Below are 57,671 nucleotides of genomic sequence, written 5' to 3'. Positions count from 1 at the left end.
ATTGCCATCAATGGCCTTCGTTAGCCGAATTTTCTTTGCAGCGCTTGCCGGCTGCCTGGCCCTGGATATCGCAGCCGCGGCTGAAGCGCCGGTGGCCTACAAGCTTTCCCCCGGCGACACGGTAGAGATAGGAATTGCCTCCATAGCGGAACGAACGCAACGCGCGATTGTCCAGATGGATGGCTCGATCGCGCTGCCCGAGTTCGGGATGATCCCAGTTGGCGGGTTGACGCCGGCTGAATTGCAGACGCGCATGGAAGCGGTGCTGCCAACCAAGATCGTCCACCAGCGTCTGCCTGATGGACGGGAGCAAATGATCGTCATCAAGCCGAGCGACGTCACGGCCGTGATCGCGGAGTACCGGCCGATCTACGTGACTGGCGATGTGCTGACGCCAGGGCAGCAGGCTTACCGGCCACTCATGACAGTCCGGCAGGCGATTGCGGTCGCCGGCGGTTTCAGCCTTCTGCGGTCGCGGGCAAGCCAAAGCGGACCTGATCCCGTTGATCTGCGACGCGACTACGAGTCGATCTGGGGGGATTATATCAGGGACTACTTTCATGGCGCCCGTATCCGCGCCGAACTTCAGAACCAGGCAGAATTTGACATGCAGCCGCCGCAAGGTTCGCCCCTGTCGAATGCATTGATATCGGCGGTCGCGCAGGCGGAAGCGGAGGGTCTCAGAATTTCGCTGAACAATTTTCAACAGGAGCAAAGCTATCTCGACAAGACCGCCAAGGATGCCGAGGCTGAGGTCGAGGTTCTGCTCAAGCGCGAGCAGACGGAAGCGGCCGCGGTGAAACAGGATGAGGACGATCTGGCGCGGGTCACCAAATCGTTCGAATCGGGCAACCTGACCAACAGCAGGCTCGCCGACGTCAGACGTGCCGTGCTGATGTCGTCGAGCCGGGCGCTCGAGACGTCGGTCGAACTCATGAGAACGCGACGCCAGCAGGAAGACTTCGTCAGGCAGCAGGAACGCAATGAAAATCAACGAAGGATCGGCCTTCTGAACGAGTTGAGGGACACCGACCTTCGCCTCGCCGAGACCACTGCAAGGCTCCACGCAGCCAGCCAGAAGCTTCAGCCATCAGGGGCGTCCGCTCTTCCACTGCCGGTCGCCGGCGAAACCTTCCAGGCGCGGATCACAATAACCGGCGGGGCCGGCGACGCGTCGAGAAGTCGACCGGTCGACCAGGACACTGAGGTCGCGCCTGGAGACACGATCGAGGTGAGGTTCAGCAGCGACCTGCAGAGTGCGGCGATCCAGTATCTACGCGGACGTGAACCTAGCCGGGAACGATGAGGCTGATGCCTCGCCTCACAGCATGAAGACATGGGCGACCTGAGAAATCGAGCATGGGAAAATCAAGAAAGCGGGTTTGTCGTGATTGGTGAAATAGATGTCGCCAGCGCCTACAGCACCGGCCGCACCGACTTCATGGGACTGAAGTTGGTTGTCGCGCCCGGCGTGCTCGTCCCTCGCCCGGAGACGGAATTGCTCGGCTGCACCGCCCTCAATGTGCTGCGTGAACTTAATCGGCCGGTCCCGCGTGTCGTCGACATGTGCTGCGGGGCAGGCAATCTCGCCTGCGCCATTGGATACAAGGTCCCCACCGCGCGCGTCTGGGCGAGCGATCTCACTGACAGCTGTGTAGAAACCACGTGCCGGAACGTCGCCCATCTTGGCCTGGCCGGACGCATTTCGGTGCTGCAGGGCGACCTGTTCAATTCCTTCTCGGGTCTGGAGCTCGAAGGCACGATCGATCTGGTCGTTTGCAACCCGCCTTACATCTCCGAGAAGCGGCTCGAAAACGACCGCGCGCATTTGATGGAACTTGAACCACGTGAGGCGTTCGCTGCCGGGCCCTACGGCCTGAGCATTCACATGCGGGTGATCAAGGAGGCGCGGCGCTATCTGCGGCAAGGTGGTATGCTGCTTTTCGAGGTCGGGCTTGGCCAGGACCGGCAGGTCATGAGTTTGGTTGAACGTTCCAAAGGCTACGAGAGCATTCGCACGGTTGCGAACAATGCTGGTGAAGCCAGGGTGGTTTGTGCACGAGCCAGAACGCCAGCGTGAGCCGCGCCATGGGTTTGCGCGCTCGGTTGGGAAGACGCCCTTATTACCATCGCCCGGCGATCAGTTTTCCTTGCTCACCACGTAACGTGCAATTCCCTGGATGGAATCGAAATTCTCAGGCAGAAGTTCACTGTCCTCGACAGTGATGCCGAATGTCTCCTCGACGAAGCCGATAACTTCAAGCACTCCAGTCGAGTCTATGATGCCCTGGTCGAGCAACGACGTTTCAACCTCCAGGGCACGCGGGTCGGCCACGTAGAAATTTGACGCCAGAAAGGCGCGTATCTGATCGCTGTAGGTGTCAATTCTGTTGTTCGTGCTCAGCATTGAATTGGCCTCCGATCCAAATGATTTCCAGGTATCGCTTTATGACAGCGCTATTTTCTTGAGCTTGCCCGTGTCCGTCATCGGTAGACTGGACACAATTTGGATGGACTTCGGAATCATGAAGTTTTCCAACCGCTTCTGACATTCCATCCGCAGCTGCTTTTCGCCTATGATCGTTCCTTGCTCCATGACGACAAACGCTTTCACTGCTTGCCCCAGCAGGTCGTCGGGAACTCCGACAACCGCGGCTTCCCGTACTCCCGGGATTTCCATCAGCACGTTTTCGACTTCCCTAGGCGCCACCTTTTCTCCCCGCGATTTTATGATCTCATCGCTGCGGCCGACAAAATAGAGGTACCCTTCCTCGTCCATTCGGCAGTAGTCGCCGGTGTACAGAACCTGCTCGCCGGGCAAAGGGCCAGGCTTGAGCTTCCTCGCGGTAGCCTCCGGCTTACCCCAGTAGCCCTTCATGACCGTTGCTCCGCGGATGACCAACTGGCCGACGACATTGGGACCGACCTTTCGGTCATCCTCATCGACAATCCACATTTCGGTGTTCGGGATGGCGATCCCCACGCTCAACGGTTTTCGCGCAAGATCTTCCGGCGGAAGATAGGTGCAGCGTTTGCATTCGGTCAGGCCGTACATCGAATAGATCCGGGCATCGGCAAACAGTTCCTGGAGCAGGCGAATGTGCTTGAGCGGCAGTGCCGCAGCAGTGTTCGTGACATACCTTATGCTTGCAAAATCATTTGCCTTCAGCGTCTTGAGATCCGACAGCGCGGCAAAGATGGTCGGCACGCCGGGAAAGCCTGTAACTCTCTCCCTTTCGATGATCGCAAGTATCTGTGCGGGGAAGGCAAACGAGCGCTCGAGGACCAACCGCGCCCCGGTACGGAATGCCATTATCATCTGATAGAGGCCGTAATCGAAGGCCAGGGGCAAGACATTGAGGATCACGTCGTCTTCGCCAAGCTCGAGGTACGAGGCGATAGACGCGCAGGCTGCCATCATGTTCCTGTGTGTCAGCATCACGCCTTTGGGTTCGCCGGTCGAGCCCGACGTGTAGATGATGGCTGCGAGATCGATATCGATGCGGCGGCGGGCCGGCGCTTTGCCGTGGCCGGCAGCCGCCTCATCCCAGCGCACGGCATGCGGCAATCCCCGGAGCTCGGCGTCGTCCACCTGACCGGAGACGATGAGCCGCCGCAGCGACGGACAGTTACGCGCCGGCTCAGTAAAGATCGGCTGCAAATGTTTGTCGGTGATCAATGCCGCCGGCAGGCAATCGTTGAGCAAATACCCCAGCTTGTCGCTCTTGGTGAGCGGATTGACGACGCACACAACGGCGCTCGCCTTGAGAACCGCCCAGAAGCTGACCACGGTCTCGACGGTGTTGTCGGCGAAGATCATGACGCGGTCACCGGGGGCGACCCCGGACGTGACGAGATGATGGGCGACCGCGTTGGAACGTGTCTCAAGCTCATCATAGGCGAGCCGGTGCCCGCCGCACACCAGCGCCACCTTGTCGCCGAGCCGGCCGGCCGAATGGCTGAGGTAGTCGTGCAGCAGAGGGACGGCGCCATGCATCATACCAGCACCTCTTGCCTGTGCAGGTGATCGACATCTATCCTGAGGTCGACCGCACACCCGCTCGAAGGGCGGCTTGCGACAAACTGCTGATGGAGGAGCTGCGTCGACAGCACGCCGACCAACGCCATGTTGTCCGAGTTGGACAGATCCCCATCGCCGGTCTTGGCAGCGCATTTGTCCAGCAGGCGCGCGACCGAGTTCGGATCAAAGACATTCGCCGCGCGCAGGGCAGTCTCCGAGAGTGCTTCGCGGACATAGGCGGGTGCGCTATCGCCGATGAAGCAAAGTGCGTTGGGCGCCCGGTAGGGTTGCTTCTTGCGGGCCACGACTTCCGCGGGCACGATCGATTTCGCCACACGCTTCAGCACGTGTTTCTCATCCAGAATGCGCAGCTTGTAGTCGGCCGGTAGCGAATTCGCCAAGGCCACCAGCCTGTCGTCCAGGAACGGGAACCGCCCTTCGACGGAATGGGCCATCAGCATCCTGTCTCCCTGCGAGGAGAGCAGGTAGCCCGACATCAGCGTCCTGATCTCAAGATACTGGTCCTGCGCGAGAGGACCCCATCGTTGAAACTCTTCGGGCAGGCGGCAGAGCAGGTCCGCCACCACGTCGTGACGCGCCGTTTCGGCGTGCATGTCGGCCGAGAACAGCCGTTTGATGGCGCTGGTGGTGCGCCAGCGGGTATCATGCGCGAAGCCGGGCGCGCCAAATGCATGGATACCATGTCCAAAGAACTGGCGCGCCATCGCCTGCTGCTTGACCGGCGAGCGGCTCAGATAAGGGTAGAGGCGTTCCAGCAGTCGCGCGCGTCGGGCAGAGGCGGGCTGCCGCCCCCAGAAGCGGCGGACCTTGCCTTCCCGGAACAGGTCGTAGCCGGCGAACATCTCGTCGGCCCCTTCGCCGGTCAGCACGACCTTGATGCCATGTTCGCGCACCAGCCTCGAGAGAAGGAACAACGGCGCCGGCGCCGTCCTGAGAATCGGACGCTCGGCGTGACGGATCACATCTGGGAAGATGTCGGCGATGTCACTGCGCGAAACCATCACCTCGTGGTGCTCGCCGCCGCTCGCACTTGCAACCAGCCGCTGGTAACGGGTTTCATCATATTCGGCGTCAGCAAAACGCAACGAGAAAGTCTGGAACGGCGCGCCGGCGAAGCGCCTCCCGAGCATGGCGACAAGTGAGCTGTCGAGCCCGCCGGAAAGGTAGCAGCCGACCGGCACATCCGCCTTCACCATCCTAAGCGCCGTCGCGGCCTGCAAGGCGCCGCGCACTTCGTCCACCGCATCCTCCAGCGAGCCCCTGAAGGTGCCATGGGACAGGTCCTCGCTCTCGGGATAGCAAGGTTTCCAGAAAGCCTGCTCACGAACGCTGCCATTGTCGTAGATGCGGACATGGCCGGGGGTAAGTTCCTGTACTCCCTGAAATACGCCTTGCGGCGGTACGACGGTCCACAGCGTGAAAGTCTGGTCGACCCCCGCCGGATCGAAGGCCCGCGGTATCGCCGGGTCGGCTGCGAAGATGGCCTTAACTTCGCTGGCGAAATGCAGGCGGCCAGCGTGTTCGCACAAATGCAGCGGGCAGATGCCGAACCGGTCGCGCGACAGGACGAGGCGGCCTGTCAGCGAGTCCCAGATGGCGAGTGCCCACTGCCCGTTCAGCCGCTCGAACGCGCCCACGCCCCAGGCGCGGTAGGCATGCACGACGACCTCCGTATCGCTGCGGGTGCGGAAACGATGTCCCAGGGCTATGAGTTGGTCACGCAACTCGACGTAGTTGAAGATCTCGCCGTTGAACACGATCCAGGTGGTATTGCCTGTGTCGGCGAGAGGCTGCTGTCCGGTCGAGAGATCGATGACCGACAGGCGGGTATGCGCCAGCCCCGCTCGCTTGTCGCGGTAAAGGCCGCTTTCGTCCGGACCTCGATGGGAGAGCGCGGCTGCCATTCTCAGAAGCGCGGCTCGTGACGGAGGCTCCGCAGCCGCTTTCAGCGCCACAATTCCGGCGATGCCGCACATGGGTCAATCCCTGTCCATCGCAGCGGACAGCTGCGGCCGTGCGTGAAGGTAGCGTGCGGCGCGGCGTTTGCTGACGATATCCTTATAGACCTTCTCGACCTGCTCGGCCGTGAGGCCGGCGGCGGCGGCGACCGCGCCGGCCGAAATTCCGTGATTCATGCCGTAGAGGCACAAATCCATTAACTGATAGGGCAAGGCGAAGTAGAACTCCTCCTGGGTTTGCGCCATGGAAAACGTGTCCGTGGTCGGCGGCCTTGTTCGGACCTCCGTGTCAATCCCGAGATATTCCGCCAGCTGGTAAACCTGGGTCTTGTAGAGATGGACGATAGGCATCACATCGGCGACGCCGTCGCCCTGCTTGACGAAGAAGCCCTGGTCGTATTCGAGCCGGTTTGGCGTGCCTGCCACTGCATAGTTGAGGCGGTCCGCATGATAATATTCGGTCATCTTGCGAACCCGCTGCTTGTAGTTGGTAGCAGCGACGATCTGCAGGTAAGCCGCCGGCGACAGACGCACGGTGTCGATCTTTCCGTCCGGATCCTCGACCGTAAGGCGCGTGATATTGAGGCCGCTGCTCTCCAGCACCGATGCCATGACCAGCTTGCATTTCCAGCCTTCGCCATATCCAGGGACGGCAGTTCGGATGGCCTCGATCTGTCGGGCGTAGGCGCCAATGCCTTCGAGCGCCGGCTCGATATCTTCAAGGATGGTGTCGATGCCAAGCTGCCCAGCGACGCTGCGGCCAAGCCTCAACGAGTCGCCTGACGAATCGCGCTCCGGCATGAACAGGCCCAGTACCTTGTACTTTCCGAACGCCCGTGCGCACACCGTTGCGACGACCGAACTGTCGATGCCTCCGGAGAGCCCGACGACCACTCCGCGACGCCGTTGTGTGCCGAGAACCTGTTCGCGCAAAGTCTCGACGATGCGATCGATCTCCAGCCGGGCATCGAGCGCCAGCACATCGCTGCTGAATTCGCCGATCAGGTCGATGACACTGCCTCCTGTTTGCGTGACTCGATTGAAGAGTAGGTCTCGGTCACAGCGTTTTCGATGAGTGGGCGATTGACGGTCAGATGAGGCTCCACGACCATGTCGATGTGGGTGCCGGCGATCGGAATGACGTCCAGATGGACGAATGCCCGATCCCACCCGAGTGCAAGGGGCATTCCGGGCCGCGCGCAACGGAACAAGGTGCCGGTGATCGGCAGTATCGGCCTAGGTTCTGTCAGCCATTGGAAGAAGGCCCGCGCCCGCAGAACCTCCTGCAGTTCCAGTTTGGTTCTGAAGCTCGTCGGATTGAACTGACCCTCGGCATAGCGGTCGAGGAAGCCGGCAAGCCGGGATTCGCAGTGCATTTTGACCGCGACCTTGGCAAGCGCGCGACACGCCACCCGACTAGCCGATATACGATTGGTTCGGATCCGGTGAAATGTCCGGGTAATGGTCTCCCAACGCTTGCTGCGCTCGCCAACCAGGCTGGTATCCAGAATGCCCGTGAACGCTACCGCTCGCCCTTGATCAAGCAGACGCGCGGCAACCTCAAAAGCGACCGCTCCTCCGAGCGAGTGGCCAAGGAGGCGAACACAGCCGGTCGGCTGCACGCGGTTGATATGATCAATTGCAGCTTCGACCATTGCGGCGACAGTGTTCTGACCTTGCAGGATCATGCCCAGGGCCGGATATCTGATGGGAGACACCCTGGCGACCTTGCTTATTGCTGATGCGAACGAAGCAAGGCTCGGACCATAGCCGACCGACCCGGGGAAAAGGAAAAGCAGCGGAGGCTCGTGTTTCCAGGCGGGCGCGTGCTCTCCGCCTCCTTGAGCGGAAATGACCGCTGCAACCATCTCATCGAAGCTCATTCCAACCGTGAAGGCTTCCAATCCGAGCTCTTGCCCGATCGCGCTTTCGATTTCCATCACGCAATGCAGCAGCTTCAGCGAATCTCCCCCCGCTTCATCCCAGCACCCCAGTGCGACCCGCGTTTTAAGGACCTTGGTCCAGGCACGCCGTACGATCTGATGAGCAGGAACTTCATTTCCCGCATGGGCGATTTGCGGTGGGGGCGTTGTTTCCCGCACCGAAAGGTCGATTGCAGCCAGCATTGCCATATCGATCTTTCCGCTGGCCAGCCGCGGTATCTCGGCGCTTGCATGGAGCCGCAGCGGGCAAAGCGCCGGCGGCAATTTTGTCCTGGCAAATTGGCGCAGCTCGTCGCAAAAACTGACTCCCGCCCTGCCGTGCGGTACGGCGAACGCAACCAGTTCATTCGCCGGGGTGACGATAACCACGGCATCCTTCACCGACGGCGCGCCACGCAGAACCCGTTCGAGTTCGGCCGGCTCAACGCGCCGCCCATTGACCTTTATCTGGCGCCCTTTGCGACCGATGATCCGCAACAGGCCATCACTCCCAATTTGCACAAGATCGCCCGTTGCAAAGATACGAAGCGTCTGGTCGGCGGGATCTATTTCAAACGGAACAACTGCCCCGTTTTCCCAATATCCGAGTGCGACATACGGGCTTCTGATCAACAGTTCTCCGATCTTGCCGGGCTGAACCGGGTAACCCTCTTCATCGACAATTGCGAAGCTGATTCCCGGAAGCAGCCAACCGACGGGAGCTGAGGAATCGAATTCCGGCCAATCGTGCGGCAAGAACCACTGCGATCCAGTCGTTTCCGTCGATGAATAGCCGATCTGCACCAGGCAAGTTGGCGGGACAGCCTTGCGCACCAGGCGGATGTCGGCCGAGGACACCTTCTCGCCTCCAATTCGGGCAACCCTGAGTGAACCAAAGGCGTCCGCGGGCTCATCCGCCAGGAGAGCGCGAAGCAATGCCGGCACCAGATACGTGATCGTCACGCCTTCCGATTGCATGCGGCCGCGAACCGAGCGCAGGCCGACGGCTTCGACCTCCACAAGCTGCAACGTAGCACCCGTAAGAAGAGCAGCAAGGATTTCCCGGCAACCGGCGATGGTTGCCGGGCCGGTCAGGGGCAGGAAAACATCCTGCGCATTGATGTGGCAGGCGTCGACATATTGCTGCACTCGGCACAGCAAGCTCCGCTGGCTGTTGACAATCCCCTTGGGGCGGCCCGTGCTGCCGGAGGTATAAAGCACCATTGCCGGTGCATCGACAGAAACGGTACGGTGTTCAGCTGGACGAAGCGTTGCCTGCAACGATTGCGCTATCTCGATCCGGGCAACGTGCTGGGGCAGATCAAGGCCATGGATGCCTTTGTCGCCAATTATGGCGGAGAGCCTCGCGTCGGCGACGATTTCGTTGATGCGCGAGTCCGGATCTCGCACGTTAAGCGGTACTGACGGTCGACCGGATGCCATGCTGGCCAGCATCGCAACTGTGTACCAGACCGAGTTGGCCTGAAGTATTCCAACCGCATTTCCGTCGGGAACGACGGCTTCAATCCGGCTGGCCAAGGCCTCGACCGCCCGAAAAAGCTCGGAATAGGTCAGTCGGTTGGTGCCGTCGCTGGCGGCTAATTTTTCGGAATAATGCCCGGCGATTTCCCTCAGGTGATCAAAGACCGGAATGTCGACGAAGCCAGTTCCCATCCGTTGATGCAGACGTAGAACGGGCCCGCCCTCGTCAAGAGCATGATCGGGAACTTTTGACCATCGACAAGAGACCACCGGTTGGTAGTCAGTCTGCACCGTTCGAATCGCCCTCGAAGATTCTAAATGCGCCAGAGACATAAGGGCCCCACGCTAGGATTGTTGCCGCTTATCGCCCCGCGGCATGATCTTTTCATCAATCATTCGGATGATGCGCCAGGCGGTCTTGATCGCTTGAATCGTTCGAAGTTGAGCATGCAAGCCTGCGCCCGCCCGGGCTGTGGGACTACCTTACCGAGGTGTCGGGCTGTGCGCTGCTGTCCGCTTCGCCGGCGCCTGAAACGAAGCAATATGCGAATACTTCTCCTCCAAGCTCATCCGTGACACGAACCCAGTTGTTTTCCCATGTCCGCAGGGTAACCTGGCGTCCTGTTGATATAGTCGCCGCCGTGAACGGGCTGGACGCATTGACATTACTCGCCGCAACTACGTCGTCCCCTTCCATTTGCTCTACCAGGTATGTTTGCATCACTGCTCCTGACTGCAGGGCATGGCCGGCTCAATTGCGTGTAGCTGGAGGCATGAACTCCCAACCGCAAGGAACGGATTTCGTTCCATGCAACAGGCAGCACTACCGCCGGCAGTCAGCGTTCAGACTGCCCTGGCAGGACCATGGCCTAGCCGCTGAATGACTTGGCCAGGACTGAGCTATGCTTTGGCGGAGATGGACCCTCGCGTTGCGAAGCCGCATACTTCTGGAATAGTGCAATCTTGTCGGGATAAGTGATCCGGATTTCGCTGTGACACCCCTCGCAGCGATATTTGGATGCAACCTGAAACCAGCGCCCGGGTTTCAGCAAAGCCAATCCGCAACGCGGGCATTTGAATGTCATTTCAAGAGGGCATAGATTCTGACACAGCGGCATTTCGCAGATTCCATAAGAGATAGCTAATGTTAGGCAACGGCAGCCGGCCGGAATCGTTCCTAGACGCCGTTCTTTTCGTTAGGCCGATGACCAACCCGGACGCCAGAGACTATTGGTTATCCGCGATGCCATATTCACTGACGCAGGCCTGAACTCAGGCGCATCCCGCTTTCATAGTGACGTCGAGCCTGAGCGCCGATCGAACGGTTGTCAGAAGGTTTTATGAGAACTTGTTCACCGGGCCTCGGCACCGAGCGTGATGGCCTCGGGGCGACGACGGGCCGCACGGTCGACGACACGACCTCTAATCCGGACGCTGAAACAACGCCGCGCGCCAGCATGTCGAACAGCACTACCGCGATCAGTGAAACAAGAAGGACGAAAGCAGCGCAACCAGGCGGCGACCCTTGAGCATCTCGCCTATATCGTTGTGCTCGGGAGCCGCGATCCCGATCGAACTTATGGATATGGATGCGCTGTTGAAAGCAACCGACGCATCCCTTGGCGAAATGCGTCGGTTCCAGAAGCTTATGCGTGGCGGATTTCCGTTCCCAGCACCTTCAGACATTCGCGGATGAACGCAGCAAGCGCCGTCCAGCCTTTGGCAGAAACCATTGTCCCGTCCACATAGGCCTCGGTCGGCGACAGGTCGATATAGGTGCCACCCGCCAGTGTCACCTCAGGCTCGCAGGCGCCGAGTGCTGCGACCTTCTTGCCACGCACCACGCCGTCAACAGCGATCAGGATCTGCACACCGTGGCAGATGGTGAAGATCGGCTTCTTGGCCTCGTGGAAATGGCGCACGATGGCCTGCACGCGCTTGTCGGTGCGGATGTATTCCGGGCCGCGGCCGCCCGCGCAGTAGACGGCATGATATTGATCGAGCTGCCTCTCGGCTTCCGAGAAAGTCTTGTTGATCAGCGCATAGTGGCCGAGCTTTTCGGTGTAGGTCTGGTCGCCCTCGAAGTCGTGCAGCGAGGTCTTGATCAGATCTCCGGCGTTCTTGTCTGGGCACACCACGTGGATGGTGTGACCGACGGCTTCCATGGCTTGCTGATAGACAAAGATTTCGTATTCTTCGGTGAACTCACCGGTCAGCATCAGTATCTTCTTGCCTGGCATGGCTCTTCCTCTCAGTGTTTGAGCTAGGCAGTGCGCGGACCGCGCCCTGCCTTTCGGTGAAATCGGATAGGGTTAGAATGGCGAGTCGGGGAAATAGTATTCCTTGGCGTTGGCTTGGGTGATCAACGGCGCGTCGAGCTTGACGGTGCCACGGACGGGTGCCTGGCCGATCAGGTTGGCGACGGTCATGTAGATCGCGGTCTTGATCATCGACGGCGGATATGGCGTCTCGACCGGCGTCATGGCGTCGCCGTCGATCACCTTCTTGACGATGTCCTTCATGCCGTTGCCACCGAGCGCCAGCTTGATATCGGTCCGGCCCGATTGCTTGACCGCTTCGAGCACGCCAAGCAGCATGTCGTCGTCATTGGCCCAGACCGCATCGATATGCGGGTACTTGGCCAGATAGTCCTGCATCAGCTTGAAGGCCTCGTCGCTGTTCCAATGCGCGTACTGGATGTCGAGGACTTTCAGGTTCGTACCCTTGATCGTGTCCTGGAAGCCCTTGATGCGCTCGTCGTCGATGACGGTCGGAATGCCGCGCAGCACAACGACGTCGCCCTTGCCGCCGAGCTTGTCGATCATGAACTTGGCTGTGTTGGTGCCAACCGCGATATTGTCGCCCGCGAGGTAAAGATCCTGGACGGAGGCGTCAGTCAGACCGCGATCGACGACGGTAATGAACGTGCCCATGTCCTTGATAGCCTTGACCGGCTGAGTCAGCTCTTCCGAGCTGTAAGGCAGGATCACCAAAGCATCCAGCTTGCGGCTGGCCGACAGGTCCTCAAGCGCGCTGACCTGCTCCGCCGCGGACGGCGACGTCTTCACGACCACTTCGACGTTCGGGAACGCGGCGTTGATTTCCTTGGCCGCCGCCTGTGCGTGATAGACGATGCCCGCCGTCCAACCGTGGTCGGCTGCCGGTATCGACACCGCGATGACCTTCTTGTCTTGCGCCATGGCCTGACCGGCCAGCAGCAGCGCGCCAAGTGTCGCCGCCGCAATCCATTTTCTACTGAACATTGTCTTCTCCCTTGGACCTATAAGAACGTTGATCCGCGTGGTCCGGACGCGGCGCTATTTCGAATTCGAAAACCGCTGGATGAGCATGGCGATGATGATGATGACGCCCTGAACAGCGGCAACGAGGTATTCCGAGACGAAGTCCGACAGCACCATGAGGTTGGCGATGAGCTCCAGGATGACGGCGCCGGCGACTGTTCCCCACACATGGCCCTTGCCGCCGCGCAGCGCGGTGCCGCCGATCACCACGGCTGTGATGACCTGCAGTTCCCAAAGCTGTCCGGTCGTCGGCGTTGCAGCGCCCAGGCGCGGCACGTAGCAGATCGCGGCAATGGCCACGCAGGCACCCTGGACGATATAGGCCACGGTCCGTGTCCTGATCACCGAGATGCCGGAATAACGGGCGACATCCTCATTGGCGCCGACCGCCGCGCATTTGCGGCCGTATTTCATCTTGTACAGGATGAAGGATGCGGCCGCGGCGACGGCGACGGATATGAGGATAGGAACCGGGATGCCGGCAACCGTGCCGAAATAGACAGGCCGGTAGGCCTCGCGCAGCGATCGGTCGATCGGTATCGTGCCGCCGTCGGTCAGATAGGTTATCAGCGCCCGGAAAATCCCCATCGTGCCCAGCGTGGCGATAAACGGTTCGATCCTGCCGACCGTGACGATGAGGCCGTTGGCAAGCCCGCACAGCAGGCCGACCAGGATCGCCACCGCCATGCCGGCGGGAATAGCCCAGATACCGGCATGCGGGGCCACCGTGTTCATGAACATGATGGTGATGCCGGTGATGAAGGCGGCCATCGAGCCGACGGAAAGATCGAGCCCGCCGGACGAGATCACAAATGTCGCGCCGACCGCGATAATGGCGATGAAGGCGCTGCGGGTGATGACGTTGGCGAGATTGGTGGCGGACAGGAAATCGGGGTTGATGAGGTAACCCACGACCAGGAGGGCCGCCAGCGCAAGGAAGGGCCCGATGTCGGTCCAACTGACATTGAGATCCAGGGGGCGACGCCTGGGTGCGGATTCGGTCATGACAGCCATTCTGTGCCTCCCTTGGCTTTTAGCCCTGGCTTGGGGCCACTGGTCGCCAGTACCGCCACGTTGCTTTCGGTCATTTCGGCGCCGCTGACCTCGCCGGTGATGCGGCCTTCGCGCATCACCAGGATGCGGTCGCAGATGCCGATCAGTTCCTGCATCTCCGAAGAGATGACGATGCAGGCCTTGCCCTTGGCCACAAGCTCCTGGATGAAGGCATAGATCTGCGCCTTGTTGGCGATGTCGATGCCACGCGTGGGCTCGTCGATAATGACCACCGAAGGATCGGTCAGCAGCACCTTCGCCAGCAGCAGCTTCTGCTGATTGCCCCCGGAAAGCTGGCCCGCCTTGGCGCCGAGGCTCTTCAGCCTGATGTCATATGTCTCCACGGCCTGTTCCAAGGCCTCCGCTTCGCGGCGCCGACCCATCGAGAGGCCGGGATGGAACAAACCGAGCGCCGACAGCGTCAGGTTAGGCGCCAGGCGCTCCTGCAGCAGCAGTCCCTTGCCCTTGCGATCCTCGGTCAGGTAACCGACGCCGGCGTCGATCGCCGCGCGCGGCGATTGGAAATGGATCGACTTGCCCTCAAGTTCGACCTTGGCGGCCGCCGGGCGCAGGCCGATAATGCCCTCGAAGAGTTCAGTTCGACCTGCGCCGACCATGCCGGCGAACCCGAGGATCTCGCCTTTGTGGACCGTGAACGACACGTCCTCCGCATAGCCGGGAACGGAGGCGTTCCTCACGCTCAGCATCGGTACATCCGAAGGCGCTGCGGTCCTTTCAGGATAGAGTGCGGCCAGTTCGCGACCGACCATCAACCGCGCCATATCCATCTGGCTCAGCGTCTTGCCGGGATAGGTGCCGACCATCTTGCCGTCGCGCAGAACGGTCACTTTGTCGGCGACCCGTTGCACCTCGTCCAACCGGTGGCTGATATACAGCACGGCGGTGCCGTGAGCCTTCAGTCGCAGGACGATCTCCAGAAGGCGCTCGACCTCGCCACCGGTCAGAACGGCGGTCGGCTCGTCGAAGATAACCAATTTATAGTCGTCAAGCAGAGCACGAGCGATCTGCACCATCTGCCGGTCTGCCAGCGAGACGTCTCGCACCAGTGCCCTTGGCGAGACCGCGCAGCCGATCTGCGCCAGTTTGTCGGCCGCCAGCCGGCGCATGGTGCGGTCATCCACGACAAGGCCACGCGAAAGCTCTCGCCCGAGAAACAGATTGTCGGTGACCGTGAGCCCCTCTGCGAGCAGGATCTCCTGATGGACCAAGGCGATACCGGCATCCTGTGCCTGGCTGGGCTTGGCAAATTTCACCGCGTGTCCGTTCATCGACAATGTGCCATGGCTTGGCTCGACATAGCCGGACAGCAGCCGCATCAACGTCGACTTGCCGGCACCGTTCTCGCCAATGATGGCGTGGACCTCACCGGGCAGGATGTCCAAAGTGACGTCCGACAACACCGTCACCGGGCCGTATTGCTTGGACAATTGCTGGGCGCGCAGCACCGGTTCGAGCGAACCATGCGCATTGCTGGACAACGTGCTCCCGCCCTCCCCGGCGATATTAGCGGCAATAGACATCCGTTCCGACCTCAATCGAATGCCGGGAGCAGGCGATCGCGCGAGTGCTCTATATGGATGCGCATCGCCTTTGCGGCGGCATCGGGATCGGCAGAGCCGAACGCGGCAAGAATCGCCTCATGTTCGTCAAGTGCCTCCTCGGTCACACGTGCATGAAACATCAGGCGGAAGATGTGGAAGTGCGTGTGCTGGTGGCCCAACGTCTCTCGGATGAGTTCGTTTTGAGAAAACTCCAAGATCTTGTCGTGGAAGATCGCATCCTGCCTGGCGAAGTTCGAATAGCGTACGCGATCATCCTTGCCGTCGCGGCGTGACATCACGCCGGCGGCTTCGAGCAACACATTGAACTTGGCCTCGTCCATCATTACGGCGGCCTTTGCGGCGCCATGCGGTTCGAGCAGCAGACGCATTTCGTACAATTCGTCGAAACGGCGCCGGGTGATCTGGGGTGCAGCACGATAACCGATCAAATGCGTCTTGAGGACGAGGCCTTCGCCTTCGAGCCGGCCAAGGGCTTCGCGGATCGGCGTGTGCGAGACGTTGAATTCCTTGACCAGGCTATCGACTGTAATACGTGAGCCTGGCGGGATTTTCAGCGCCATCAACTGCGCGAAGATGGCTTCATAGACATCTTCGACGAGACTGTTGGCGCGCTGGATGCGACCAACTCCAATGGTGGCGTCGCTTGGGTCGGGTAAGTTTGCGGTGTGCATATTTTGCCTCTTGACAGTCAGGACTGCTAACACGATGGTTCCGTCGATGCAATCCTATATCCTATACGATTTTAAAGCGGATATGTTTTAGGGGCGAGAGACACGCGCTTAGACCGTCCGATCCCAAGCCCAGTTCAATGCCTCCGTTTCCAGTCAGCCGCCGTCAAAGGACCGATCATGACCCTCTTCGCCGCCCTGCGGTTGCCGCGTGAAATCCTGTTCGGGAAAGGGCAGCGCCATGTGCTGCCGACGGTCGCCGCCCGGTTCGGCCAACGTGCGCTGGTCTGCACCGATGAGCGTTTCGCGGGCACAACGGTATTCGTCGACATCATCAAGTCCCTTCAATCAGCCTCGATCGAAGTCCTTGTGCATGACCGCGTTCTGCCCGACGTGCCACGCGACACGGTCGGCATCTGTGTCGAGGAAGCGAAGGGGTTCAGACCGGACATGGTGATCGGCATCGGCGGCGGCAGCTGTCTCGATTTCGCCAAATGCACCACGCTGCTTCTCAGCCATGGCGGCAAGCTCCAGGACTATTACGGGGAGTTCAAGGTGCCGGGTCCGACGCTGCCGCTGATCGCCGTACCCACCACGGCCGGCACCGGCTCCGAGGTGACGCCGGTCGCGGTGATTTCCGACCCGGACCGGACGCTCAAGGTCGGCATATCGAGCCCTCACCTTATCGCCGCAGTCGCCCTGTGCGACCCCGAACTGACAATGACCTGCCCCCCTGGCCTGACCGCGATCGCCGGCGCTGACGCTTTGACCCATGCGATCGAGGCCTTCACCGCCATGCGGCGCGGTGAAGACCCCAATCTGCCGCAACAGCATGTCTTCATCGGCAAGACTGACCTGACCGACCATTTCGCGTTGCTCGCGATAAAACTGCTTGGCCGGAGTCTGGAGAAAGCCTGCAGCGACGGCGCCGATGCCGACGCGCGTGCCGATGTCATGATGGGCGCTCTGGCAGCGGGCTGCGCATTCGGCACTGCCGGCACGGCGGCGGCGCATGCCGTGCAATATCCGGCAGGCGCCCTCACCCACACCGCCCATGGTTTGGGCGTGGCGACAATGATGCCTTACGTAATGACCTATAACAGCCGCGTCGCCGCTGACGAGATGGCAGAGATCGGCGCGGCACTTGGCTTGGAGACGAAGGCGAGAACCACCGCCCAGATGGCAGCCGCCACAATCGAGGAGATCAGGCGATTGTTCGCGGCGATCGGCATTACGCCAACACTGGCGGATCTAGGCCTCCCTGCCGATAAGCTTGACTGGACCGCCGAGCAAGCGCTCGGCATCGACCGCCTGATCAAGAACAATCCGCGTGCCTTCGATCTCGGCACGATGCGACGCCTCGTTCAGGCTGCCCATGACGGCGACCTCGCCGCCTGCGTTATGTGAAAACGGAACAAAGCGATGAATTTGAACGCTCAGCAGCTCGACCAGGATGGCTATGACGTGCGCGGTTTTTCACACGGACTCTACATCGACGGTACTTGGCGACCGTCCTCCGACGGTCGGCTCATCGATGTTGTCGATCCCTCCTCCGGGGCGGTGATCGCGGCGGTTCCCGATGCGACAGTCGAGGACGCCACCGCCGCCGTCGAGGCCGCGGCCAAAGCAGCTAAGGGATGGCGGGAGACGGCGCCGCGCAAACGCTCGGAAATCCTTCGGCGCTGTTTTGAGCTCATGGTCGAACGCTCCGAAACGCTTGCCATGCTGATTTCCCTGGAGAATGGCAAGGCGCTGCGCGACGCGCGCGGCGAGGTAGCCTATGCAGCCGAGTTCTTCCGTTGGAATGCTGAGGAAGCGGTCCGCATCACCGGCGAGTTCGGCACCGCGCCCTCCGGCAGCAATCGCATCGTGGTCGATTATGAGCCGATCGGAATTTGCGTGCTGATCACCCCGTGGAATTTTCCGGCCGCTATGGCGACCCGCAAGATCGCGCCGGCGCTGGCGGCAGGCTGCACTGTCGTCCTGAAGCCGGCAAGTGAAACACCGCTGACGGCCTATGCGCTGGCGGCACTCTACAGCGAAGCCGGCGTGCCTGCCGGTGTCGTCAACGTGCTGACCACGACCAGTCCCGGGCCGCTGACTTCGGCCATGCTCGCCGATCCGCGCGTCAGGAAGCTGTCCTTCACGGGGTCGACGGGCGTGGGCCGAACCTTGCTCGGCGAGGCTTCAAAGCATGTCATTTCCTGTTCGATGGAACTCGGCGGCAATGCCCCGTTTGTCGTCTTCGACGATGCCGATCTCGACGCCGCCCTCGACGGCGCGATGATCGCCAAGATGCGCAACGCCGGCGAGGCCTGCACCGCCGCCAATCGCCTCTATGTGCAATCGGGAATCTATGATGCTTTTGCCGACGGGCTCCGCAAGCGCATGGCGGCACTTAAGGTGGGAGCAGGCCCGAATGCAGACACAGAATGCGGGCCGATGATCACCAGAAAGGCTGTCGACAAGATCGACCGCTTGGTCAAGGACGCCGTGGGCCGGGGAGCCAAGGTGCTTTGCGGCGGGGCGATTTCGGAGGAAGAAGGATTCTTCTATCCGCCCACAGTGCTGTCCGATGTGCCGCCCGATGCGGAGATGGCGCACGAGGAGATTTTCGGCCCGGTGGCACCCATCACACGCTTCGACACCGAGGCCGAGGCGATCGCACATGCTAACAACACGGAATATGGTCTGGCCGCTTATATATACACACGCGATATTGGACGCGGCATGCGGGTGGCGTCGGGGATCGAGGCCGGCATGATCGGTCTCAACCGGGGACTGATGTCGGATCCGGCCGCACCATTCGGAGGCGTCAAGCAGAGTGGCCTTGGCCGCGAAGGCGGCCAGCACCACGGCATCGCCGAGTTCATGGAGGCTAAATATATTGCCGTCACCTTCTGAACCGGCAGTCATGTCAAAAGACCCTTTCCGCACCCGCGACCATGTGGCCGATTTTGACTATATTGTGGCCGACATAGTGACTCGCAGCGCGGAAACCCGGGCGAACCTGCCGATGTCGGCTGATATCGCCTATGGCGAGGGCGAGGCCGAAAGGTTGGACCTGTTCTTTCCGCCCGGCGAGCGCAGGGATCTTCCCGTGCACATCTTCATCCATGGTGGCTACTGGCGCATGTTCTCCAGAAGCGACTATTCTTATGTAGCGAACACAGTCACCAAAGCTGGGGCGATCGCGGTCATCGTCGACTATGCGCTGATGCCTGAAGTCAGGATGGCGGCAATCGTCGACCAGATCCGGCGTGCCAAACAATGGGTGCTGGACAATATAGCCGCCCATGGCGGTGACCCTGCCCGGCTAAGCGTAAGTGGTCATTCGGCGGGCGCGCACCTGGCCACATTCCTGTTCGAAAAGACGCCAATGCCATCGCGCATACGTGCGGCGCTGCTGCTAGGCGGCCTTTACGACCTCAAGCCCCTTCAGACGTCCTTCCTCCAGCCGCTAATCGGAATCACCGATGAGGAGGCAACTGCCTTCACCCCGATGACGCGGTGGCATGACCCGGAGACGGCAGCGACCATTCTCGTCGGAGATCAGGAAACGTCACCTTTTCACCAGCAGGCCGCCGACTTCGGAAAGCGCTTACGCGCGCAGGGGCACCTTGTCTGCGACCTCCGCCTGAATGACCGAAACCACATGAACAGCGTGCGTGATCTGGGCATCAGCGGCACACAATCTGGCGATTGCCTGATGGCGATGATCGAGGGAAACGGCCTATAGGACGGAAGCTGGGGAAAGTAGAGCCGCTTGACTGCCGGGCCAGACACTCCCGTCACTCAAGAAAGTACCGTCACGGGATCGCGGCAGCTACCGGCATCGGGCTGAGCTTTGCGGCAGGTGAAATCCGGCAGAGGACACAACCGACGATTCCTCATCGTCTTTCTCCACACTGCATGCGAGTGGTGCCGATCGACCATCGCGACGCCCACCGCTCCGTCGGCATCATCACCGCGGGGCTATGTGCACCAGTCCTTCTCCGAACAGCTGATGAACCTCATCCGCACCAATTTGCGAACTGGCAAACTGAGCATCGCGCCTTCGGACAGGCACCTTGCACGAGCGCCGAGAATGGTGCGGGACGCCGTCATTCGCAGGCCGGCCTCACCTGAATATCAGCGCACGCTCAGTCGGTCTGGATCCAGATCGACTTGGTCTCCAGATATTCATGCAGATGTTCGATGCCGCCCTCGCGGCCGTAGCCGGACATCTTCATGCCGCCGAACGGCACCGCCGGGTCGATGGCGTGGTACATGTTGACCCACACCGAGCCGGCCTTGATGCGGCGGGCGAGCTTGTGGGCGGTGCCCAGATGACTGGTGAAAATGCCGGCGGCCAGGCCGTAGGGCGTCGCATTGGCCCGCGCAACGGCTTCGTCGAGCGTGTCGAACGGCATCGCCGAAATCACCGGACCGAAGATTTCTTCACGCGCGATGGTCATCTTGTCCGACACCGCGCCGAAGACAGTCGGCGCGATGAAATTGCCGCCGTCGTAGATCTCGCCGGTCAGTCGCGAGCCGCCCGCTATCAGTTCCGCGCCTTCGTCGCGGCCGGCCTTGATATAGCCCACCACCTTGCCGGCCTGCCTGGCATTGATGAGCGGGCCGATTTCGGTTTCCGCCTCGATGCCATGGCCGATGCGAAGCCTGCCGGCAAACTCGGCTACCCGGCGCACGAATTCGTCATGGATCTCGCGCGCCACGAACAGCCGCGATCCGGCGATGCAGATCTGGCCCGAATGCACGAACACCGCCATCGCGGCGACAGGAACCGCCTTGTCGATGTCGGCATCACGGCAGACGATGATCGGCGATTTGCCGCCGAGTTCCAGGGAAACGCGCTTGAGGTTGATCACGCCCGCCCGCGCGATGGCCTGGCCGGTCAGCGTCGAGCCGGTGAAGACGATCTTGTTGACGTCGGGATGTTTAGCGAGCCACGCACCGGCCTCCGCCCCGGTGCCGGTGACGACGTTGACGACGCCGTCGGGAACGCCGGCTTCCTGCATCAGCCTGGCGATCAGCAACGGCGTCAACGAGGCATCCTCCGAGGGCTTCAGCACGATGGTGCAGCCGGTGGCGAGCGCCGGCGCGATCTTCCAGATCGAAGCGGCGGTCGGAGCGTTCCAGGGGATGATCGCGCCGACAACGCCCACCGGCTCGCGCCTTGTGAAGCTGACGATCTCGCCAGGGATCGAATTGTCTATGGATTCGCCATGCAGCGCGGTCGCCATGCCCGCATAGAAGCGCAGCATGCCGATGACGCGCCGCCGGTTGGCGAGCGTGCGCGTGATCGGCAGTCCCATGTCGAGAGTGTCCGAAACGCTGAGCTCTTCCCAATGGGTCTCGAAGAGATCGGCGATGCGCAGAAGCACGCACTGCCGCTCATAGGGCGAAAATTTTGACCATGGCCCTTCGAAAGCCGTGCGCGCAGCGGCCACCGCCGCATCGACGTCGGCCGCCGAGCCACGCGGCACGGTGGCCAGCACTTCGCCAGTCGCCGGGTTGAGCGCCTGCATCTCCTGGCCGGACCGTGCCGGAACCCACTTGCCGCCGACGAACATCGGCCGGAATTCGCCGTGGTAGAGCGCCGTGGCCTTCGCCCGCGGGTCGAAATTCAGCGTCATCCCTTCCTCCTCACAATTCCGTGGCGACTATGCCTCCCACGCCGGTCGACCTCAAACAAAGAAAGCTAAAAGGGCGTTCAGATAATCGGACTGTGCAATGTACGCGACTTCCCCGATGGTGCCGGCAATGGAGGAGCAGATATGAGACTTGCTGGCAAGGTCGCCATCGGCGGCAGACCTGGCCCGCTCGGCCTTTGGCGGTCTCGACATACTGGTCAACAATGCCGGCGTGGCCCAGCCGCCCTGGCGCTCGAGACGATGGACGAAGAGATGTTCGACCGGATCGCCAACGGCGGCGTCTCGCCTCGCCCGAATTTGACTTGGTGCAATGCTTCAAGGGCTGGGCGATTGCCGCCACCCGGGCCATGGCCGTGGAACTCGCACCGTTCGGCATCCGCGTCGTCGCCACCATTCCAAGCCTGTGCCATAGCGCCTGCCTGACGGCAGGCGGTTAGCCGCCGCCGCCCATGGTCACGGACATGAAGGCCCGGAAGGCCGCCGCTGCCGGTTCGATTGATCTGTCACGCGACCAGGCCAGGCCGACATCCATAGTGGGGATGGGCTCGACAAGCCCGCGCACTTCGATGCGCTGCCCCTCCAAGGACCAGGGGCGGTAAACCATGTCGGACAGGACAGTGACCCCCATGCCGGCAGCCACGAGCGACCGCACGGCCTCGACCGAACTGGTGGTAAGGACGGCGCGGAGCGAAAGCCCCGCGGCATCCCAGTAACGGGCGGCCGTCGTACGTGCCTCGTCAACCGTCAGCATGACATAATCTTCCGCCGCCACATCGGTGAGGCTGATTTCCTGTCGCGCGAGCAGGTGATGATCAGCCGAAAGCCAGAGCCGGCGGTTCGACCGCATCAAGACCTCCTGCGCCAACTCCTTGGTGTGCTCCAGGTTCGACACCAGCATCACGGCCATGTCGATGTCCCCGCACATCAACCCGCTTTCGAGAGCGTCTCGGGGCAGTTCCAGCACCTCGACCTCGATCTCGGGATAAGTCTTTCGAAACCGGGCGTAGTGGCGCGACATGTAGTAGCCGACGACCGTGTAGGTCATGCCCAGCCGCAGCTTGCCCGCCAGGCCTTTCCTATCGCGCAACGGGCTTCGGACGGCGGCAGCGACGGCCCCGGTGATAACCCGCGCATGTTCAAGAAACCGCGCGCCCTCCATCGTCAATCTTACGCCAGCGTGGTTACGCTCCAAAAGCCGTACGCCCAGGTCAGCCTCAAGCGTCTTTATCGCCGCAGTGACCGCCGATTGCGAGATGTTGAGTTCCACCGCAGCATGACTGACCTGTCCGCTCTCGGCGGTCGCGATAAAATAATCAAGCTGTTTCAAGGTGATGGTCATGGTGCGCTCCGGCCCAGAACCATTATCTGTTTTTTTGATATGACAATCAATAAACTACTATTTCACAAACGCCTTCGCATGCGCAAAAAATGCTGCAACGCCGCAAAGACGGCAGCTTCGAGGGGTAACAATGCGATGGCGGTGACGCTAAACTGCGACATGGGCGAAAGCTTTGGCCTCTACAAGGTTGGCGATGATATGGGCATGATGCCCATCATCGACGTTGCCAATGTCGCCTGTGGTTTCCACGCTTCTGATCCGGATCACATGCACGCCGCCGTCCGCAGCGCCAAGGCGAGTGGCGTCAAGATCGGCGCCCATCCAGGCTTGCCCGACATTCAGGGTTTCGGCCGGCGCGAGATGCGGATGACCCGCGAAGAAGTCAGGAACACCATCATTTACCAGGTGGGAGCGCTTGCCGGCTTCCTCAAGGCCGAAGGTGTGGAACTCCACCACATCAAGCCGCATGGCAGCCTTTACTTCATGGCCATGCAGCAGGAGGCAATCGCCCATGGCGTGTGTGACGCCGCAGAGGTTTTCGGCGTACCCCTCTTCGGCATGACGGGCACCCTGCATGAGAAGATTTATCAAGAGCGCGGTATCCCATTCGTCGCCGAGTTCTATGCCGATCTCGACTACGATGCCTCCGGCAAGCTGATCTTGACACGCGTTCATGACGCCAAGGACCCCGCAGAGATGGCCGAGCGGTGCGTACGCGCCATCAGGGAGGGCGAGGGCACGGCAGAGGACGGCAGTTTCTTCCCCGTACGCTGCGAAACCATCTGCGTGCATTCCGATACGCCGAACGCCATCGAAATAGCCAGAGCCGTGCGCACCGCAATCGCCCCCTGGCACTGAACTCGACCGAACCCGCCCGCGCGGGCGGTTCCAAATTAATCTGTCCGCAGTTTTCCGGAGCTTTTTATGGCCCAGATTCTTTCGCCTCTTCCCGGCACCTTCTATCGCAGCGCTTCGCCAGACCAGCCGCCCTACAAGGCGGATGGCGACGCGGTTTCCGCCGGAGACGTAATCGGTCTCATCGAAGTGATGAAGTCGTTCCACGAAGTGAGGGCCGAGACGGCCGGTACGAACATCCGCTTCATTGCCGACAATGAAGACCCCATCATGGCCGGCGCACCTATTGCGGATCTCGACTGATGCTGAAAAAGCTTCTGGTTGCCAACCGGGGTGAGATAGCGGTCAGGATCATCCGGGCCGCGCAAGATTTGGGGATCACCACCGTGGCGGTGTATTCGGCCGCAGACGCCGAGTCGCTCCACGTCCAGCTTGCGGACGAAGCGGTCAACATCGGCCCACCAGCGGCAAAGAAGTCCTATCTCAATGTCGAAGCAATTCTGAAGGCTGCCCGCGACACCGGTTGCGACAGCGTTCATCCAGGCTATGGGTTCCTTGCCGAGAATGCCGCGTTTTCCGACGCGGTCACAGGCGCTGGATTGGTCTTCGTCGGCCCGTCGGGAGATGCGATCCGGATGATGGGAGACAAGGTCTCGGCGCGATCCGCCGCCGCCGCTGCAGGTGTCCCTGTGGTGCCTGGCTCGGCTGGCCGGGTCGAGGGCCTCAAGGCTGGCCACGAGGTGCTGACCGCAACCGGTTTTCCGGTGATGATCAAGGCGGCGGCAGGCGGCGGTGGGCGGGGCATCCGCATCGCCAACTCGCTCGCCGAGTTCGAACAAGCCTTTCCTCAAGCCAAAGCAGAAGCCCTCGCCGCCTTTGGCGACGGTGGCCTCTACATGGAAAAGGTGATCGGCAAGGCCCGCCATATCGAGGTGCAGGTGCTGGCAGACGGAAGCGATGCCATCCACTGCTACGAGCGGGAGTGCTCACTGCAGCGGCGACGCCAGAAGGTTTGGGAGGAGGCGCCGTCGCGCGCACTTTCAGACAGGCTGCGCGAGGAGCTCTGCGCTTCGGCGGTCGCTTTGGCCAAGGCGGTCAAATACTCTGGTGCCGGCACGGTAGAGTATCTTTATGACGATGAAGCAGATCGCTTTTACTTCATCGAGATGAACACCCGTATCCAGGTCGAGCACCCGGTCACCGAAGCGATCACCGGCATCGACCTCGTTGCGGAGATGCTTCGCATCGCCGGCGGCGAGAAGCTGCGGATCCGGCAAGGCGATGTCTCCGTCAAGGGGCATGCGATCGAAGTCCGGCTCAATGCCGAAGACCCGGCGAAGGAGTTCGCTCCATTCCCGGGGCAAGTGGCCGAGCTTCGCATTCCCGGCGGTCCGGGCGTACGCTTCGATTCGATGCTTTACCAAGGCTATCAGGTGCCGCCCTTTTATGACTCGCTGCTTGCCAAGCTGATCGTGCATGCAGAGACGCGCGAGGCGGCGATAGTGCGCCTGATCCGCGCGCTCAACGAGTTGAAGATCGGCGGGCTCAAGACCACCAAGCCGCTGTTTCTTGCGCTGGCCGCCGATCCGGCGGTGCGGGCGGGAGACGTGCATACCCGCTGGCTGGAAGGCTGGCTCATCGAAAACGCCGCAGCTTTGGCGGGTTAAGGAGGACCGATGTCGATACGATTCAACTTCGGCGGTGACGAACATATCTTCGGCGAGGTGTCCGAGGAAATGTCGCTCACCTCCTTCTTTACCGGCCTTTCGATGACGAACGCGGTGCGTACGGCAGGCATCCGAGGTGTCACCGAGATCTGCCCTGCCAACGCCAGCTTCCAGATTCGCTTCAACCCCGACATCGTCAAGCCGCAGGATTTGCTCAGCGAACTGAAGTCGATGGAAGAGGCGGCCTCGAAGGCGGACCCGGTGCTGAAGACCCGGATCATCGAACTGCCGGTTTATTTCCAGGATCCATGGACGCGTGAAACCTGCTTGCGCTTCCGCGAGCGCCATCAGGACCCCTCCTCCACCGATCTTGAATATTCGGCCCGCATCAACGGCTACGCCACGGTGGAAGAATTTATCGAGGCCTATTCCGGCCAGCCCTGGTTCGTATCGATGGTCGGCTTCGTCGCCGGACTGCCCTTCCTGTACCAGATGGTTGAGCGCAAGAAACAGATTCAGGCGCCGAAATACTTGCGTCCACGCACCGACACTCCCAAGCTCACCATTGGCCATGGCGGCTGCTTCGCAGCGATCTATTCAGTACGCGGCGCTGGCGGCTACCAGATGTATGGCATAACCCCGGCCCCGATCTACGACCCGACCAGGAAGGTGCGCTACCTCTCCGATGACATGTGCCTGTTCAAGCCAGGCGACATCGTCAAGTTCAAGGCCATTGGCCGCGATGACTACGACGCCACGCTGGAGGAAATTGAAGCCAATCGGTGGCAGCCGACGGTTCGCGAGTGCACCTTCAGCCTGAAGGACTTCAACAGCGATATTTACGGCACCAATGCAAAGCTGATGGAGCTTATCAATGGCCGTTAAGGTAATCTCTCCCGGCCTCTCCACTTCCGTGCAGGACCTTGGTCGACCAGGCCACTATCATGTCGGCATTCCCGAAGGCGGCGGCATGGACCGCTTTGCCACACGCATCGCAAACCTGCTTGTCGGCAACAATCCGGGTGCCGCGGTGCTCGAAGCCACCTTCATGGGCCCCGAACTCGAATTCACCCAATCCGCGGTCGTCGCCGTCACCGGCGGAGAACTCCCCCCCAAACTCAATGGCGAGGAGCGGCCGACCTGGGAAAGTTTTCCGGTGAAGGCCGGTGACCGGCTTTCCTTCGGCTTCCTCAAGGGCGGCGCGCGCGCTTATCTGGCCGTCTCCGGCGGCATCGACGTACCCGTGGTTCTCGGTTCGCGCTCGACTTACATTCTGGGCGCACTCGGCGGCCATCAGGGCCGCACGCTGAAGGCGGGTGATGAGCTTCCCCTCGGCGAAGGTTCCGGCAAAGCCGGTCTTTCACTGCCTGCAAATCTGCGCCGCGCGGGCAATAGTCCGGCGGAACTCAGAATGCTTCCCGGGATGTACTGGCATCGGATCACCGAGGCTGCCGGCAATCGGTTCTTTGAGGAAACCTGGAAGGTCGCGCCCGAAGCCGACCGCATCGGCTATCGCTTCCGGGGCGGGACGCCGCTGGAGTTCGTCGAGCGCGAGCAGCCTTTCGGTGCGGGCTCCGACCCCTCGAACATCGTCGATGCCTGCTATCCCTACGGATCCGTCCAGGTGCCGAGTGGCACGGAGCCGATCGTTCTTCACCGGGACGCGGTTTCGGGTGGCGGGTACATGATGCTGGGCGTGGTGATATCGGCCGACATGGACCTTATCGCCCAGCTCCAGCCGCACACCCCGGCGCGCTTCGTTCCGGTGACGCTGGAAGACGCGCTTGCCGCGCGAACCGAACAGCGCGCCGCGCTGGCGCGTGCTGAAGGACATCTGGCCGGCTGACGTCAGCCGGAAAAATGCCGGCGGAGGAGCCGGTGGCGAGGAGATCGGCCGGCCAAAACCGACCGTGCGTGGCGGAAGACAAAATCCGGTGCGCGAAACGACAAGACGACGCCGGGCAACGGCGTGAATTTGGCATCCGAGCAGTCCGCTAGAGACCGCCGGAACCGACAGGGGAAGACATTTGCAACGTGACTGGCCGCAAGGCCGGATGCTTCGCGCCTTTCCGTCGGTAGAAAGAAGGAAAGGGTCATGAGTCATCTGAGCGCGGAGAACGTCTCGGTATCGTTTGCGGGGCTGAAGGCCCTGTCATCGGTAGACCTCCAAATTACGCCCGGCCGCATTAGTGGCCTCATCGGCCCGAATGGCGCTGGCAAGACCACGCTCGTCAACGTGCTGACCGGCTTCCAGGCACCGACGGAAGGCACCATCAAGCTCGACGGCGCAGCACTCACGGGTCTCAAGCCGCATCAGGTCCGGCGGCGCGGCATCGCCCGCACCTTCCAGGGTGGGCGGCTCTTCCGCGACTTGCCTGTGCTGGACAATTTGGAGGTAACCGGCGTTGGCCTGGGAATGAGCCGGCGCGCTGCCATCGCCGAAGCGGAAGCGATGCTCGACTGGATAGGCATCGGTGCGCTGAGCACCCGCATCGCCGGAACGTTGCCATATACGGACGAGCGCCGCGTCGCCATTGGCCGCGCCCTGATGGGACGGCCCGCATACATCCTGCTCGACGAGCCCGCGGCTGGCATGAGTGCACTGGAGGCGCGGGAGCTTTCGGCCCTGATAAGACATATCGCCAGCGATCTCGGCTGCGGTGTCCTGCTCATCGAGCACAATGTCGGGCTGGTGCTCGGCCTTTGCCAGCATATCGTTGTGCTCGATTCCGGAGCGATCATCGAGGAAGGCCCGCCTGCGGCCATCCGCGACAGCGAGAAGGTGCGCCACGCCTATATGGGCACGGCCGCGAACACCGACTTGCCTGTTCTGGAGGCGATGGAATGAGCCTGCTCGCCCTTTCCGATATCACTATTCGCTATAGCCGTCTCACGGCGGTCCGAAATGTCTCCTTCTCCATGGCCGAGGGAGAAATCCTGTTCATCACCGGCCCGAACGGAGCCGGGAAGTCTTCGCTGCTGCGCGCGATCGCCGGTGTTACGCCGGTGGCGGGCGGCCGGATCGACCTTGCAGGTCATGAGATCACCGGCCAGGCGCCGGAAAACATCGCCCGGCTCGGATTCTCCATGGTGCCGGAGGGGCGCGATGTCTTCGGCTCGCTGACGACCGAAGAGAACCTCCTGGTCGGAACCGGCATGCACGCCCGCGAACGCGGCTGGCGCAGCCGAGCGGCCGACGAACTCGAAGCCGTCTACGCAACCTTCCCGATGCTGAAAGAGAGGCGGCACGGGCAGGCGGGATTGCTGTCCGGCGGGCAGCAGCAAATGCTGGTCATCGGACGCGCGCTGATGACCAATCCGCGGCTTGTAGCCATTGACGAGCCTTCGCTGGGCCTCGCCCCCAACATCAACGACCAGGTCTACGAGCGGCTGATCGCGCTGCGTGCGCAGCGCCAACTCACGCTCCTGATCGTTGAGCAGAGCTCGGCCCGGGCGATGATGGTGGGCGGGAGGATGATCCTGATGCGTGGCGGACAGATCGTGCTCGATGGCGACGCGCGGACGCTCGGCAACGGCGAGGCGATCCAGGCTGCCTATTTCGGCTACGAGGACAATTGAGATGCTTCAGATCCTGTTCGACGCACTCTCGCTTGGCTCGCTGTACGCGCTCGGCGCGCTCGGCATTGCCCTCATCTTCGGCGTGATGCGGCTCGTGAACTTCGCGCATGGCGACGTCATCGCCTTCTGCGTCTTCGCGCTGCTATGGCCGTCAACAGACGCCATGGCCATCGTCTTCGCCGGCCAATTGCCGTGGTACCTGCTGGTGCCCTTCGTGCTCCTCTGCGGGGCCGGGCTGTCGGTGCTGTGCGAAATCGTCGTCTTCAGGCGGTTCCGCCAGGCAAATCCGGCAACCATGATGATCGCCTCCTTCGCGCTCGGTTTCGTTATTCGCTACTTCCTGCTCATGCTTTTCTCCAGTCGGCCGAAATCGATTTCGCTGCTGCCCGAATTGTCCCAGCCGGTGGAGATCCTTGGTGCCCGGCTTCCCCTCCTCCAGCTCATAACGATCGTCGCCACGATGGTCATCCTGATCGGCCTGACATTGTTCCTGCGTCAAACCCGCTTCGGCCTGGAGATGCGGGCGGCGGCCGAGAACTTCTCGATGGCCCGCATGCTGGGTGTGCGTGCGAACCGGGTCATCATGGGTGCGTTCGCCCTCTCCGGCGCGTTGGCCGCCGCCATTGCGCTGATCTTTGGCGCCCAGACAGGCACGCTGGACATCCAGATGGGCGCCTCGATCATGTTGATGGCCTTCATCGCCACCGTCATTGGCGGCCTCGGCAGCCTCGGGGGAGCCGTGCTCGCCGGCTTCCTGCTGGGTGCCGCCTCGGTGATCATGCAGGTCATGCTGCCCATCGACGCCCGGCCATTCCGCGATGCCTTTGTCTATGGAGCGGTCATCCTCGTCCTCCTCTTCCGCCCGCAAGGGCTTATTGCCGCGCGCGGCACCAAGGAAAGGGTCTGATTTCATGGCTGTCGCCGCCTCCCTAGCCAACTCTACCGCTCCCGGTGCCGCGGCTGCCAAGCAAAAGCCCGCCCGCTTCGCACTTGCGCGCCGCACAATCCTGACGCCGGTCCTGCTTTCTCTGCTGCTGCTGGCCATCGCGCTGATCACGGTGATGACCGGATCGCGGCCCTTCAACCAGACGGTGATCGACGTGTTCGTCCGTGTCATCCTCGTCGTGGGCCTATACATCTTTATCGGAAATTCGGGCGTTCTCAGCTTCGGGCATATCGGCTTCACCTGCCTTGGCGCCTACGCGGCCGCGTGGCTCACCATCAACCCGATGATGAAACGCGGTTCGTTGCCGGGACTGCCCGAATGGCTGCTGGCGACCCGATTGCCTTACTGGCAATCGGCCGTGCTGGCGGCATTGTTCGCCGCCCTCGCCGCTCTCATCTTCGGGCGGGTGCTGATGCGATTATCGGGCATCGCAGCATCGATCGCGACCTTCGCGATGCTCGCCATGATCAACACAATTTATTCCAACTGGGAGAGCGTGACCGGAGCGACCTCGTCGGTCGTCGGCATTCCGATCGTGCGCGTGATCTGGCCGTATCTCATCGGCGCCGTGGTCGCAATCTTCATCGCCTGGGTGCACGCGATCTCCCGGTCCGGCCTAGCCCTTCGTGCTGCCCGCGACGAGCCCACCGCCGCCGCGGCTTCCGGTATCGACATTCCCAGGGAAAGACTGGTGGCGTTCGTCGTATCGGGCGCGGTGATGGGGCTGGGCGGTGCGCTGATGGCTCATTCCATCGGCGTGGTCACACCCGATACATTCTATCTCGGTCTCACCTTCATCACCCTTTCCATGCTCGTCGTCGGCGGCATGGGCAGCCTGTCGGGTGGTGTGGTGGGTGTCGTCCTGCTGTCCGCCCTCATCCAGGCGCTGCGTTGGCTGGAGGCAGGCGTATCGCTCGGCGAGTCCACGTTCGCCCTCCCGAAAGGGGTTCAGGAAATAGCCCTCGGCGTCATCATGATCGTGATCCTCGCGCTTCGCCCATCCGGACTCATGGGCAACCGCGAACTCACCTTACCTCGCAGCAGTCGCAACAAGTGACCGGCGGCACAAGCCCGACCGGAAAACAAAAAAGGAGACGTGCATGGCATACAAAATGAGAATTGTCGCAACCGCTCTGGCCTCGATGTCCATCGCATACCCGGCCCTGGCCGATGACAAGACTATCGTCATCGGCTTCGCCACTGCGGAGTCGGGCTTCATGGAAGCCTATGACAAGCCTGCCCAGGAGGCGGCTTTGATCCGCATCGACGAGATCAATGCGGCTGGCGGTCTGCTTGGAAAGCAGATCAAGGTCGTCAAGGCCGACACCAAGTCCGACCGGGCCGAAGGCGCCAAGGCTGGCCTCTCCGTGCTCGACCAGGGTGCGGATCTCGTGGTCGTGTCCTGCGACTACGACTTCGGATCGCCGGCTGCGCTCGCGGCCGAGGACGCAGGCCGTATCTCCTTCTTCCTGTGCGCGGAATCGGTCAAGGCCGGCATCCAGGGTGTCGGCCCGCACAGCTTCTCCGCGTCGGTGCTGGCGGCCGTGCAGGGAGCGACCATGGCCGAGTGGGCATTCAAGGAAAAGGGCGCAAAGGACTTCTACCGTCTGCTCGATACCTGGACGGCCTACAACAAGGGCATCTGCGACGGCTTCGACTGGATGATGCCGAAGCTCGAAGCCCAGGGCGCGAAGCTTGTCGGTGAAGACACCTTCAAGAACGAGGATGCCTCCATCGCCGCGCAGATCACCCGCATCAAGTCTCTGCCGAAGGAGCCGGATGCGATCATGCTTTGCACGATGATGCCGGGCGCCGTCTCGGCCATCAAGCAGCTTCGCGCCGCGGGTATCAATTCCATGATCCTGAATGGATCGGGCGTCGACGGTAGCTATTGGCTCTCGGCTGTGCCCGATCTGACGAACTTCTACGTCCCCGTTCAGGGATCGATCTATGGCGACGATCCCAATCCGGCCGTGCTGAAGTTCAATGCCACCTACAAGCAGAAGACAGGCGCCGATCCCTCGAGCCAGTATGTCTTTCCGGGTTACGTCATGGTCGACGTCTGGGCCAAGGCGGTGGAGCGTGCAGGCACGGCCGATGCCGACGCGGTCGTCGCGGAACTGGAAAAGATGAAGAATGAGCCGACACTGTTCGGGCCTCGTACCTTCACGCCGGAACTGCATCACCAGAACCAGACGCGGTACCTGATCGTCGAGACCAAGGCCGGCAAGCCGGGTGTTGTAGGCAACTGGACGATTTCCGAGCCGGTACCGATGGAAGCCTTGCTCAAGTAGGAGAAGATGGGCCGGGTAAGCCCGGCCCTTCATATGCGGAAGGCCCTGTTCCTTTGGGATGACCGGGCCTTTCGTCTTTTGAGGATATTGCCTTTGAGCAAAAAACGAGGGCGGCCCGTTTGGACCGCCCTTGTCGCCCGATGAATCCAGATTTTCGCTACCCTCGCGCTTTGCGGTAGGAATCCTTGAGCGCTATGAGCTCCCCCGAGAAAGCGAAGATATCGCAGCCGTCGACTTCGATTTGCTGCCCCGCTGCCGTGGTGCCGACGAAGCGCCATGATGAAAGCCCGGTGTCGCCCGTCACGATGTGCCGTCCCCTGATCCACGCGGCTTTCGGGAAGGCATCGAACAGCGCTGCATAGGCGACGCGCACTGCGTCACGCCCCACATGCTTGCGCCCTTCGGCATCGGGGCCGGCCGAGCCGTGGAAAGCGCAATTCTCAACCATGCAGTCCATCAGCGCGCCCACGTCGCGAGCGTTCCAGGCCGCGAGGAACCGGTCGAGCACGGCGAGCCGCCTGGCTGCGAGATCGCCAGCCTCAACGACCTCGACCTCGAGAAAGGCGAGCGGCGCATCGCCGGCATTGATGACATTGTGGGCCACACCCGTCCGCCGCGAGTAGGGCACCCCTTGAGTGAGAGCGGCTTGCGACTGCGCGCCGTCGGGGCCTTCGAGACCGAGCTTGCCGTCCGTAAGCGGCACGATGACGTAGTCATGGCCATGGATGTGCCAGCCGGTCTCGGCCCCGGTGGCAAAGCGCCATTCGGTGACCCGAAAGCGTTCGTCGTCGATATGGATGACCGGTTCGGCTTTCATGCGGGTCATTCAAGTCCCTCCTTGGCAACCGCACCGGTCAGGCGCTCAAGCGTCCGGCCCATGCGCGTCATGATTTCCTTCACATCGTCTTCTGTCGAGATCATCGGCGGACAGAGCGCGAGCTGGTCGCCGATGGCGCGGAAGATGAGGCCTTCCTCGTGGCCGATTCCCGCTGCGATACTCCCTGCGCGCCCAACCTTGGCGAAGGGGCGTTTCGTCGCCTTGTCTGCCACCAGCTCCACGGCGCCGATAAGACCGGTGCCCCGCGCTTCGCCGACAAGCGGGTGATCGGCGAACGAGCGGATGCCGGCCTGGAACGACGTCTCAAGGCGGGCCGCGTTTCCGATCAAGTCCCGCTCCTCGAAGATGGCGAGGTTTTCGAGACCCACCGCCGTCGCGACCGGATGACCCGACGCCGTGAAGCCGTGGCCGAAATTGCCGATCGTTGCGGTGTTGTCGGCGATCGCCTGATAGATCGCATCGGAGAAAATGACGGCGGCAAGCGGCATATAAGACGACGTGATTTGCTTGGAGACCGTCATGATATCAGGCGTGAAGCCGTATTTCTGAGCGCCGAAAGGCGTACCAAGCCGCCCGAAACCACAGATCACCTCGTCTGCTATCAGGATGATATCATTTGCCCGGCAGATTTTCTCCACGCCTTCCCAGTACCCGACCGGCGGCGGCAGAACGCCGCCGGCTGCCATGAGCGGCTCTCCTATAAAGGCTGCAATGGTGTCAGCCCCTTCTTCCGCGATCGCCGCTTCCAGCTCGGCGAGCAGACGCGCCGTGAAGGCGGCTTCGTCTTCGCCTTCCATGCCGAAGCGATAGAAGTGCGGGCAGGTCAAATGGCGAACGGGAATCGCCGGCAGATCGAAGTCGCGATGGTTGACCGGCAGGCCCGTCAGGCTGCCGGAGGCGACGGTGATGCCGTGATAGCCCTTGGTCCGTGCCAGGAATTTCTTCTTTTTTGGCCGGCCCAGCGCGTTGTTCATGAACCACATCATCTTGACGATGGTGTCGTTGGCTTCCGAGCCCGACGACGTGAAGAAGACACGCGTCAGGTTTTCCGGCGTCATCTCCACGAGTTTCTCAGCGAGCCGGATGGATGGCTCATGCGCCTTGGAGGAGAAGGTGTGGTAGTAGGGCAGCTTCAGCATTTGCTGGTAGGCAGCGTCGGCCAACCGCTTTTCCGAAAAGCCGACGCCCACCGACCACAGCCCGGCGAGCCCTTCGATGTATTCCTTGCCGCGTTCGTCATACACACGGATGCCGTCGCCGCGGCTGATGATCAGCGGCCCGGTTTCCTCGTGCTGACGCAGGTTTGTGTAGGGGTGCATGGAGGTGGCGATGTCGGCGGCGGCGAGAGAGTTGGAAAGCGCATCCATGGAAGTCCTCAGCGGCTTGGGGAAATGGTTCGGGAGGTGAGTGCGAGATAGTCCTCGATCCCATGCGTGGAGCTTTCACGATTCGGGAAATGAATCATGGCAGGCTGTTGGAATGGGTGTCGATGATCCGCCGCATCAGCGCGGCGACGTCGCGCGCATTCGGAGGATCGGAGTGGATGCAGACGGTGTCGAAGTCGACCGGGCGGATTGTACCGTCTGTCGTGACGAGTTCGCGTCGGGTAAGCGCCCCCACCATGCGGTGCTCGGCAAGCGTCAGGTCGATGGCCGACTGGACGCGCGGAATGATCAGGCTGCCGCCGGGAGCGTAGGCAAGATCGGGAAAGAACTCGCCCACGAAGGCGACGCCGAGTTCGGCTGCCGCCGTCTCGTGACAGGTTCCCGCCAGGCCGAAGAGAGGGACGCCGAACGGCTTGACCGCCGCGGCAATCGCCCGGGCAGTGTCCACGTCGTGCGCGGCCATGCCGTAGATGATGCCATGCGGCTTGACATGGCTGAGCTGCCCGCCCTCGGCGGCCAGCATTCCTGTCAGCGCACCGATTTGGTAGAGGAAGGCGGCTGTCAGTTCCTCGGGCTGAAGTTTCATCTCGCGCCGGCCGAACCCCTCGCGATCGGGAAGGGACGGATGCGCGCCAACCTGCTTTCCGTGCGAAAGCGCGAGCCGCACGGTCTTCAGCATCGTCCATGGATCGGAGGCGTGGAAGCCGCATGCGATGTTGGCGCAATCGATGTGGGGCATGATGCCGGCATCGTCGCCGAAACGCCAGTTGCCGTAACTTTCCCCCATGTCGCAGTTCAGGGTGACCATGGTTTGCTTGCCTCAGCCCAGAGTGTTCGACGCCCAGCCGTGGGCGATGTGGGGGAATTCCGGCGGCGGTTCGCGCTCGTGCAGCAGTCGAAGCACGCGCGGCGGCGTCAGTGGCAGCTGCCGCACCGGCTTGCCGATAGCGCGTGCCACAGCGCAGCCGATCGCCGCGCCCACGGCCAGGATCGGGACCTCGCCCGCGCCCTTGGTGCCTAGAGGCCCCATCGACGGAGCGCCCTCGTAGAGGTCGGCGGCGACCGGAACCACGTCCTGCGCCAGCGGCAGGCGATAGGTCTCGAAATCGTCCTGCGCGATACGTCCGTCAGCGGTGATCGTCACCTCCTCATGCAGGGCGTAGCCGAGACCCTGCACGACACCACCCTGTATCTGGCCCATGACCGCGCGCGGGTTGAGTGCGCGGCCGACATCCTGCACCACGCGATAGGCCAGCACCTCGACATGACCGGTGTCCGGATCAACCGCCACCTCGGCCTCGTGGACAACGAAGACGGGGATGTCGAGCGCATCGATGAAGTGCCCCATCGCGCAGCCGGACATTGCCGGAGTGTTCCTGGCGGTAAAGGCTCCGCTTCCGGTGACCGGGCCGGTGGTTGCCTGCGCATGGGCGACGACAGCGGGGATCGATATGCCGGAGCCGGGACGTCCCGCGATCTCGACACGACCATCCCGCAGCACCAAGTCTTCCGGTCGGGTCTGGAGCATCTCGCCGGCGGTCCGCAGCAGCTTTTCCCGCACTTCCGCGCAGGCAGCCACACTTGCCGCGCCGATGGACACGGTGGTTCGTCCGCCGCCAACGCCGACATCGAGACCGGCGGCATCGGTGTCGGCTTCGCGCACGATCACCTGGTCGGGAGCGAGGCCGAGTTGCCCGGCCACGATTTGCGGCAGGGATTGCACCATCGTGCCAGATCCGATCTCCACACCCGACGTGACCAGTGTTGCACTGCCGTCGGCGTTCAAATTCACCGTCGCCGCCGAAGGCCCGACGAAAACGAACCATGTGCCGACCGTGGTTGCAATACCATAGAGCCTGCCGTCGGCCTCGGCCTCTGATGTACCGGTACTGGCGCGCAGTGTCTCCATGCGATCGAGCATCGGACCCAGCACGTCGGCCTCGAAAACCTGGCCCGTGGCACCGAGATCACCATCTCCCAGGACATTTTTCTTCCGGAACTCCATCGGGTCGAAGCCTAGCGCATCACAGATTTCGTCGGTGTGTCGCTCCAAAGCGAATGTGTTGTAGACGCCGTTGCAAGCCCGGAAAGCACCGTTGGGTGGTGTGTTGGTGTATACGGCGCGGCTGACGAGCCGCGTTGCGCCAACCCTGTAATTGCCGCCCAGCGTGTGCGCCGTCATCGTCGTCAGAAAAACCTGTTCGCCTCCATACGCACCGCAGTCCATCAGCACGACCGCCTCGCGCCCGGCGATGTATCCTTCGGCAGTGACAGCGGACCGGATGCGGATTTCCGCATTCTCGCGGCAGAGGCAGGTTGCCATCTCTTCCTGCCGGGTATTTTCCAGGACCACCGTGCGCCCGGTCATCCGCGCCAGAACTGCAGTGATAGGCTCGATGGATGCATCGAATTTCAGGCCGAACCCGCCGCCGACAGGGGGTACAGTGACCCGCACACGCCCGGGCGGAAGCTGCATGACCCTTCCGGTGACGTTGCGCACGGTCCAAGGCACCTGCGTCGAGGTCTGTATGTGAGCACGGCCGTCCTCCCAGGAGCCGATGGCAACGCGCGGTTCGAAGGGCACATGGCTCTGCCGGCCGACGGTAAAGCTGCTCTCGACAATGCGTATGTCGGGACGGGCGAAGGCCGCATCGACGTCACCGCGGCTGGATTTTGCCTCCCATGCGATGTTGCCGGCACGTGCACCGCCCTCGGTGATCACCTCGTAGCCGCGCCAGCCCTCGTGGACGAGACGGGCGCCGGGCTGGAGCGCGTCGGCCATGGTGAGCACCGGTGCCAGCGGCTCGACCTCGAGCATGATGGCGGCAAGTGCCGCCCGCGCCTGCTTCTCCGTCTCGGCGGCGACGACGGCGATTGGTTCACCGTGATAGCGGATCGTGTCGATGGCCAGGAGCGGATGGTCGGCAATGCCGATGCCGTAGAGCCCTGGCGCGTCGGCGCCGGTCGCCACCGCGCGCACGCCAGGACAGCGAAGTGCCGCCGAAACGTCGAGCTTGCGGATACGCCCCGCGGGAACGGTCGACCGCAGCAGCACGGCATGCAACATGTCGGGGCGAACCCGGTCGTTGGTGTATTTCGTCCGCCCGCGCAGCTTGTCCTGCGCATCGCGGCGGGGAAGATTCATCACGGTGGCGGACAGCTCAGACATGTATGCCTCCCGCCAACTGGCCAGCCTTCCGCGCTTGGTCAAGGCAGTCGGCCACGGCGTCGACGATCCGCTCATATCCCGTGCAGCGGCAGATGTTGCCGGCCATCGCGGCCTTGATTTCGGGACGGCTCGCATGCGGATTGTCACGCACGAACGCCGAAAGGCTCATGACCATTCCTGGAAAACACATGCCGCATTGCACGGCATCGACCGCCTCGAAATTGGCCTGGAGCGGGTGCAGCGCCTGGCTTCCGAAACTCAATCCCTCGATGGTCGTCACCGCGCATCCCTGGACGAGGCCAATCGGCTTCAGGCAGGACGGCACCGCTTCGTCGTCGACATGCACCGTGCACGCGCCGCAAAAGCCTTCGCGGCACACGGCTTTGGTCCCCGTCAGGAATCGTTCCTGCCGCAAGATGTCGACGAGCGGCGTCATCGGATCGCCATCAAAGCGGCAGTCCTCGCCATTCAGCTGGAATGTCACGGTCATGCCAGGCCCCCAGTCTTGAGAAGTGCGGCAACACCGCGTTTGACCAGCGGCGGAAGAACCTGGCGGCGGTACCAACCCTCCGCCTCCTTACCGTCGCGGCCCTGAAAATCATTGTGCTCCAGTGCAAGCTCGGCGGTGCGTTCCGGATCGAGCGCATAGGCCGGGCCTGCCCTCATGGCCTGTTCGAGCGCCGTCCAGCGCCGCGCTACCGGCTCCACCGAGCCGACGGCGATGCGACATCGTTTGTCTTTGTCTACCGCAAGCGAGACGACGGCGACCGGATAGTCGCCGGCTTTCCGAAGCGGCAGGCGGATATGAGCACTTGCGACAAGGTCGCGGCGCAGATGAATTCTCGTCACAATCGCTTCGGCCAGCAGCGTATGCCTGTCTTTGAGGAAATCTGAAATACCGAGAAGTTTTGGGCCTTCGAACGTCTCCAGTTCCACCGCCGCCTCACAGACGAGAAGCGCAGGGGCGAGATCGGCGGCGGCAAAGTCGAGGGCACAAAGGTTGCCGCCCACGGTGGCGACCCTTCGGATGCCGGGATTGGCCGCATTCTCCGCCGCGGCAACCAGACCTTCGAAGCCCACTGCCCCGTGCAACGCGCGGCCAAGGACTGCATGGGTAACGGCTGCGCCGATCACGACATGGTCCGGTTCGATTTCGACCTTGGACAAGGCGGGTATTCGGTGGAGTGCGACCACCGCCTCGGGAAGGTCGACCCCGCGCCGTGGATCACGCATCATCCAGGTGCCGCCGGCAAGCACCGCCGCGCCTTGCCGGCGTGCGGCCATTGCCTCTTCAATCGTGCTGGCTGCGGTGAACGATCGTTCCACGCTTGGTGCCATCTGTCATACCCCTCGGAAGCAGCCAACTTTCGCGGCGCTGCAGCATTGTTGCTCCAGCTTTAGGCTCCTGTGAAATAGTAATTCTTTGAGTATCGTATCGAAAAAACAGATAACTCTGCGGCGTGCTCTTTGGCGCTCAGGCCCAGTGAGCGACCGTGCGTTTCTCAAAGCTCTCACGGAACTGGGCGGTGGTTCTGGGGAGGAGTTCGCCAGTCTCCCAGTCGAGGATCACGGCATAGTGCCGAACCGCATCGAGCGTATCGATCTCGCCGGAGCGATATTTGCGCGCGACCTCCTCAGGATCCATGCGTGCCCAGTCCTTCCGTTTCGCCCGGATGTCGGCACGGCAGGCTTCGGTTGCCGTCCCGTCGATTTCGTACTGGCACAGGTCGCGGTCGATTTCGCGGATCACCACGCCGTAGTCAGTCTTGGCGCGCTCCAGGGAAACGTAGTCGTCGATCACGTCCTCCATCACCTTGCGGGGCTCGCGCTGCAGTGGATCGCCGAAACCGCCGCCGCCGGCCGTCGGACGAGCGAACTGGTCGCCTGTGTGGACGGAGTAATCGGAGAATACGGAGCCGAGCCAGATCTCGGTCTCTTCTCCGGCGCGCTTCATGGTCAAGCCGTGGGGCATCGACGGCAGGCCTCCTTCGACACCCCAGACGACAGCGCGCTCGCGGTCGCAAATATAGGACATGACGGCATTTTCAGCCTCAAGCAGCAACGAGGTCTTCTGCACGCCGACGCCGCCCCGCCATTTGCCGGGCCCGGCTGAATCCTGCTTGATCTGGAACTCGACCGTCCGAGTCGGATTCACCCGTTCGTTGCCTTCGTTCGGTTGCGACATCAACCCGGTTCCGAAGCAGGCGGTGGTGACATCGGCACCATCCTTGCCGTTGCGCCCGCCCCAACCGCCCGGCAGCCATTCGTAGAACATGAAGATCGGCTTTTCGGGTTTGCGCGCGTCCCGTCCCCCGGCCAGCAGATATTCGAGGTTGAAGGCGCAGGCGATAGCGCGTTCGGGCATGATCTTCGACCACATCTCGAAGATCGCGTTCATGATCTTTTCGAACGGCATCAGGAACCCGGTCACCGCCACCGGCCATTCCGCACTGACGATGCTGTTCTTTGGCGCAGTCACCTCGATCATCCGGTAAAATCCGCTGTTGAGCGGGAGGTCCGGAAAGAAGGTTTTCATGCCGGCGACCACGGCCGAGAAGGTCGCGCCCGGGGCGGAATTGTACATCGAGGCAATGGTCGAATGGCTTCCCGTAAAGTCGTAGTGGATCGTGTCGCCCTTGATCGTCATCTTGATGCGGATCGGGATCATGCCTTCGCCGGCACCGAGATCCCGGTCGATGTAGTCGACCGTCTCCCAAGTGCCGTCGGGCAGTTCCGCGAGACGCTTTCGCACGGCACGTTCGACGTAGTCCTGAACCTCCTCCATCCCGCGCATGACCTGGCCGCGTCCGTACTTCTTGACCAGCCGCAACAGTTCGCGCTCGGCGGCCTGCGTCGCCTGCGCCTGGGAATGGATGTCGCCAATGATCGACGCGGGATCGCGCGTGTTGGCCGCGATCATGTTGGCGACGTCGGAGCAGAAGCGGCCGCGCTGGAAAAGGCGCAACGGCGTGATCCGCAGGCCTTCGCGAAACATGTCGCGGGCGGTGACGTCGAAGGAACCCGGCACCGAGCCGCCGAGATCCGACCAGTGTCCGTTCGACTGGGAGAAGCCGATCAGTTTGTCTTCATCGAAGATCGGTCGGACGAGCCGAACATCGCTGAAATGCGTACCGCCGGCATAGGGATCGTTGATTGCGTAGACGTCACCGGGTGCCATATCGCCTTCGAAGACCCGGATCACCTCCTTGCATGTGTTGTGCAGTGTGCCGACATGGACCGCGATGTCGTAGTTGCCCTGGGCAACGGAGTTGCCATCGGCGTCGTGCAGGGCGTTCGAAAAGTCTCGGTTGTAGATGACGAAGGAATAGCAGGTGCGAAGCATCTGTTCGGCCATCTGGTCGACGGTGGTGATGAAGGAGTTTTTCAGCACCTCGAACGTTACCGGATCGAGGCCAGGGCTCGTTTCAATCAGCTTTGTCATGTCTCAGCCTTTCGTCACGATGAGAATGTTCAGGAAGTCGTCGACGGTGGCGCTCATTCCCGGCGGAACCACGGTGGTGGAATCGAACTGTTCGACGATGGCGGGTCCCGCAAAGGCAGCGCCGGCGCTGAGTTGGTCGCGTTCATAGACAGCCGCATCATGAGATACGCCGTCGAACCAGACGCCGCGGCGGCCGACCGGCTGTGGCTTGTGCGGCAAGACTTCATGCCGCGGCATCTCGGCTTTCGGTACGATGCCGATCGCCTTGACCGCGATGCGGAAGATCGACACCGGCGCCTCTTCGCGGCGGTAGTTGAACTCGCGTTCGTGCTCGTTGTGGAATGCCTCTATCAGCGAGCAGATGCTCTCGATCCGCGCCGGGGCTGACACCGCGAGCGAGCGCCACTGGCCCTGGTACATCATCTCGACCGTACGCTGCAGCGCCATGTCTTCGCGCGCCACGCCCTCATGGGTCAGACGCTCAACCGCCTGTTCTTCCATCAGAACAAAGGCCGTCTGCATCTCGGCGGGCGAGACCGTCGAAGCATCGGCCATGAAGCTTTCGGAGAAATCATGCTGCACGTCGACGAGAAGGCAACCGAGCGCGGAGGTGACGCCAGGATTGGGCGGCACGATCACGGTTGGAATCGAAAGCTCCTTCGCCACGGCCGCTCCGTGCAAAGCGCCTGCACCGCCGAATGCGACGAGCGCAAAGTCTCGTGGGTCATAGCCCCGGCTGATGGAGAGAAGCCGGACGGCATTGCCCATATTGGCGTTGGCGACAGCGATGATCGCCTCGGCCGCTTGGTGGAGTTCCATGCTGAAGGGTGTCGCCACAGTCTCCTGCACCGCCTGGGCGGCCAGAGCGGGGTCGAGCGTGATCTTGCCGCCCGCAAGGCTGGTGCCGAGACGACCGAGCACGACATTGGCGTCGGTGTTGGTGGCGGTGCGGTTGCCATTCTTGTAACAGGCAGGGCCCGGAAACGCGCCGGCGGACTGCGGTCCGTTGCGCAAGCTGCCGCCCTCGTCCTGCCATGCCAACGAACCGCCGCCCGCGCCGATGGTCAGCACCTCGATGGAGGGGAAGCGGATCGGATATCCGAATTCGATGTACCAGTCTTTTGTGATGCGCGACTCCCCGTTCCATGCGAGCGAGACGTCGGTGCTGGTGCCGCCCATGTCGAAGCCGATCGAGTTCTGGAAGCCACAGAGATTTCCGATGAAGCGGCTTGCGATCGCACCGGCGGCGATGCCCGATCCTGCGAGCCGGGCTGAGAAATCCCTGACGCTTGCGGGTGTCATGACCCCGCCACCGCTGTGCAGCAACAGGAGATCTCGCTTGTATCCGGCCGCGGCAAGCTTTTCTCCGAGACGCGACACGTAGTCGACGACGACCGGGGCGCAGACGGCGTTGGCCATGGTGGTGGAAAAACGCTCGTGCTCGAAGATTTCCGGCATCACCTCCGAGGAGATCGAAACCGGCAGATCCGGCATGGCCTCCTTCAGAATCTCACGCATGCGGCGCTCATTGGCGCCGTTGACATAGGAGTTCATGAAGCAGACGGCGATGGACTTGACCTGCCGTTTCACGAGAATTTCCGCGACGCGGTGAGCGGCCTCTTCGTCCAGTGCTTCCAGGATCGTGCCCTCGGCACTGACCCGTTCCCGGACCGTCAGCCGGTCGCGGCGCGGGATATAGGGCTTGGCGACATCCTTGTAGGTGTCCCAGAGGTCTTCCTTGTTGGCGCGGCGGATCTCGACAACATCACGGAAACCCTCGGTGCAGACCATTGCGGTGCGTGGCAGGCGGCGGGTGATCAGCGCATTGGTGGCGACCGTCGTACCATGAGAGAACAGCGTCACCTCCGAAAGATCGATGCGGCCCTGCTCCACGCCATTCATGATCGCCTGCATGGGATCGTCAGGCGTGGAGGCGGTCTTCTCGATGCGGATCGCGCCGCTATCTTCGTCCATGATGCAAATGTCGGTGAAAGTCCCTCCGACATCGACGGCAACTCTTATTCTGCTCATGACAGTTCCTTCGCGGGATATTTGCGGGCAAGGCCCGGCTTTCGCCGCCCTTGCCGGGGCGGCGTCGCAATAGATTATGGGAATTGGCCCGGATTTCGCCGGGTCTAGTGCCGCTCTCTTGAGGTCGAAGCGCGGCCTGCCCGGTTCGCTGCTTCGCGACGGGTATCAGTCGGTGCGCAACCGAACCGCGTCCGGTAGTGCTTGCAGAATTGAGACTGGTCGGCAAAGCCCCAGCGGTAAGCAATCTCGGCAACGCTGCTGATGTTGGTCACCGACATCAGTTCCTCGGAGCAAAGTTCAAGCCGGGCGTCGCGGATGAAGCCGTTGATCGACTGGTTGCTGTCCTGAAAAAGAACCTGCAGGTAACGCAGGGAAATCCCGCAGGCATCGGCCACCGCCTGCGGGCCGAGGCCGGAATTCTTCAGATTGTCGCGAATATACTGCTCGGCACGATGCAAATGGCCGGCCCGGATCGACGAGATGCTGCTGTCCAGCACGCGATCGTCGCTCACGATCGACAGGCACAGCATTTCCAGGATGTGCCTGCCCATCATCTCACGAGCGACTTCAGTGATCTCATCGACATGGCCGATCGTGGTTCGCACCGTGTCAAGGAAGAGCGCGGCGACGCCTTGGGTTGCGTCGAAACTGAGCGCACTGAGCCGTTCGGCAGACCCGATCCGCGCCCGAACGCTCGACGACGGCACCTTCAGGACCCACAGCGCGTTTGGCTTACCGTGCCAGAATTCGTAAGGCGCATCTCCCCTCTCAACGAGGAAGCCCCCCGGACCGCAATTGACGGTCCTCGACACTTGCGAGAAATTCACCTCCGACATCTCCGGGATGGTGATGAGCAGGCTGGCGTCACGTTCGTTGAGGAAGTGGCGGCGATGGCGGCGATAGCTTACGGCATCGCAGCGCATTTTAGACACGCTGACGAGCCCAAGCGAGAAGGTTTCCAGCGTGCCTGAAAATTCACGACGGTTCCGATACTCGGTGTCGAGCGGAAAATAGGCTTCGGTAACAGCGGCTTGCCAGGCATCACCGCCTGTGGGACCGCCGATCGTATCGACGACGTATTTCATTCCCCGACCTTTCTGGTTGGCCCCGGTTAGCCCGGTGTTTTTCTGAAGATTACAGGAATCCGCCGGCGCGTATTGGTCAAAAACGAATAAACTTATGTGGCCGTTTGGCCCAAGGGCCGGAGCTCGCGACGGTTTCAATTATCGTCACGGTCCTGGTGTGCAGTTGATCAAACCAGCCTTGGGCGCGCAAACCGCAAGCCAACTTGGAGCCATGCATTCTTCTCGCACACTCATTCAGGATAAGTTGGCCAGCGCCGGGATCGCCGCCATGTTCTGTGCCAGGCCGACGGTCACCGCCGCCTCGGCCAGTTCCTGCGCACCCTTCACCCCGAGGATCTTGAGCGCGATGTGGGCCAGCGGACGCGTCCGGTGGCGCCGCCAACCAGACCGAGCGCCATCGGCATCTCGATCGTCCCCCAAGAAACCCTGTTTCGCCAAAAATGGTGACGATCCGCTCGGCTCCTCGGTCGTTTTGGCCCATGAGCCCAACCCTTCCACGCGCCGAAGCAATGCTCCGGCCTAGTCGGCCGCCGGGATAATCCGCCAAATCTTGTTGCCCACATCATCCGCGATCAGCAATGCTCCAGTTCGGTCGATGGCGACGCCGACCGGACGGCCGAATGCCTTGTCATCGTTGCTCAGAAATCCGGTGAGCACGTCCTGTGGCGGCCCCGACGGCTTGCCGTCGGCAAACGGCACGAAGATCACCTTGTAGCCGCTTCGCGGCATGCGATTCCATGAACCATGCTGGCCGACAAAGGCGCCATTCTTCATGTGCGGGCCGAACAGGTCGGCGGTGTTGAAGGTGAGCCCAAGCGACCCGGTGTGCGCCCCGAGTGCGTAGTCGGGCACGATCGCCTTGCCGACGAGGTCCGGACGCGGTGGCTGCGCCCTGACATCGATGTGTTGGCCGAAATAGCTGTGGGGCCAGCCGAAGAAGGCGCCATCCCTGACCGATGTCATGTAGTCGGGAACGAGGTCGCTGCCGATCTCGTCCCGCTCGTTGACGACCGCCCAGAGTTCGCCGCTTTCAGGGTTCCAGGAGAGGCCGTTCGGGTTGCGCAGACCCGACGCAAAGAGCCGCGCCTGCCGCGTCGCGAGGTCGATTTCGTGCACGGCGGCGCGGCCTTCTTCCTCCTCCATGCCGTTTTCGCCGACATTGGAGTTGGAGCCCACGGTGGCATAGAGCTTCATCCCGTCCGGACTGGCAATGACGTCCTTGGTCCAATGGTGATTGCGGCCGGCCGGAAGGTCGACGATCTTCTCGGACGGAGCAGTGATCTCGGTGGTGCCATCGCGATAGGGGAAAGCGACGACCGCGTCGGCATTGGCGACATAGAGCTTGCCGTCGAGCAGCGTCATGCCGAAGGGCGAGAAGAGGCTGCTGAGGAGGGCTGTCCTGGTCTCAGCCACGCCATCGCCGTTCTCGTCGCGTAACAGCGAGATACGGTTGGCGCTCCGCACCTCGGCGCCAGCCCGGCTCTGGAACAGGTTCATGAACCAGCCACGTATGGAAAAACCTTCGTCAGGTTTTGGCGGCGCGTTGCTTTCGGCGACCAGCACGTTGCCATTGGGCAGCACGTGCAGCCAGCGCGGATGGTCGAGGCCGCCAGCGAATTCGTTGACGGCGAAGCCTTGGGCGGCGACCGGCATCTTGCCTTGGGGCCAAGGGGTCGCCTCGGCAACGTGGACCGTGGGTATCCAGGTCGGATTGGGTTCGGCGAGCGTCGGGTTTGGACCGTAGGTCTGCTCGATCGGAACGGTGGCCTGTTCGCGCGAGAAGAAGAACAAGCTCGCCCCCGCGATTACGACGAAGGCGACAATGACGAGTAAAACGCCGAGAATTTTTCGCATCAGATATTCCCGAAGATTGGGACAGTGACGTAACGCCATCAGGGCGTTCCGGTTGCGGCGGCACGCGACATTTGCGCGAAATAGGCGGCCAGTGCGGCAATATCTTCGTCCGAGAGGTTTTTAGCAGCGTTGCGCATCAGATGGGCGAAGCGCGTGCCGCCGCGCTTTTCCTCGCGGAAAAGCTCGAGCTGGGTCGCAATGTATTTGGCGGGCTGTCCGGACAGTTCCGGATAGATGGGGTTGCGGTCCGGACGACCGTGGCAACCCAGGCATGCCGGAACGTCGCGCTCCGGGATGCCGCGTCGCGCGATCTCATCGGCACGCGCGATCCGGGCACGGTCCGGTTGCGTCGACGTTGCAGGCGCAGGCAGCGCGGAAAAATGCCGCGCGAGATCGGCGAGGAGTGCAGGGTCGACAGCGGTGACAGAAATTCCCATGACACCGCTCTGGCGGTGGCCGGCAGCGTAGGCTCTCAAACTTTCAAGAAGATAGGTTTCGCGCTGAGAGGCCAAGACGGGCGTTGCGGGGCTCCGGCCGAGCCCATCCGTGCCGTGGCAGCGGGTACAATCGGCGAGTGCGCGCTCGAGGCCTTGTGTTTGGCCAGTCGACGGTTCGCTACTGCCATAAGCAAGGTCGCGCCACCGCGCCTCGTCCATCATCGGCAGTTCGCGCAGGAAGGCGACCATCGCCCAGACTTCATCGTCGCGCTGCTGCGTCGGCCAGGCCGGCATGCCGGTGAAGCGCACGCCGTGCTGGACGATGCGGAAGAGTTCGGCGTCCGTCCATTCGCCGACCTTACCGACAAGGTCCGGCGGCTGCGGCAGCATCGCAAGGACGGCGGGCGAGCGCGGTTCACCGGGCGCGCCGTGGCAGATGGCGCAGCCGCGGGCGAAATGGCCGGCAGCCGGCTGAATAGCATAGCGCGGCAGCTCGTCCGGCACCTTGACCGTGAGTGCGTATGTCCGTACGGCCGAGCGCATGGCGAAGTGCAGGAACCACTCGGTCACCTTCCAGTGGCCGGTCGAGGCGCCAACGTTGAAGAATCCGATCCAGGTCGCGAAAAGCACGGCGGCCGGCAAAATCGCCAAGCCTATCGCCAAGTGTTTCCAGTTGACGTGCATCAGCCGGCCAGCCTCTCGGTTTTGCCGCCTAGGAGCCTGGCAAGGAGGAAGACACCTCCAGCGAGGTAAGCGGCAGCGCCGATCATCAACATGATGATGCCGCCGAGCGCCTGGTCCTGTCCCGCCCCGAGCACGAGGCCGAAGCACGTCACATCGCCGAGGCCATAGAGCGGTCGCGAGGCGAGCGAGAGCAGCGCGCCAAGCAACGTCATGTGGATGGAGGTCAGGAGCAACGCGAAGGCGCCGGCAGCGTCCCTAGCCGGCGCATCGGAATTGCGCGGCGCCACGCACGTCAGCCACAGGAACAGCCCGGCGCCAAGGAAGGACACCTGCTCGATCATGGTGGCGATGGTCGATGTCTCGGCCCACTGGCGCGCAGCCGGCGCATGCCAGCCCCAGACGACAATCAGTTCGACGAGAGAGGCGATAAGGGGAGCGGCGGTGGCCACGGAGCGTATCGTCCTGGCAATACCGATTGCGATCAGCGGCGCCGCGATCGCGACGACGCCCATGTGGGCAAGCATGTGGGCCGCGAACGAGCCACGCCACGCATCGAGCAGCGGTCCCGCCCAGACCAGCGCGAGGGTGACGAAGCCCAGCAACAGGCTTGCCGTCCTCATGAAGAGCATCCGTCGATGAAGAGCAGCGGCAGCGCCACGTAGAGCACGGCGACGAAGCTCAGGCCGCAAAGCAGTAGCGTGGCAAACCCCTGGAAGAGGTTGCGGTCCGTCGCTGTGGGATCGTCGTGCGGCGGATCGTTCGTGCCGAAGCCCCACTGCCTCCAGGCGAGCCACCCGGACAAGACGATCATCACGAGTGCCGCCAGCGTCATAGCCACTATGCCAGCCTGGACGACAGCGAAACCGAGGTCACCGCGCTTTGCACACCAGATTGCGGCCAGTGCGTAACAGGCGAGGAAATGTCCGGCCCAGATCACGGGCGCGGTGAAGAGCGTCCAGAGCGTTTCGACCTCTTTGGGAATGATGCGCATCACCGTCTCACATCGCTTCCGGGAAAAGACCGATGACGGCGAAGGTGATGACAGCGGTGATCGCCATAAAATGCCAGTAGAGCGCGACGTTGTGCAGTTCCATGTCGTGCTCCCGCGTCAGACGACCGGCGAGGCTGCGCGCAAGGCAATAGAGCTGCATGACGGATCCAACCGCGGCATGAGCAAGCGCCCAGATGACGAGAATCCAGACGATCGCCGGATAGACATGCGCGGTCGGCTGCATGTCATGCTGCCAGGGTCCGGCAAAACCGGCTGCAGAGGCAGCAAGCGTCAGCAGAAACGCGGCAACAAGCGCAACGCGTGCGCCGTCGATCCACCCGCTTGCGTTCAGTCGGCGCGCACCAAGCATCGCGACCCATGCGGCGACGAAGAGAGACAGCGCGATCATCGGCCACCGCATACCGGGACCCGGCTGCCCCAGAGTGAAGTCGGGATGGATGGTCCAGTAGAAGAAATAGCCGAAGATGAGGCTGGCGAAGGCAGTTCCGTCGCCAACCATTGTAATGAACATCGCCCACCAGCCAACAGAATCCGGACCGGAGGCATAGAGCGGCAAGCGCAGTCCAAGGCCGACATCCTTGGTCTTCTTTTCCGGGGTTTCGCCGGTGCCGGTCCAGAGCCACCACAAAATGGCAGAGAGCGTGCCGATGCCCGACAATAGGGCGAGGATCCAGAGTTCGAAGGTGAGCGCGACGAAAACGCCGCCGAGCAATGCGGCCGAGATTATTGTGATCGTGGTTGATGTCGCCACGCGCTGGCACTGCAGCGGATGGGCGTCGAGCACCGAGGTGATGAGCGTCTCGCGGCGATTCTCCTTGGCACTGCGAAGATAATAGGCGCCCTCATTGACCTTTTGCATCAGATCCGCCTGGTCCCAAAGCGGATACCGGCTCTCGATGATCGGAATGGATCGAACGCCCCAGTTCTCCTCGGGCTCGTTCAGCCATTCGAGCGTGCCCGCCTTCCACGGATTCTGCTCGCTGCGGGGTTCGCGATGCTTCGGCCGTACAACATCGAAGACAACCACCAGCACCCCTGCCGCGAAAACATAGGCGCCGATCGTGGAGATGAGATTCAGCCAGTCCCAACCGATCCCCTCGGGGTAGGTGAAGACGCGGCGCGGCATCCCGCGCAGGCCGCTGAGATGCATCGGAAAGAAGGCGACGTTGAAGCCGGCAAACATCAGCCAGAAGGCGGTGCGCCCGAGACGGGACGAGAGCATCCGCGCATTGATCAGCGGATAGTAATAGTAAACGCCGGCGACCAGCGGGAACAGCATTCCACCGATCAGCACGTAATGCAGATGTGCGACGATAAAATAGGTATCGTGCGCCTGCCAGTCGAACGGCACGAGCGCGACCATCACGCCGGTCAGCCCGCCGATGACGAAGATAGCGAGCCCGCCGGCGCCAAACAGCATCGGCACCGAGAAGATGACACGTCCGGCCAGCATGGTGGCGATGAAGACGAAGATCTGCACGCCGGTTGGAATCGCGACCGCTTCCGAGGCGGCCGAGAAGAATGCCAGCGAAATCTGCGGCAGGCCGGTCGCGAACATGTGGTGGACCCAGAGGCCGAACGATAGGAAGCCGGTGCCGACAGCGGCAAGCACGATCCAGGAATAGCCGACGATCGGACGTTGCGAAAAGGTTGGCACGATCATCGCCATCAGCGCGATGGCGGGCAAGAAGATGATGTAGACCTCGGGGTGCCCGAAGATCCAGAACAGGTGTTGCCACAGCAGTGGGTCGCCGCCCCGCGTCGGGTCGAAGAACGGCCAGTCGAACATGCGCTGCATCTCAAACAGGATGTCGCCGGCGATCAGCGGCGGAAAAGCGAATAGGATCATGCCCGCGACGATCAGCAGGTACCAGGCGAACAGTGGCATTAGGTTGATGCGCATGCCCGGCGCGCGGCACTTCATGATGCCGACGATCAGTTCGACCGCCGCAGCAATGGAGGCGACTTCGATAAAGGAGAGGCCCAGCAGCCAGATGTCGGCACCAATGCCGGAATATGCCTTGTCAGTGGCAAGAGGCGGATACATGAACCAGCCTGAAGAGGGAGCGGCGTCGAAGAAGATCGAACCGCAAACGAAGACACCGCCGATCAGAAAGCTCCAGAAGCCGAAGGCTCCGAGACGGGGAAATGGCAGTTCACGCGCACCGAGCATCGGCGGCAGCAGAAAGATCGCGACAGCCTCGAAGATGGGCACGGCAAACAGGAACATCATCACGGTGCCGTGCAGCGTAAAGGCCTGGTTATAGAAGTCGGCAGAGAGGAAATTGTTTCCCGGAACCGCGAGCTGCGTGCGCACAAGAAGCGCCAGAACGCCGCCAAACAGCATGAAGGCAAAGGCCGCACCCCCGTACCAGAGGCCAACCTGCGTATTGTTGACCGAAGTCCAGTAACGCCAGCCGATCGGCGTCTTCCAGACGAGGCGCAGCTGTTCTTCCTCGATCTTCTCTGCGGAGGGCAAGGCGTTTCGCTTGATGCGGGCTTTGAGGGTTGTCATTCGAGTCCCTTCAGCCAGGAGGCGATTTCGGCGATGTCCTGTTGGGGCAACATGTTGAAGTCGGGCATCTTCGAACCCGGCTTGATCAAATGCGGATGGGCGATGAAGCTACGAACGGCCTCATCGTCGGTGGGCAAAACGCCGGCACCAATCGTTCCCCGCGAACCCATATGCGAGAGATCCGGGCCGACACCACCCTCAGCTTGTGTGCCCGCAACGCGGTGGCACGCGCCGCAGCCGTTGCGAAGGAATATGTCGCGTCCGGGCAAGGATGCGCCGGGCGAAGGGTTCGCCCGCACAGACAGCCATTCCCGGAAGGCAGCGGGCTGCATGGCGACGGCCGTGAAGGTCATCAGCGCGTGCGAGGTCCCGCAATATTCCGCGCAAGGGCCGCGGTAGGTGCCAGGTTTGGTCGCCAGCAACGAGAGCCGATTCACGCGACCCGGGATCATGTCCATCTTGCCACCGAGCGCGGGAATCCAGAAGGAATGGATGACATCGGTGCTTTTCAGCAAGAACTCGACGCGCTCGCCAACCGGCAGCCTGATCTCGTTGGCGGAAAGAATAGGAACTCCGCCGTCAGCCAGGTGGTAGGCGACCCGCCACCAGAATTGCTCACCAGTCACTTCGATCCTGAGACCATTGGCTTCGCCGGCTCGTGCGAAAGGTCTCAGTCCAGGCATCAACCAAAGCGCATAGCCTAGCAAGAGAAAGAGGAGTAGCGAAGGAATGGCTGCCCCGCCCCAGAAAATCAGCCGGCTTGCAATACGCTCGTCTATGGGAGTGCGCTCATGACGTGTCGCGTGGACCAGAAGACCGATGACCGTCAGCCAGATAAAACCGCCAGCAATGGCCATGAGCCAGAAAAGGTCAGCGATCTGGCGCGCTTCCTCTCCGGCCGGATCAAGCGCCGACTGGGCTCCCGAGCAGCTGGAACAGGTTCCCAAGCATAACCACAGCGCGAGCCAGCGCACCGCAGCGAGTTTCGTAATCCGGGCGCTTGTGCTTGGAACTGTTGACGAATCTATCCCTCCAATCGATGCCCTTGCTCACAAACGCGCCCGCAACCGAGTGGTTGCGCCAAAACTTCAGTTTAGCGGCAATGGCCAGTGCTCATGCAATCTACGCGCCGGTTTCGTCATTTGTCGCGCTGGTAGGCGATTTCTTGCACTTTGCGGCGTTCGACGGCGTGCCCAAGCCGTCTCGAAAAGTGCCGTCTCCGCTCCAACCTGCGAGCAGGCGACTGAGCATTGGTGCGGGTGAAAACGTGGGCGCGCACCGAAGAGTTGTCGCCGGGCCGCCCGTCGATCTCGAACACCTCGATCAGGAACCCGCACCTCCGGCGCGGTTGCAACGCCAGTCCTGTAAATGTCCGCAACGCCAAGGGGGCGGCTCAGCCATCCTCCCTGGCGACCAGTAGAAAAGGTTCGCGCTCCGGCGTCGTCACCGAAAAGCCCGAAGGGCCCACCGCGCTGAAAAAGCGATGGAACATGTCGATGAAGACACGCACGAAGAGTGGCTTTGCCGAACCGTACATGTCGGCGACGATCAGCGTCGGTGGCGGCAGTTCATCGAGGATTGGTCTTCGAACGATCTCCTCGCCATCGGCGGTGGCGCGACCGATCGGCCGCATGTTGAGGACGGCCATGCCGAAGCCGGATGCGACGGCCGAGCGCACCGTTTCATAAGAGCGCGTGCGAAAGCGCACCTCCGGCCGTTTCGCCAGCACGTCGAACAGGGTCAGGAGATAGGTCGCCGTGTGCGGCAGGTCGAGCAGCACCAGCGGCCGTGCCGCCAGTTCCGCCAGCCAGATGCCGTCGCGCGCGGCAAGGGGATCGTCCGCATTGAGCACGGCATGCGCCGGTACCTTGCAGATGCGGGTGACGCTGTCGATACCGATTGGACCGATGTCGTAGAGAATGGCCAGATCGATCTGGCCGGCGACAAGCCGTTCCTGCAACTGGACCTGGTCGGCCTCGACAAGGTCGATCTCGACATCGCCGACGTTGTCGAGGTAGCTGCGCAGCATCTCCGGCATGAACAGCGCGCCGAACGGCTCGAAGCAGCCGATGCGCAGGACCTTCGGCACGCGCCCGTTGAGGTCTCCGATCGACCGGTTGAACTCCGTTTCCGCCGCCAGCATGATGCGGGCGGCGGCGACGAAGCGTTGGCCGGCCGGCGTGATGGAGACGCCGCGCGCCGGCCGCCTGTCGAAAATGCGCGCCCCCATCCCGGCCTCGGCCAGAGTGATCGCCGCGAGGATGGAGGATTGCGAGATGTAGAGCGATCTGGAGGCCGCCAGCACGCTGCCAAGGCGGGCGACTTCGCAGACATAGCGCAACTGCCGAATGGTCAGATTCATGGCTCTTTGTTACATTAAATAGCGAATATTCCCCACAACAATACATTTTATGGTGATGAAAAAAACCGCCAGATTGCCCGGGCTGACAAGGCTGCCGTAAGAGCGGCCATGAAGTGAGGGGTTCGAACTGCATGCCGAATGGGCTGTCTCCCATTGCCGACGCCGATGTTCTGTGCCGCCTGGCTGCTTCGGAGCTTAGCGCCGCCTACCGCGCTGGATCGCTGTCGCCCGTCGAGGTGACGCTGGCGGCGCTGGATCGCGCCGAAGCGATCAATCCGCTTTTCAACGCTTTCACCATGATCGACCGCAAGGGTGCGATCGAGGCCGCAGGTGCTTCCGAGAAACGCTGGCGGGCAGGCGAGCCGCTGTCGGCGGCCGACGGCATACCGACGACGCTGAAGGACATCGTCTGGGTCGAGGGCTGGAGCGTGCGTTACGGCAGCAGGACGACGACTTCCGCCGCCTATGACAAGGATGCCCCCGCCGTTGCCCTGCTGCGCAGAGCGGGTGCGGTCTTCATCGGGCAGACGACGACGCCCGAATTCGGCTGGAAGGCGATTACCGACAGCGGCCTCTGCGGCATCACGCGCAATCCCTGGAATGCGCAAAAGACTCCCGGCGGTTCCTCCGGCGGAGCGGCGGTGGCCGCCGCCACCGGCGCCGGCGTCTTCCATCTCGGCACCGATGGCGGCGGCTCGATCCGCATTCCGGCCTCGTTCACCGGCATCGCCGGATTGAAGCCGACCTTCGGCCGCGTGCCCGCCTATCCGTCCAGCGCGTTCGGAACCGTCGCCCATATCGGACCGATGGCGCGGACAGCACTCGATCTTTCCGTCATGGCCGGCGCCATGTCCGGCCGCGATATCAGCGACTGGCAGCAAGGCGTGGGAACGCTGGCGCCGCTTGGCCGGATCGAAGAAGTTTTGCGGGGCGCCCGGATCGGCTACTGGTCGAAGCCGCCTTCAGGAGCGCTGGATTCCGGGATCGCCGCCGTCGTCTCCCACGCCTTGACGTGTTTCGACGCCTTCGGCGCGACGGTCGAGCCGATTGATCTTCCCGGTGGCGATCTCCTCGATCTGTTCCAGCATCACTGGTTCACCGGCGCCGCGGCGCGACTGGCGCTGGTTCCGCCGAGCGAACGGGCGGGCATCGATCCGGGCTTCCTGGAGATCGCACAGGCTGGGGCAGCGTTCGACGTCCATACGCTCGTCGCCGCACAGTTGGAGCGCGCCGAATTCGGCGCCGCCATGGACCGGCTGCTAGACGACTATGATTTCATCGTTTCGCCGGGGACATCGATTCCAGCCTTCGACGTTGGCCTTGAAGTGCCTCTGGGCAGCGGCCTCTCGCGATGGATCGAATGGGCGGCGTTCAGCTACCCGATCAATCTCAGCCAGCAACCGGCCTGCGTCATCCCTTGCGGCATGACCGAGGCGGGCCTGCCCGTCGGCTTCCAGATCATCGGCGCGCGCGGCGACGATGCCCGCGTGCTTTCGGCGGCAGTCGACCTGGAAGCCGCTTTCGTGCCCATGACCCACGCGTTTCGCCAGAAAGATCTGGTGTGAAAGATTTCGCATGAAGAAAAGACTCTAACCAACGCCAAAAGGGGAACTTTGCCATGATGAACAGACGTGCAATGCTGCAGGGCGTGGTCGGCGCGGGTGCGGCCGGTGCCGCGCTTCTTGCCGATATGAACACTGCGGCGATCGCCCAGGACACCAAGCCCATTCCGGTCGGCTCGGCCCTGCCGATGTCCGGCATCGCCGCCGCCGACGGCATCGAGTTCAAGAACGGTCTCGAACTTGCCGCCGAGGAGATCAATGCGGCGGGCGGCATTCTCGGCCGGCCTGTCGAGATCCACATCGAAGACACCAAGGAAATGGGCGCCGACCTCGTCAGCCAGTCGATGCAGCGCCTGATCGACCGCTTCGAGGCGCCGGTCATCATCAATGGCTACAATCTCGGCACCAACATGATCGAGATGGACGTCGCCGCCGACAACGACGTCATCATGATGCACTACAACACGCTGATTTCGCACAATGAGAAGTTCAAGACCGACCCTGCCCGCTATTACAGCTCCTTCCAGGGCGATCCGCCGGAGTTCTGGTATGGACCGGGCTGCCTGAACTTCCTCAAGACGCTTGCCGCGGACGGCAAATGGAAGGCGCCCAACAAGAAGATCGCCATCATCCCGTCTGCCAACGAATATTCGATCGTCATCGCCAACGCGATCCGCGACAAGGCCGCCGAATACGGCTTCGAGGTTAGTCTGTTCGAGACCGTTCCGTTCCCGACCAACCAGTGGGGACCGACGCTGGCGAAACTCCGCCAGGACCCGCCGGCGGCGATCCTGGTCACGCACTTCCTGCCGCAGGACCTGGCGCAGTTCATGGTCCAATTCCTCGCCGAGCCGATCAACAGCCTGATCTACATGCAGTACGGACCATCGCTGCCGGCTTTCCGCGAGATCGGCGGCGAGGCGGTCAACGGCGTCGTCTATTCGACGGTGATCGGCTGCCTGCCGGACGACTTCTCCAAGCCGTTCCGCGAGAGCTACCGGGCCAAATTCGGTCCGAACTCGGCCTACATCACGGGATCGCAGACCTATGACGGCCTGTGGATGTGGGCGCTTGCCGCGGCAATCGCCGGTGGTCCAGGCGAACCGATGGACAAGGCGCAGACCACCAAGGTGGCCAATGCGATGAAGCGCCTGGTCTATCGCGGGGTCAACGGCACCTACCGGGCCGATCCGGCCGGCCAATCGGCCTTCTGCTATCCGACGCAGGTGGCCGATCCGTCGCTTGGCATGCCGCACCAGTTCCTGCAGCATCAGGATTACAAAACCGATCCGAAGCTGATCGCGCCGGCGCTCTATGCCACGGACAGCTTCATCCTGCCGCCATGGATCAAGTGACCGGACGCGGAAATGAAACCAACGACACCGGCCGGGCCCTTTGCCCGACCGGCTCCATTGGGTGAGAAATATGACTGAGGCCGCCGGTCCGATGCTGGTTTGTGACAGTGTGGTCAAACGGTTCGGCTCGCTGGCCGCCGTCGACGGCGTGTCGATGGTGGTCAATGCGGGCGAGATCGTTGGCATTGGTGGGCCGAACGGCGCCGGCAAGACGACCTTCTTCGACGTGGTGACAGGGATCACGCCGGCCAGTGGCGGCCGGGTGCATTTCGGCGACACCGACATTTCGGCGCTTCCGGCCGACCGCATCTGCCAACTCGGCATCGCCCGCACTTTCCAGCTCAATGCCGCCTTCGACAGCTTGACCGTTCGCGAAAACATCGAGATCGCCGCCTATTTCGGCCGGCAGCGGCGAAGGCTGGCCGGCTTCCGCCTCGGCGAGGATGTCCGGCAGGCAACGATCGAAGCGCTGGACTTCGTCGGGCTTGCGGCCAAGGCCGACGAGACCGTGGCGCGGCTGCCGGTGCTCGACCGCAAGCTGCTGATGATTGCCGGCGCCATCGCCACCCGGCCGAAAATGCTCTTCCTCGACGAGCCGGTGGGCGGGCTCAACGTCGCCGAGATCGACCAGATCATGGCGATGGTGCTGAAACTGCGCGACCAGGGACTGACGATCGTCCTGATCGAGCACGTCATGCGCTTTCTCCTGGCGCTCTCCAGCCGCGTGATCATCATGCACCATGGCAAGGTGATATTCGAAGGCCGGCCGGACAAGGTCGCCGAGGACCAGACCGTTGTCGAAACCTATCTCGGCCAGGGCACGCAGAAACGGCTGAAGAAATTCTTCGATGAGCAAGCCGCCATGACGAATCCGGCGGTGGGGGGAACGCCATGACGGGCGCAGCCGCAAAACCACCTGTCCTGCAACTCGACGGCATCGTCTGCGGCTATGACGGACTCGACGTGCTCAAGGGCATTTCGCTGACCGTTCACGCCGGTGAATTCATCACCGTCGTCGGCCCGAACGGCCATGGCAAGTCGACATTGCTCAAGACCATTTCCGGCCTGGTGCCGCTGCGCGGCGGTCAGATCAGCATCGACGGCCGGCGCCTGTCCGGCAAGCCGCATGAGACGGCGATGCTGGGCGTCGCCCACGTGCCGCAGGGCGATATGCTGTTCGCGCAGATGAGCGTGCTCGAAAACCTTTTGATGGGCGGCTATCTCGCGCCGGACAAGGCCGAGATCACGCGTCGGCTGGACGAGGTCTACGCGCTTCTGCCGAAGCTTGCCGACCGTCGCAACCAGATCGCCTCGAGCCTGTCGGGCGGCGAACGGCGCATGGTCGGCATAGGCCGCGGCCTGATGATGGGCGGGCGCATCCTTTTGATCGACGAGCCGTCGCTTGGCCTCGCGCCACTGATCATCGATCAGGTCTACGACGTCATTTCGCAACTGAGCAAGGCTGGGCGCACGATCCTGCTGGTGGAGGAGAACCCGGCCCGGGTCGAGGACCTCGCCGACCGCCTGCATCTGCTCGACGACGGCGCCATCGTCTGGTCAGGCAAGCCCGCCGAACTGATGGCGCGCGACGAA

At 62.2% G+C, this 57,671-nt stretch carries 49 protein-coding genes (1 of these 49 cut by a window edge); 20 read left to right on the top strand and 29 right to left on the bottom strand.

What is annotated here, in order from left to right:
* Positions 1-10: 10 nt before the first annotated feature.
* Positions 11-1,306, top strand: a complete 1,296-nt coding sequence (locus NKI21_RS15195) for a polysaccharide biosynthesis/export family protein (protein ID WP_352866164.1) — start codon at positions 11-13, stop codon at positions 1,304-1,306.
* Positions 1,307-1,336: 30 nt separating this feature from the next.
* The gene (locus tag NKI21_RS15190) at positions 1,337-2,080 is read left to right on the top strand and encodes a N5-glutamine methyltransferase family protein (protein WP_050592622.1); all 744 of its coding nucleotides are present in this window, start codon (positions 1,337-1,339) and stop codon (positions 2,078-2,080) included.
* A 60-nt stretch (positions 2,081-2,140) separates the two neighbouring features.
* Here the strand turns inward: NKI21_RS15190 and NKI21_RS15185 are convergent, their stop codons facing one another.
* The 10 genes from NKI21_RS15185 to NKI21_RS15140 all read right to left on the bottom strand — a co-directional run bounded on the left by NKI21_RS15185 (position 2,141) and on the right by NKI21_RS15140 (position 16,013).
* Positions 2,141-2,407, bottom strand: coding sequence for an acyl carrier protein (locus NKI21_RS15185; protein ID WP_013533122.1), 267 nt, complete (start codon positions 2,405-2,407; stop codon positions 2,141-2,143).
* 39 nt (positions 2,408-2,446) lie between these two features.
* Positions 2,447-4,000, bottom strand: coding sequence for a class I adenylate-forming enzyme family protein (locus NKI21_RS15180; protein WP_031212342.1), 1,554 nt, complete (start codon positions 3,998-4,000; stop codon positions 2,447-2,449).
* Positions 3,997-6,018, bottom strand: a complete 2,022-nt coding sequence (gene asnB / locus NKI21_RS15175) for an asparagine synthase (glutamine-hydrolyzing) (RefSeq protein WP_023808957.1) — start codon at positions 6,016-6,018, stop codon at positions 3,997-3,999. The genes NKI21_RS15180 and asnB overlap by 4 nt, the downstream gene beginning before the upstream one ends.
* Before the next feature lie 3 nt (positions 6,019-6,021).
* Entirely contained in the window at positions 6,022-7,005 is a 984-nt protein-coding gene (nadE, locus tag NKI21_RS15170; protein WP_032908690.1) for an NAD(+) synthase, read from the bottom strand.
* On the bottom strand, positions 7,002-9,737 hold the full coding sequence (locus NKI21_RS15165) for a non-ribosomal peptide synthetase (protein ID WP_023808959.1): 2,736 nt from the start codon (positions 9,735-9,737) through the stop codon (positions 7,002-7,004). The genes nadE and NKI21_RS15165 overlap by 4 nt, the downstream gene beginning before the upstream one ends.
* Before the next feature lie 1,313 nt (positions 9,738-11,050).
* Positions 11,051-11,644, bottom strand: coding sequence for a DJ-1/PfpI family protein (locus NKI21_RS15160; RefSeq protein ID WP_013533129.1), 594 nt, complete (start codon positions 11,642-11,644; stop codon positions 11,051-11,053).
* Positions 11,645-11,716: 72 nt separating this feature from the next.
* Positions 11,717-12,667 carry a substrate-binding domain-containing protein gene (locus NKI21_RS15155; protein WP_023808960.1) on the bottom strand — a complete coding sequence of 317 codons (951 nt, stop codon included), beginning with the start codon at positions 12,665-12,667 and terminating at the stop codon, positions 11,717-11,719.
* A 54-nt stretch (positions 12,668-12,721) separates the two neighbouring features.
* Complete coding sequence (locus NKI21_RS15150; protein WP_352440793.1) at positions 12,722-13,711, bottom strand: ABC transporter permease; 990 nt, start codon at positions 13,709-13,711, stop codon at positions 12,722-12,724.
* Positions 13,708-15,300: a sugar ABC transporter ATP-binding protein gene (locus NKI21_RS15145; RefSeq protein ID WP_352440669.1), complete on the bottom strand. Its 1,593-nt coding sequence runs from the start codon at positions 15,298-15,300 to the stop codon at positions 13,708-13,710. The genes NKI21_RS15150 and NKI21_RS15145 overlap by 4 nt, the downstream gene beginning before the upstream one ends.
* A gap of 11 nt (positions 15,301-15,311) precedes the next feature.
* Entirely contained in the window at positions 15,312-16,013 is a 702-nt protein-coding gene (locus NKI21_RS15140) for a GntR family transcriptional regulator (protein WP_352440670.1), read from the bottom strand.
* A 177-nt stretch (positions 16,014-16,190) separates the two neighbouring features.
* On the opposite strand from NKI21_RS15140, the gene NKI21_RS15135 reads away from it, so the two are divergent.
* The 3 genes from NKI21_RS15135 to NKI21_RS15125 are packed head-to-tail and all read left to right on the top strand — an operon-like array spanning position 16,191 to position 19,749.
* Positions 16,191-17,417, top strand: coding sequence for an iron-containing alcohol dehydrogenase (locus tag NKI21_RS15135; RefSeq protein WP_352440671.1), 1,227 nt, complete (start codon positions 16,191-16,193; stop codon positions 17,415-17,417).
* A 15-nt stretch (positions 17,418-17,432) separates the two neighbouring features.
* Complete coding sequence (locus tag NKI21_RS15130; RefSeq protein WP_292561310.1) at positions 17,433-18,914, top strand: NAD-dependent succinate-semialdehyde dehydrogenase; 1,482 nt, start codon at positions 17,433-17,435, stop codon at positions 18,912-18,914.
* 10 nt (positions 18,915-18,924) lie between these two features.
* Positions 18,925-19,749, top strand: coding sequence for an alpha/beta hydrolase (locus NKI21_RS15125; RefSeq protein WP_352440672.1), 825 nt, complete (start codon positions 18,925-18,927; stop codon positions 19,747-19,749).
* A gap of 403 nt (positions 19,750-20,152) precedes the next feature.
* Here NKI21_RS15125 and NKI21_RS15120 read toward each other — a convergent pair whose 3' ends face one another.
* On the bottom strand, positions 20,153-21,649 hold the full coding sequence (locus tag NKI21_RS15120) for an aldehyde dehydrogenase family protein (protein ID WP_352440673.1): 1,497 nt from the start codon (positions 21,647-21,649) through the stop codon (positions 20,153-20,155).
* A gap of 320 nt (positions 21,650-21,969) precedes the next feature.
* On the opposite strand from NKI21_RS15120, the gene NKI21_RS15115 reads away from it, so the two are divergent.
* A complete protein-coding gene (locus tag NKI21_RS15115) occupies positions 21,970-22,104 on the top strand; it encodes a hypothetical protein (protein WP_281040467.1) in 135 nt (44 codons plus the stop codon).
* Here the strand turns inward: NKI21_RS15115 and NKI21_RS15110 are convergent.
* Positions 22,101-23,006 carry a LysR family transcriptional regulator gene (locus NKI21_RS15110; protein WP_127294331.1) on the bottom strand — a complete coding sequence of 302 codons (906 nt, stop codon included), beginning with the start codon at positions 23,004-23,006 and terminating at the stop codon, positions 22,101-22,103. The genes NKI21_RS15115 and NKI21_RS15110 overlap by 4 nt on opposite strands.
* Positions 23,007-23,141: 135 nt before the next feature.
* Here NKI21_RS15110 and NKI21_RS15105 point away from each other — a divergent pair, with 135 nt between their 5' ends.
* The 10 genes from NKI21_RS15105 to NKI21_RS15060 all read left to right on the top strand — a co-directional run bounded on the left by NKI21_RS15105 (position 23,142) and on the right by NKI21_RS15060 (position 32,347).
* Complete coding sequence (locus NKI21_RS15105; protein WP_127255327.1) at positions 23,142-23,864, top strand: LamB/YcsF family protein; 723 nt, start codon at positions 23,142-23,144, stop codon at positions 23,862-23,864.
* A 66-nt stretch (positions 23,865-23,930) separates the two neighbouring features.
* A complete protein-coding gene (locus NKI21_RS15100) occupies positions 23,931-24,164 on the top strand; it encodes an acetyl-CoA carboxylase (RefSeq protein WP_013533152.1) in 234 nt (77 codons plus the stop codon).
* Positions 24,164-25,528: an acetyl-CoA carboxylase biotin carboxylase subunit gene (locus NKI21_RS15095; RefSeq protein ID WP_128302547.1), complete on the top strand. Its 1,365-nt coding sequence runs from the start codon at positions 24,164-24,166 to the stop codon at positions 25,526-25,528. Before NKI21_RS15100 ends, NKI21_RS15095 begins: the two co-directional genes overlap by 1 nt.
* A 9-nt stretch (positions 25,529-25,537) precedes the next feature.
* Positions 25,538-26,413 carry a 5-oxoprolinase subunit B family protein gene (locus tag NKI21_RS15090; protein ID WP_128302548.1) on the top strand — a complete coding sequence of 292 codons (876 nt, stop codon included), beginning with the start codon at positions 25,538-25,540 and terminating at the stop codon, positions 26,411-26,413.
* Complete coding sequence (locus NKI21_RS15085) at positions 26,403-27,374, top strand: 5-oxoprolinase subunit C family protein (protein WP_023808979.1); 972 nt, start codon at positions 26,403-26,405, stop codon at positions 27,372-27,374. The genes NKI21_RS15090 and NKI21_RS15085 overlap by 11 nt, the downstream gene beginning before the upstream one ends.
* A 249-nt stretch (positions 27,375-27,623) precedes the next feature.
* Entirely contained in the window at positions 27,624-28,376 is a 753-nt protein-coding gene (locus NKI21_RS15080; protein WP_352440674.1) for an ABC transporter ATP-binding protein, read from the top strand.
* The gene (locus NKI21_RS15075; RefSeq protein WP_023808981.1) at positions 28,373-29,107 is read left to right on the top strand and encodes an ABC transporter ATP-binding protein; all 735 of its coding nucleotides are present in this window, start codon (positions 28,373-28,375) and stop codon (positions 29,105-29,107) included. The genes NKI21_RS15080 and NKI21_RS15075 overlap by 4 nt, the downstream gene beginning before the upstream one ends.
* 1 nt (position 29,108) lies before the next feature.
* A complete protein-coding gene (locus NKI21_RS15070) occupies positions 29,109-30,014 on the top strand; it encodes a branched-chain amino acid ABC transporter permease (protein WP_027036291.1) in 906 nt (301 codons plus the stop codon).
* Positions 30,015-30,018: 4 nt separating this feature from the next.
* Positions 30,019-31,110, top strand: a complete 1,092-nt coding sequence (locus NKI21_RS15065) for a branched-chain amino acid ABC transporter permease (protein ID WP_352440675.1) — start codon at positions 30,019-30,021, stop codon at positions 31,108-31,110.
* Positions 31,111-31,153: 43 nt separating this feature from the next.
* Positions 31,154-32,347, top strand: coding sequence for an ABC transporter substrate-binding protein (locus NKI21_RS15060; RefSeq protein ID WP_023808984.1), 1,194 nt, complete (start codon positions 31,154-31,156; stop codon positions 32,345-32,347).
* A 157-nt stretch (positions 32,348-32,504) separates the two neighbouring features.
* Here NKI21_RS15060 and NKI21_RS15055 read toward each other — a convergent pair whose 3' ends face one another.
* The 17 genes from NKI21_RS15055 to NKI21_RS14975 all read right to left on the bottom strand — a co-directional run bounded on the left by NKI21_RS15055 (position 32,505) and on the right by NKI21_RS14975 (position 53,161).
* On the bottom strand, positions 32,505-33,173 hold the full coding sequence (locus NKI21_RS15055) for a nuclear transport factor 2 family protein (RefSeq protein WP_127294316.1): 669 nt from the start codon (positions 33,171-33,173) through the stop codon (positions 32,505-32,507).
* Positions 33,170-34,552, bottom strand: coding sequence for an aspartate aminotransferase family protein (locus NKI21_RS15050; RefSeq protein WP_352440676.1), 1,383 nt, complete (start codon positions 34,550-34,552; stop codon positions 33,170-33,172). The genes NKI21_RS15055 and NKI21_RS15050 overlap by 4 nt, the downstream gene beginning before the upstream one ends.
* 94 nt (positions 34,553-34,646) lie before the next feature.
* Positions 34,647-35,378, bottom strand: coding sequence for a LamB/YcsF family protein (locus tag NKI21_RS15045; RefSeq protein ID WP_023808987.1), 732 nt, complete (start codon positions 35,376-35,378; stop codon positions 34,647-34,649).
* Positions 35,379-35,390: 12 nt separating this feature from the next.
* Complete coding sequence (locus NKI21_RS15040; protein WP_352794550.1) at positions 35,391-37,739, bottom strand: xanthine dehydrogenase family protein molybdopterin-binding subunit; 2,349 nt, start codon at positions 37,737-37,739, stop codon at positions 35,391-35,393.
* Positions 37,732-38,229 carry a (2Fe-2S)-binding protein gene (locus tag NKI21_RS15035; protein WP_352610068.1) on the bottom strand — a complete coding sequence of 166 codons (498 nt, stop codon included), beginning with the start codon at positions 38,227-38,229 and terminating at the stop codon, positions 37,732-37,734. Before NKI21_RS15035 ends, NKI21_RS15040 begins: the two co-directional genes overlap by 8 nt.
* Positions 38,226-39,077, bottom strand: coding sequence for an FAD binding domain-containing protein (locus tag NKI21_RS15030; protein ID WP_352794549.1), 852 nt, complete (start codon positions 39,075-39,077; stop codon positions 38,226-38,228). Before NKI21_RS15030 ends, NKI21_RS15035 begins: the two co-directional genes overlap by 4 nt.
* 136 nt (positions 39,078-39,213) lie before the next feature.
* Positions 39,214-41,181, bottom strand: a complete 1,968-nt coding sequence (locus NKI21_RS15025; protein ID WP_352610065.1) for a hydantoinase B/oxoprolinase family protein — start codon at positions 41,179-41,181, stop codon at positions 39,214-39,216.
* Positions 41,182-41,184: 3 nt separating this feature from the next.
* The gene (locus NKI21_RS15020) at positions 41,185-43,212 is read right to left on the bottom strand and encodes a hydantoinase/oxoprolinase family protein (RefSeq protein ID WP_352610064.1); all 2,028 of its coding nucleotides are present in this window, start codon (positions 43,210-43,212) and stop codon (positions 41,185-41,187) included.
* A 104-nt stretch (positions 43,213-43,316) separates the two neighbouring features.
* Positions 43,317-44,297, bottom strand: coding sequence for an AraC-like ligand-binding domain-containing protein (locus NKI21_RS15015; protein WP_352866149.1), 981 nt, complete (start codon positions 44,295-44,297; stop codon positions 43,317-43,319).
* A gap of 234 nt (positions 44,298-44,531) precedes the next feature.
* Complete coding sequence (locus NKI21_RS15010; RefSeq protein WP_352866145.1) at positions 44,532-44,717, bottom strand: hydroxymethylglutaryl-coenzyme A reductase family protein; 186 nt, start codon at positions 44,715-44,717, stop codon at positions 44,532-44,534.
* Positions 44,718-44,816: 99 nt separating this feature from the next.
* Positions 44,817-46,151: a PQQ-dependent sugar dehydrogenase gene (locus NKI21_RS15005; RefSeq protein WP_352866142.1), complete on the bottom strand. Its 1,335-nt coding sequence runs from the start codon at positions 46,149-46,151 to the stop codon at positions 44,817-44,819.
* Between the two features lie 38 nt (positions 46,152-46,189).
* Positions 46,190-47,230, bottom strand: a complete 1,041-nt coding sequence (locus NKI21_RS15000; RefSeq protein WP_352866139.1) for a c-type cytochrome — start codon at positions 47,228-47,230, stop codon at positions 46,190-46,192.
* 41 nt (positions 47,231-47,271) lie between these two features.
* A complete protein-coding gene (locus NKI21_RS14995; RefSeq protein WP_245486037.1) occupies positions 47,272-47,892 on the bottom strand; it encodes a cytochrome c oxidase assembly protein in 621 nt (206 codons plus the stop codon).
* The gene (locus NKI21_RS14990) at positions 47,889-48,263 is read right to left on the bottom strand and encodes a hypothetical protein (RefSeq protein WP_352866136.1); all 375 of its coding nucleotides are present in this window, start codon (positions 48,261-48,263) and stop codon (positions 47,889-47,891) included. The genes NKI21_RS14995 and NKI21_RS14990 overlap by 4 nt, the downstream gene beginning before the upstream one ends.
* A 7-nt stretch (positions 48,264-48,270) precedes the next feature.
* The gene (ctaD, locus tag NKI21_RS14985; protein WP_352866133.1) at positions 48,271-50,799 is read right to left on the bottom strand and encodes a cytochrome c oxidase subunit I; all 2,529 of its coding nucleotides are present in this window, start codon (positions 50,797-50,799) and stop codon (positions 48,271-48,273) included.
* Positions 50,796-51,773, bottom strand: a complete 978-nt coding sequence (gene coxB / locus NKI21_RS14980) for a cytochrome c oxidase subunit II (protein ID WP_352866130.1) — start codon at positions 51,771-51,773, stop codon at positions 50,796-50,798. The genes ctaD and coxB overlap by 4 nt, the downstream gene beginning before the upstream one ends.
* A gap of 419 nt (positions 51,774-52,192) precedes the next feature.
* Entirely contained in the window at positions 52,193-53,161 is a 969-nt protein-coding gene (locus NKI21_RS14975; RefSeq protein WP_128302557.1) for a LysR family transcriptional regulator, read from the bottom strand.
* Between the two features lie 131 nt (positions 53,162-53,292).
* Between NKI21_RS14975 and NKI21_RS14970 the strand changes: the two genes are divergently transcribed.
* The 4 genes from NKI21_RS14970 to NKI21_RS14955 form a co-directional block, all read left to right on the top strand.
* Positions 53,293-54,726, top strand: a complete 1,434-nt coding sequence (locus NKI21_RS14970; RefSeq protein ID WP_352866128.1) for an amidase — start codon at positions 53,293-53,295, stop codon at positions 54,724-54,726.
* 53 nt (positions 54,727-54,779) lie between these two features.
* Positions 54,780-56,078: an ABC transporter substrate-binding protein gene (locus tag NKI21_RS14965; RefSeq protein WP_031212361.1), complete on the top strand. Its 1,299-nt coding sequence runs from the start codon at positions 54,780-54,782 to the stop codon at positions 56,076-56,078.
* Positions 56,079-56,148: 70 nt separating this feature from the next.
* Positions 56,149-56,973 (top strand): ABC transporter ATP-binding protein, encoded by an 825-nt coding sequence (locus tag NKI21_RS14960; RefSeq protein WP_031212363.1) that lies wholly within the window; start codon positions 56,149-56,151, stop codon positions 56,971-56,973.
* Positions 56,970-57,671, top strand: the 5' portion of a protein-coding gene (locus NKI21_RS14955; RefSeq protein WP_023809004.1) for an ABC transporter ATP-binding protein. The gene runs 27 nt beyond the window's last position; the window shows 702 of its 729 coding nt (coding positions 1-702); it begins with the start codon at positions 56,970-56,972; its stop codon lies beyond the right edge, outside the window. The genes NKI21_RS14960 and NKI21_RS14955 overlap by 4 nt, the downstream gene beginning before the upstream one ends.

The sequence above is a fragment of the Mesorhizobium sp. M0715 genome, assembly GCF_040320355.1.
In the GTDB taxonomy this organism is placed as follows: Bacteria; Pseudomonadota; Alphaproteobacteria; order Rhizobiales; family Rhizobiaceae; genus Mesorhizobium.
Note: the sequence above shows the minus strand (reverse complement) of the source record. Positions and strands in the feature narration are given on the sequence as shown.

What these genes read in the sequence shown, in the direction of transcription:
- NKI21_RS15060 (WP_023808984.1), top strand. Translation starts at nt 31,154, where the DNA reads ATGGCATACAAAATGAGAATTGTCGCAACCGCTCTGGCCTCGATGTCC.
- NKI21_RS15095 (WP_128302547.1), top strand. Translation starts at nt 24,164, where the DNA reads ATGCTGAAAAAGCTTCTGGTTGCCAACCGGGGTGAGATAGCGGTCAGG.
- NKI21_RS15025 (WP_352610065.1), bottom strand. Translation starts at nt 41,181, where the DNA reads ATGACAAAGCTGATTGAAACGAGCCCTGGCCTCGATCCGGTAACGTTC.
- NKI21_RS15045 (WP_023808987.1), bottom strand. Translation starts at nt 35,378, where the DNA reads ATGGTCACCCTGAACTGCGACATGGGGGAAAGTTACGGCAACTGGCGT.
- NKI21_RS15190 (WP_050592622.1), top strand. Translation starts at nt 1,337, where the DNA reads ATGGGCGACCTGAGAAATCGAGCATGGGAAAATCAAGAAAGCGGGTTT.
- NKI21_RS15075 (WP_023808981.1), top strand. Translation starts at nt 28,373, where the DNA reads ATGAGCCTGCTCGCCCTTTCCGATATCACTATTCGCTATAGCCGTCTC.
- NKI21_RS15065 (WP_352440675.1), top strand. Translation starts at nt 30,019, where the DNA reads ATGGCTGTCGCCGCCTCCCTAGCCAACTCTACCGCTCCCGGTGCCGCG.
- NKI21_RS15155 (WP_023808960.1), bottom strand. Translation starts at nt 12,667, where the DNA reads ATGTTCAGTAGAAAATGGATTGCGGCGGCGACACTTGGCGCGCTGCTG.
- NKI21_RS14975 (WP_128302557.1), bottom strand. Translation starts at nt 53,161, where the DNA reads ATGAATCTGACCATTCGGCAGTTGCGCTATGTCTGCGAAGTCGCCCGC.
- NKI21_RS14970 (WP_352866128.1), top strand. Translation starts at nt 53,293, where the DNA reads ATGCCGAATGGGCTGTCTCCCATTGCCGACGCCGATGTTCTGTGCCGC.
- NKI21_RS15030 (WP_352794549.1), bottom strand. Translation starts at nt 39,077, where the DNA reads ATGGCACCAAGCGTGGAACGATCGTTCACCGCAGCCAGCACGATTGAA.
- NKI21_RS15040 (WP_352794550.1), bottom strand. Translation starts at nt 37,739, where the DNA reads ATGTCTGAGCTGTCCGCCACCGTGATGAATCTTCCCCGCCGCGATGCG.
- NKI21_RS14965 (WP_031212361.1), top strand. Translation starts at nt 54,780, where the DNA reads ATGATGAACAGACGTGCAATGCTGCAGGGCGTGGTCGGCGCGGGTGCG.
- NKI21_RS15085 (WP_023808979.1), top strand. Translation starts at nt 26,403, where the DNA reads ATGGCCGTTAAGGTAATCTCTCCCGGCCTCTCCACTTCCGTGCAGGAC.
- NKI21_RS15005 (WP_352866142.1), bottom strand. Translation starts at nt 46,151, where the DNA reads ATGCGAAAAATTCTCGGCGTTTTACTCGTCATTGTCGCCTTCGTCGTA.
- NKI21_RS15050 (WP_352440676.1), bottom strand. Translation starts at nt 34,552, where the DNA reads ATGGATGCGCTTTCCAACTCTCTCGCCGCCGCCGACATCGCCACCTCC.
- NKI21_RS15070 (WP_027036291.1), top strand. Translation starts at nt 29,109, where the DNA reads ATGCTTCAGATCCTGTTCGACGCACTCTCGCTTGGCTCGCTGTACGCG.
- NKI21_RS15140 (WP_352440670.1), bottom strand. Translation starts at nt 16,013, where the DNA reads ATGCACACCGCAAACTTACCCGACCCAAGCGACGCCACCATTGGAGTT.
- NKI21_RS15160 (WP_013533129.1), bottom strand. Translation starts at nt 11,644, where the DNA reads ATGCCAGGCAAGAAGATACTGATGCTGACCGGTGAGTTCACCGAAGAA.
- NKI21_RS15145 (WP_352440669.1), bottom strand. Translation starts at nt 15,300, where the DNA reads ATGTCTATTGCCGCTAATATCGCCGGGGAGGGCGGGAGCACGTTGTCC.
- NKI21_RS14995 (WP_245486037.1), bottom strand. Translation starts at nt 47,892, where the DNA reads ATGAGGACGGCAAGCCTGTTGCTGGGCTTCGTCACCCTCGCGCTGGTC.
- NKI21_RS15195 (WP_352866164.1), top strand. Translation starts at nt 11, where the DNA reads ATGGCCTTCGTTAGCCGAATTTTCTTTGCAGCGCTTGCCGGCTGCCTG.
- NKI21_RS15055 (WP_127294316.1), bottom strand. Translation starts at nt 33,173, where the DNA reads ATGACCCGCATGAAAGCCGAACCGGTCATCCATATCGACGACGAACGC.
- NKI21_RS15015 (WP_352866149.1), bottom strand. Translation starts at nt 44,297, where the DNA reads ATGAAATACGTCGTCGATACGATCGGCGGTCCCACAGGCGGTGATGCC.
- NKI21_RS15130 (WP_292561310.1), top strand. Translation starts at nt 17,433, where the DNA reads ATGAATTTGAACGCTCAGCAGCTCGACCAGGATGGCTATGACGTGCGC.
- asnB (WP_023808957.1), bottom strand. Translation starts at nt 6,018, where the DNA reads ATGTGCGGCATCGCCGGAATTGTGGCGCTGAAAGCGGCTGCGGAGCCT.
- NKI21_RS15165 (WP_023808959.1), bottom strand. Translation starts at nt 9,737, where the DNA reads ATGTCTCTGGCGCATTTAGAATCTTCGAGGGCGATTCGAACGGTGCAG.
- NKI21_RS15120 (WP_352440673.1), bottom strand. Translation starts at nt 21,649, where the DNA reads ATGACGCTGAATTTCGACCCGCGGGCGAAGGCCACGGCGCTCTACCAC.
- NKI21_RS15180 (WP_031212342.1), bottom strand. Translation starts at nt 4,000, where the DNA reads ATGATGCATGGCGCCGTCCCTCTGCTGCACGACTACCTCAGCCATTCG.
- NKI21_RS14990 (WP_352866136.1), bottom strand. Translation starts at nt 48,263, where the DNA reads ATGCGCATCATTCCCAAAGAGGTCGAAACGCTCTGGACGCTCTTCACC.
- NKI21_RS14960 (WP_031212363.1), top strand. Translation starts at nt 56,149, where the DNA reads ATGACTGAGGCCGCCGGTCCGATGCTGGTTTGTGACAGTGTGGTCAAA.
- NKI21_RS15035 (WP_352610068.1), bottom strand. Translation starts at nt 38,229, where the DNA reads ATGACCGTGACATTCCAGCTGAATGGCGAGGACTGCCGCTTTGATGGC.
- NKI21_RS15135 (WP_352440671.1), top strand. Translation starts at nt 16,191, where the DNA reads ATGACCCTCTTCGCCGCCCTGCGGTTGCCGCGTGAAATCCTGTTCGGG.
- NKI21_RS15080 (WP_352440674.1), top strand. Translation starts at nt 27,624, where the DNA reads ATGAGTCATCTGAGCGCGGAGAACGTCTCGGTATCGTTTGCGGGGCTG.
- ctaD (WP_352866133.1), bottom strand. Translation starts at nt 50,799, where the DNA reads ATGACAACCCTCAAAGCCCGCATCAAGCGAAACGCCTTGCCCTCCGCA.
- NKI21_RS15150 (WP_352440793.1), bottom strand. Translation starts at nt 13,711, where the DNA reads ATGACCGAATCCGCACCCAGGCGTCGCCCCCTGGATCTCAATGTCAGT.
- NKI21_RS15100 (WP_013533152.1), top strand. Translation starts at nt 23,931, where the DNA reads ATGGCCCAGATTCTTTCGCCTCTTCCCGGCACCTTCTATCGCAGCGCT.
- NKI21_RS15020 (WP_352610064.1), bottom strand. Translation starts at nt 43,212, where the DNA reads ATGAGCAGAATAAGAGTTGCCGTCGATGTCGGAGGGACTTTCACCGAC.
- NKI21_RS15185 (WP_013533122.1), bottom strand. Translation starts at nt 2,407, where the DNA reads ATGCTGAGCACGAACAACAGAATTGACACCTACAGCGATCAGATACGC.
- NKI21_RS15090 (WP_128302548.1), top strand. Translation starts at nt 25,538, where the DNA reads ATGTCGATACGATTCAACTTCGGCGGTGACGAACATATCTTCGGCGAG.
- NKI21_RS15125 (WP_352440672.1), top strand. Translation starts at nt 18,925, where the DNA reads ATGTCAAAAGACCCTTTCCGCACCCGCGACCATGTGGCCGATTTTGAC.
- NKI21_RS15110 (WP_127294331.1), bottom strand. Translation starts at nt 23,006, where the DNA reads ATGACCATCACCTTGAAACAGCTTGATTATTTTATCGCGACCGCCGAG.
- NKI21_RS15105 (WP_127255327.1), top strand. Translation starts at nt 23,142, where the DNA reads ATGGCGGTGACGCTAAACTGCGACATGGGCGAAAGCTTTGGCCTCTAC.